At 51.5% G+C, this 56,785-nt stretch carries 58 protein-coding genes, 1 tRNA gene, 1 pseudogene and 1 riboswitch (2 of these 61 only partly in view); of the genes and pseudogenes, 35 read left to right on the top strand and 25 right to left on the bottom strand.

Features of this window, described 5'->3' with window-relative positions; translation table 11 throughout:
• From N0B36_RS04005 to N0B36_RS03995, 3 genes are all read right to left on the bottom strand, one after another.
• Positions 1–680, bottom strand: partial view of a protein-disulfide reductase DsbD gene (locus tag N0B36_RS04005; RefSeq protein ID WP_259686099.1) — the 5' end (the start) only. The gene continues 1,201 nt to the left of window position 1, outside the view; the window shows 680 of its 1,881 coding nt (coding positions 1–680); it begins with the start codon at positions 678–680; its stop codon lies off the left edge, out of view.
• 48 nt (positions 681–728) lie between these two features.
• Positions 729–1,091: a hypothetical protein gene (locus tag N0B36_RS04000; RefSeq protein WP_016152574.1), complete on the bottom strand. Its 363-nt coding sequence runs from the start codon at positions 1,089–1,091 to the stop codon at positions 729–731.
• A 70-nt stretch (positions 1,092–1,161) separates the two neighbouring features.
• Entirely contained in the window at positions 1,162–1,566 is a 405-nt protein-coding gene (locus N0B36_RS03995; protein WP_080981783.1) for a VOC family protein, read from the bottom strand.
• A 397-nt stretch (positions 1,567–1,963) separates the two neighbouring features.
• Here N0B36_RS03995 and dsbA point away from each other — a divergent pair, with 397 nt between their 5' ends.
• The 4 genes from dsbA to N0B36_RS03975 all read left to right on the top strand — a co-directional run bounded on the left by dsbA (position 1,964) and on the right by N0B36_RS03975 (position 4,815).
• The gene (gene dsbA / locus N0B36_RS03990) at positions 1,964–2,587 is read left to right on the top strand and encodes a thiol:disulfide interchange protein DsbA (RefSeq protein WP_047359508.1); all 624 of its coding nucleotides are present in this window, start codon (positions 1,964–1,966) and stop codon (positions 2,585–2,587) included.
• Positions 2,588–2,793: 206 nt separating this feature from the next.
• The gene (gene cbpA / locus N0B36_RS03985) at positions 2,794–3,714 is read left to right on the top strand and encodes a curved DNA-binding protein (RefSeq protein ID WP_016152571.1); all 921 of its coding nucleotides are present in this window, start codon (positions 2,794–2,796) and stop codon (positions 3,712–3,714) included.
• The gene (cbpM, locus tag N0B36_RS03980; protein WP_200048886.1) at positions 3,714–4,007 is read left to right on the top strand and encodes a chaperone modulator CbpM; all 294 of its coding nucleotides are present in this window, start codon (positions 3,714–3,716) and stop codon (positions 4,005–4,007) included. The genes cbpA and cbpM overlap by 1 nt, the downstream gene beginning before the upstream one ends.
• A 121-nt stretch (positions 4,008–4,128) precedes the next feature.
• A complete protein-coding gene (locus tag N0B36_RS03975) occupies positions 4,129–4,815 on the top strand; it encodes a Crp/Fnr family transcriptional regulator (protein ID WP_016152569.1) in 687 nt (228 codons plus the stop codon).
• A gap of 47 nt (positions 4,816–4,862) precedes the next feature.
• On the opposite strand, the gene N0B36_RS03970 is transcribed toward N0B36_RS03975, so the two are convergent.
• The 3 genes from N0B36_RS03970 to deoD all read right to left on the bottom strand — a co-directional run bounded on the left by N0B36_RS03970 (position 4,863) and on the right by deoD (position 7,695).
• Positions 4,863–5,699 carry an outer membrane protein OmpK gene (locus N0B36_RS03970; protein WP_016152568.1) on the bottom strand — a complete coding sequence of 279 codons (837 nt, stop codon included), beginning with the start codon at positions 5,697–5,699 and terminating at the stop codon, positions 4,863–4,865.
• Between the two features lie 95 nt (positions 5,700–5,794).
• On the bottom strand, positions 5,795–6,949 hold the full coding sequence (gene tsgA / locus N0B36_RS03965; RefSeq protein ID WP_016156155.1) for an MFS transporter TsgA: 1,155 nt from the start codon (positions 6,947–6,949) through the stop codon (positions 5,795–5,797).
• Positions 6,950–6,987: 38 nt separating this feature from the next.
• The gene (gene deoD / locus N0B36_RS03960; protein ID WP_016156154.1) at positions 6,988–7,695 is read right to left on the bottom strand and encodes a purine-nucleoside phosphorylase; all 708 of its coding nucleotides are present in this window, start codon (positions 7,693–7,695) and stop codon (positions 6,988–6,990) included.
• A 343-nt stretch (positions 7,696–8,038) separates the two neighbouring features.
• Between deoD and N0B36_RS03955 the strand changes: the two genes are divergently transcribed.
• The 8 genes from N0B36_RS03955 to N0B36_RS03920 all read left to right on the top strand — a co-directional run bounded on the left by N0B36_RS03955 (position 8,039) and on the right by N0B36_RS03920 (position 15,207).
• Positions 8,039–8,536 carry a GNAT family N-acetyltransferase gene (locus tag N0B36_RS03955; RefSeq protein ID WP_259686097.1) on the top strand — a complete coding sequence of 166 codons (498 nt, stop codon included), beginning with the start codon at positions 8,039–8,041 and terminating at the stop codon, positions 8,534–8,536.
• A gap of 226 nt (positions 8,537–8,762) precedes the next feature.
• Positions 8,763–8,987: riboswitch (cobalamin riboswitch) on the top strand.
• A gap of 220 nt (positions 8,988–9,207) precedes the next feature.
• A complete protein-coding gene (locus tag N0B36_RS03950; RefSeq protein ID WP_259686096.1) occupies positions 9,208–10,263 on the top strand; it encodes an ABC transporter substrate-binding protein in 1,056 nt (351 codons plus the stop codon).
• 66 nt (positions 10,264–10,329) lie between these two features.
• Positions 10,330–11,397 carry an iron ABC transporter permease gene (locus N0B36_RS03945; RefSeq protein WP_016156150.1) on the top strand — a complete coding sequence of 356 codons (1,068 nt, stop codon included), beginning with the start codon at positions 10,330–10,332 and terminating at the stop codon, positions 11,395–11,397.
• Entirely contained in the window at positions 11,394–12,209 is an 816-nt protein-coding gene (locus N0B36_RS03940) for an ABC transporter ATP-binding protein (protein ID WP_153690541.1), read from the top strand. Before N0B36_RS03945 ends, N0B36_RS03940 begins: the two co-directional genes overlap by 4 nt.
• A 10-nt stretch (positions 12,210–12,219) precedes the next feature.
• Complete coding sequence (locus N0B36_RS03935; protein WP_047501117.1) at positions 12,220–12,660, top strand: pseudoazurin; 441 nt, start codon at positions 12,220–12,222, stop codon at positions 12,658–12,660.
• A 27-nt stretch (positions 12,661–12,687) separates the two neighbouring features.
• Entirely contained in the window at positions 12,688–13,239 is a 552-nt protein-coding gene (gene petA, locus N0B36_RS03930; protein WP_049042414.1) for a ubiquinol-cytochrome c reductase iron-sulfur subunit, read from the top strand.
• Position 13,240: 1 nt separating this feature from the next.
• Complete coding sequence (locus N0B36_RS03925; protein WP_103766114.1) at positions 13,241–14,401, top strand: cytochrome b N-terminal domain-containing protein; 1,161 nt, start codon at positions 13,241–13,243, stop codon at positions 14,399–14,401.
• 2 nt (positions 14,402–14,403) lie between these two features.
• A complete protein-coding gene (locus N0B36_RS03920) occupies positions 14,404–15,207 on the top strand; it encodes a cytochrome c1 (RefSeq protein ID WP_311044822.1) in 804 nt (267 codons plus the stop codon).
• 156 nt (positions 15,208–15,363) lie between these two features.
• Here the strand turns inward: N0B36_RS03920 and N0B36_RS03915 are convergent.
• Positions 15,364–15,451: transfer RNA gene (locus tag N0B36_RS03915), tRNA-Ser, on the bottom strand.
• A gap of 142 nt (positions 15,452–15,593) precedes the next feature.
• On the bottom strand, positions 15,594–17,222 hold the full coding sequence (locus N0B36_RS03910) for an ABC transporter substrate-binding protein (protein WP_259686094.1): 1,629 nt from the start codon (positions 17,220–17,222) through the stop codon (positions 15,594–15,596).
• Between the two features lie 270 nt (positions 17,223–17,492).
• Here N0B36_RS03910 and yccA point away from each other — a divergent pair, with 270 nt between their 5' ends.
• Positions 17,493–18,152: an FtsH protease modulator YccA gene (yccA, locus tag N0B36_RS03905; RefSeq protein WP_016152501.1), complete on the top strand. Its 660-nt coding sequence runs from the start codon at positions 17,493–17,495 to the stop codon at positions 18,150–18,152.
• Positions 18,153–18,208: 56 nt separating this feature from the next.
• Here yccA and N0B36_RS03900 read toward each other — a convergent pair whose 3' ends face one another.
• Positions 18,209–18,685, bottom strand: a complete 477-nt coding sequence (locus N0B36_RS03900; RefSeq protein WP_259686093.1) for a hypothetical protein — start codon at positions 18,683–18,685, stop codon at positions 18,209–18,211.
• Positions 18,682–19,437, bottom strand: a complete 756-nt coding sequence (locus N0B36_RS03895; protein WP_016152499.1) for a winged helix-turn-helix domain-containing protein — start codon at positions 19,435–19,437, stop codon at positions 18,682–18,684. The genes N0B36_RS03900 and N0B36_RS03895 overlap by 4 nt, the downstream gene beginning before the upstream one ends.
• A gap of 308 nt (positions 19,438–19,745) precedes the next feature.
• On the opposite strand from N0B36_RS03895, the gene N0B36_RS03890 reads away from it, so the two are divergent.
• From N0B36_RS03890 to tusE, 6 genes are all read left to right on the top strand, one after another.
• Complete coding sequence (locus N0B36_RS03890; RefSeq protein ID WP_259686091.1) at positions 19,746–20,489, top strand: fimbrial protein; 744 nt, start codon at positions 19,746–19,748, stop codon at positions 20,487–20,489.
• A 74-nt stretch (positions 20,490–20,563) separates the two neighbouring features.
• Positions 20,564–21,070 carry a CS1 type fimbrial major subunit gene (locus N0B36_RS03885; RefSeq protein ID WP_016152497.1) on the top strand — a complete coding sequence of 169 codons (507 nt, stop codon included), beginning with the start codon at positions 20,564–20,566 and terminating at the stop codon, positions 21,068–21,070.
• A gap of 72 nt (positions 21,071–21,142) precedes the next feature.
• Positions 21,143–23,860, top strand: coding sequence for a TcfC E-set like domain-containing protein (locus N0B36_RS03880; protein WP_216403371.1), 2,718 nt, complete (start codon positions 21,143–21,145; stop codon positions 23,858–23,860).
• A 1-nt stretch (position 23,861) separates the two neighbouring features.
• Positions 23,862–25,019: a CfaE/CblD family pilus tip adhesin gene (locus N0B36_RS03875; protein ID WP_235116547.1), complete on the top strand. Its 1,158-nt coding sequence runs from the start codon at positions 23,862–23,864 to the stop codon at positions 25,017–25,019.
• Between the two features lie 10 nt (positions 25,020–25,029).
• Positions 25,030–25,581: a LuxR C-terminal-related transcriptional regulator gene (locus N0B36_RS03870; protein WP_259686090.1), complete on the top strand. Its 552-nt coding sequence runs from the start codon at positions 25,030–25,032 to the stop codon at positions 25,579–25,581.
• Between the two features lie 69 nt (positions 25,582–25,650).
• Positions 25,651–25,980: a sulfurtransferase TusE gene (tusE, locus tag N0B36_RS03865; RefSeq protein WP_016152493.1), complete on the top strand. Its 330-nt coding sequence runs from the start codon at positions 25,651–25,653 to the stop codon at positions 25,978–25,980.
• Here tusE and yccX read toward each other — a convergent pair.
• The gene (gene yccX / locus N0B36_RS03860) at positions 25,977–26,258 is read right to left on the bottom strand and encodes an acylphosphatase (RefSeq protein ID WP_016152492.1); all 282 of its coding nucleotides are present in this window, start codon (positions 26,256–26,258) and stop codon (positions 25,977–25,979) included. The genes tusE and yccX overlap by 4 nt on opposite strands.
• 34 nt (positions 26,259–26,292) lie before the next feature.
• Positions 26,293–26,439, bottom strand: a pseudogene (locus tag N0B36_RS03855) (AraC family transcriptional regulator); the annotation flags it as partial.
• Between the two features lie 113 nt (positions 26,440–26,552).
• On the opposite strand from N0B36_RS03855, the gene rlmI reads away from it, so the two are divergent.
• Positions 26,553–27,764: a 23S rRNA (cytosine(1962)-C(5))-methyltransferase RlmI gene (gene rlmI / locus N0B36_RS03850; protein WP_259686089.1), complete on the top strand. Its 1,212-nt coding sequence runs from the start codon at positions 26,553–26,555 to the stop codon at positions 27,762–27,764.
• 57 nt (positions 27,765–27,821) lie between these two features.
• Positions 27,822–28,139, top strand: coding sequence for a heat shock protein HspQ (gene hspQ / locus N0B36_RS03845; protein WP_016152490.1), 318 nt, complete (start codon positions 27,822–27,824; stop codon positions 28,137–28,139).
• Between the two features lie 67 nt (positions 28,140–28,206).
• On the opposite strand, the gene N0B36_RS03840 is transcribed toward hspQ, so the two are convergent.
• A complete protein-coding gene (locus N0B36_RS03840; RefSeq protein WP_016152489.1) occupies positions 28,207–28,620 on the bottom strand; it encodes a CoA-binding protein in 414 nt (137 codons plus the stop codon).
• A gap of 171 nt (positions 28,621–28,791) precedes the next feature.
• Here N0B36_RS03840 and csgI point away from each other — a divergent pair, with 171 nt between their 5' ends.
• Both csgI and mgsA read left to right on the top strand, forming a co-directional pair.
• Positions 28,792–29,454, top strand: a complete 663-nt coding sequence (csgI, locus tag N0B36_RS03835; RefSeq protein ID WP_016152488.1) for a curli synthesis inhibitor — start codon at positions 28,792–28,794, stop codon at positions 29,452–29,454.
• 93 nt (positions 29,455–29,547) lie between these two features.
• Positions 29,548–30,006: a methylglyoxal synthase gene (gene mgsA / locus N0B36_RS03830; protein ID WP_016152487.1), complete on the top strand. Its 459-nt coding sequence runs from the start codon at positions 29,548–29,550 to the stop codon at positions 30,004–30,006.
• Between the two features lie 32 nt (positions 30,007–30,038).
• Here the strand turns inward: mgsA and helD are convergent, their stop codons facing one another.
• Positions 30,039–32,093 carry a DNA helicase IV gene (gene helD, locus N0B36_RS03825; RefSeq protein ID WP_047359367.1) on the bottom strand — a complete coding sequence of 685 codons (2,055 nt, stop codon included), beginning with the start codon at positions 32,091–32,093 and terminating at the stop codon, positions 30,039–30,041.
• A gap of 125 nt (positions 32,094–32,218) precedes the next feature.
• On the opposite strand from helD, the gene N0B36_RS03820 reads away from it, so the two are divergent.
• Together N0B36_RS03820 and yccS are read left to right on the top strand one after the other, a co-directional pair.
• A complete protein-coding gene (locus N0B36_RS03820) occupies positions 32,219–32,665 on the top strand; it encodes a YccF domain-containing protein (RefSeq protein ID WP_016152485.1) in 447 nt (148 codons plus the stop codon).
• 18 nt (positions 32,666–32,683) lie between these two features.
• Positions 32,684–34,837 carry a YccS family putative transporter gene (gene yccS, locus N0B36_RS03815; RefSeq protein WP_016152484.1) on the top strand — a complete coding sequence of 718 codons (2,154 nt, stop codon included), beginning with the start codon at positions 32,684–32,686 and terminating at the stop codon, positions 34,835–34,837.
• Here yccS and N0B36_RS03810 read toward each other — a convergent pair.
• Positions 34,815–35,429, bottom strand: coding sequence for a TfoX/Sxy family DNA transformation protein (locus tag N0B36_RS03810; protein WP_047501141.1), 615 nt, complete (start codon positions 35,427–35,429; stop codon positions 34,815–34,817). The genes yccS and N0B36_RS03810 overlap by 23 nt on opposite strands.
• Before the next feature lie 216 nt (positions 35,430–35,645).
• Here N0B36_RS03810 and sulA point away from each other — a divergent pair, with 216 nt between their 5' ends.
• Both sulA and ompA read left to right on the top strand, forming a co-directional pair.
• A complete protein-coding gene (sulA, locus tag N0B36_RS03805; RefSeq protein ID WP_032931135.1) occupies positions 35,646–36,155 on the top strand; it encodes an SOS-induced cell division inhibitor SulA in 510 nt (169 codons plus the stop codon).
• Positions 36,156–36,512: 357 nt separating this feature from the next.
• Positions 36,513–37,571: a porin OmpA gene (ompA, locus tag N0B36_RS03800; RefSeq protein ID WP_153690549.1), complete on the top strand. Its 1,059-nt coding sequence runs from the start codon at positions 36,513–36,515 to the stop codon at positions 37,569–37,571.
• A 97-nt stretch (positions 37,572–37,668) separates the two neighbouring features.
• Here the strand turns inward: ompA and matP are convergent, their stop codons facing one another.
• Positions 37,669–38,121, bottom strand: a complete 453-nt coding sequence (gene matP / locus N0B36_RS03795; RefSeq protein ID WP_016152480.1) for a macrodomain Ter protein MatP — start codon at positions 38,119–38,121, stop codon at positions 37,669–37,671.
• Positions 38,122–38,306: 185 nt separating this feature from the next.
• Here matP and N0B36_RS03790 point away from each other — a divergent pair, with 185 nt between their 5' ends.
• Both N0B36_RS03790 and fabA read left to right on the top strand, forming a co-directional pair.
• Positions 38,307–40,067, top strand: a complete 1,761-nt coding sequence (locus N0B36_RS03790) for a Lon protease family protein (RefSeq protein ID WP_259686088.1) — start codon at positions 38,307–38,309, stop codon at positions 40,065–40,067.
• A gap of 68 nt (positions 40,068–40,135) precedes the next feature.
• The gene (gene fabA / locus N0B36_RS03785; RefSeq protein ID WP_003035875.1) at positions 40,136–40,654 is read left to right on the top strand and encodes a bifunctional 3-hydroxydecanoyl-ACP dehydratase/trans-2-decenoyl-ACP isomerase; all 519 of its coding nucleotides are present in this window, start codon (positions 40,136–40,138) and stop codon (positions 40,652–40,654) included.
• Between the two features lie 107 nt (positions 40,655–40,761).
• Here fabA and rmf read toward each other — a convergent pair whose 3' ends face one another.
• From rmf to rlmKL, 6 genes are all read right to left on the bottom strand, one after another.
• A complete protein-coding gene (gene rmf / locus N0B36_RS03780; protein WP_003035871.1) occupies positions 40,762–40,929 on the bottom strand; it encodes a ribosome modulation factor in 168 nt (55 codons plus the stop codon).
• 257 nt (positions 40,930–41,186) lie between these two features.
• Positions 41,187–41,750: a membrane integrity-associated transporter subunit PqiC gene (gene pqiC / locus N0B36_RS03775; RefSeq protein ID WP_200052294.1), complete on the bottom strand. Its 564-nt coding sequence runs from the start codon at positions 41,748–41,750 to the stop codon at positions 41,187–41,189.
• Positions 41,747–43,387, bottom strand: a complete 1,641-nt coding sequence (gene pqiB, locus N0B36_RS03770) for an intermembrane transport protein PqiB (protein ID WP_003836843.1) — start codon at positions 43,385–43,387, stop codon at positions 41,747–41,749. Before pqiB ends, pqiC begins: the two co-directional genes overlap by 4 nt.
• A gap of 4 nt (positions 43,388–43,391) precedes the next feature.
• Positions 43,392–44,639, bottom strand: a complete 1,248-nt coding sequence (pqiA, locus tag N0B36_RS03765; RefSeq protein WP_047501146.1) for a membrane integrity-associated transporter subunit PqiA — start codon at positions 44,637–44,639, stop codon at positions 43,392–43,394.
• 15 nt (positions 44,640–44,654) lie between these two features.
• Entirely contained in the window at positions 44,655–46,562 is a 1,908-nt protein-coding gene (locus tag N0B36_RS03760; protein ID WP_259686087.1) for an ABC transporter ATP-binding protein, read from the bottom strand.
• 12 nt (positions 46,563–46,574) lie between these two features.
• Entirely contained in the window at positions 46,575–48,683 is a 2,109-nt protein-coding gene (gene rlmKL / locus N0B36_RS03755) for a bifunctional 23S rRNA (guanine(2069)-N(7))-methyltransferase RlmK/23S rRNA (guanine(2445)-N(2))-methyltransferase RlmL (RefSeq protein ID WP_016152475.1), read from the bottom strand.
• 98 nt (positions 48,684–48,781) lie between these two features.
• Between rlmKL and N0B36_RS03750 the strand changes: the two genes are divergently transcribed.
• On the top strand, positions 48,782–49,888 hold the full coding sequence (locus N0B36_RS03750) for a YcbX family protein (RefSeq protein WP_049042107.1): 1,107 nt from the start codon (positions 48,782–48,784) through the stop codon (positions 49,886–49,888).
• On the opposite strand, the gene zapC is transcribed toward N0B36_RS03750, so the two are convergent.
• Positions 49,885–50,427 carry a cell division protein ZapC gene (gene zapC / locus N0B36_RS03745; protein WP_259686086.1) on the bottom strand — a complete coding sequence of 181 codons (543 nt, stop codon included), beginning with the start codon at positions 50,425–50,427 and terminating at the stop codon, positions 49,885–49,887. The genes N0B36_RS03750 and zapC overlap by 4 nt on opposite strands.
• Before the next feature lie 165 nt (positions 50,428–50,592).
• A complete protein-coding gene (pyrD, locus tag N0B36_RS03740; protein ID WP_047501150.1) occupies positions 50,593–51,603 on the bottom strand; it encodes a quinone-dependent dihydroorotate dehydrogenase in 1,011 nt (336 codons plus the stop codon).
• Positions 51,604–51,845: 242 nt separating this feature from the next.
• Between pyrD and ssuE the strand changes: the two genes are divergently transcribed.
• From ssuE to ssuB, 5 genes are read left to right on the top strand one after another with little or no spacing between them, the layout of a single operon-like run.
• Entirely contained in the window at positions 51,846–52,421 is a 576-nt protein-coding gene (gene ssuE / locus N0B36_RS03735) for an NADPH-dependent FMN reductase (protein WP_200046464.1), read from the top strand.
• Positions 52,414–53,388, top strand: coding sequence for a sulfonate ABC transporter substrate-binding protein (locus N0B36_RS03730; protein WP_080858510.1), 975 nt, complete (start codon positions 52,414–52,416; stop codon positions 53,386–53,388). Before ssuE ends, N0B36_RS03730 begins: the two co-directional genes overlap by 8 nt.
• Complete coding sequence (gene ssuD, locus N0B36_RS03725; RefSeq protein WP_259686085.1) at positions 53,385–54,530, top strand: FMNH2-dependent alkanesulfonate monooxygenase; 1,146 nt, start codon at positions 53,385–53,387, stop codon at positions 54,528–54,530. Before N0B36_RS03730 ends, ssuD begins: the two co-directional genes overlap by 4 nt.
• A gap of 11 nt (positions 54,531–54,541) precedes the next feature.
• Positions 54,542–55,333 carry an aliphatic sulfonate ABC transporter permease SsuC gene (gene ssuC / locus N0B36_RS03720; protein ID WP_016156130.1) on the top strand — a complete coding sequence of 264 codons (792 nt, stop codon included), beginning with the start codon at positions 54,542–54,544 and terminating at the stop codon, positions 55,331–55,333.
• Positions 55,330–56,097, top strand: a complete 768-nt coding sequence (gene ssuB, locus N0B36_RS03715; protein WP_259686084.1) for an aliphatic sulfonates ABC transporter ATP-binding protein — start codon at positions 55,330–55,332, stop codon at positions 56,095–56,097. Before ssuC ends, ssuB begins: the two co-directional genes overlap by 4 nt.
• Before the next feature lie 103 nt (positions 56,098–56,200).
• Here ssuB and pepN read toward each other — a convergent pair whose 3' ends face one another.
• A protein-coding gene (gene pepN, locus N0B36_RS03710) for an aminopeptidase N (protein ID WP_204551613.1) crosses the window boundary here: on the bottom strand, positions 56,201–56,785 show its 3' portion. 2,028 nt of this gene lie beyond the right edge of the window; only the last 585 of its 2,613 coding nucleotides appear in the window; its start codon lies beyond the right edge, outside the window; it ends in the stop codon at positions 56,201–56,203.

Raw genomic sequence — 56,785 nt, 5'->3', positions numbered from 1 at the left:
ACCGTGGCGCGTAACGTCTCACCTGCGACGTGAATTTGCGGCATGCCAAAATCAGCATCATCAACGGCGTCCAGATACAGCCCAGGCGCAGTCCAGCCTCCCGCGCGGTGAGCCTCGACGACCAGCTCGCCGGCCCGTGCGCCAGCGCGCAAAGTATCGGTCAGGCCGCTGGCAAGCGGGATCTGCCCCATTGCCTGCGCATAGTCATGCGCAAAAGTCGGGTCCTGGGTCGTGGAGGTCACGGAAAAAGGAAAATCCGTCAACAGGCAAACGTTGCTACAGGTGGATAGCGTCAAAACACCGCTAAGCGTGGCGGGCGATCTGCCACGCACAACCATCGGGAATGTCACATTATCGTGATAGCCCTGGGTCGTGATATTAGCGACCTCAAAGCGTGCAGGGGTTGGCCAGAACCAGTCGACCGCAGGCATTTCCCCTTGCCAGGCGATAGATGGCGCGACGCCTCCCTCGCCCGGCGAACGCCAGTAGGTTTTCCAGCCGTCCTCCAGTTTAACATCCAGCAACAGACGAGTTTCGCCGCCTGAGGACGTATCAGCGCGTAACCGCACGCTGGCGTGATCGTTATCGGGTGAACGCAGCCAGCCGGGTTCAGCCGCCCAGGATACGGGCAGCCATAGCAATAACAGACAGAGCAGCGCCTGCCTGAAAACAGTCATCATATATTTTCTCCGTGAATAATTATCTAACAGTCAGCAACGGCTGTTCTGTCATTCACGGAAGACGCAAAATCGCAGATGTACCCTTAGCGTGGGCGGCGAGATGGCTCGCGGTGGGAAAAAAGGCAGACGAAACGCCCGCACTGGCGCCAGCAGCGACAGCAGCAGACACAGCACCAGAATAGCGCCTTCGAACAGTACCGGGGGCGCCGCCAGTAATGACTTCGCGCTCAGTTCACAAGGGGTAACGGACGAGGCCTCATCGGTCTGCGCTTGTGCGCTTACGACAACGCTTGTGGCAACGGTGTCCATCTGCAACGCGTGCAGGCCCGCCATGCGTTGTGCGGTACAAACCATCACCACAACACATGCCAGACAGAGGAACCACCATCCCATCCGTTGACGTTTCGCCATTATACCCTCACTGATTGATGCGAGTTATCTTAACCACTCACCAGGTTTTGGCAACCTTTGCGCTGTAAAGTTATGTCCTGTCATCAGCAGGATATACCGCGATTTCAATCAGATTGAGATCGGGATCTCTGACATAAACCGAGCGAATCGGTCCCATCGCACCGGTTCGTGCAACCGGTCCCTCAACAATATCGACCCCGTGCGTTTGAAACGTGGTTATCACCTCTTCCAGCGCACGTGTGGTGATAAAACACAAATCCAGCGCCCCCGGCGTTGGCGCGTAAGCTTTGGGTTCAAACTCTTTTCCCCGAATGTGGAGGTTAATTTTCTGATTGCCAAAGACGAAGGCTTTCCGCCCTTGCGCGAAGGTTTCCAGCCTCATCCCTAAAAGTTCGACATAAAAATGAACGCATGCCTCTTCATTATTGGAGGTCAATACCAGATGATCCAGGTGGTCAATCATAGCGATATCCATTTTGGTTGCTCATCACTGACACTTACCCTATTCATTCAAACGCTACAAGAAAAAGAAAATCTTACGGCTGCGTTGACAGAACATAGCGCAACGCGTTGCTGCTCACGTTTTATAAATTAAATGATAATTAATCATATTTTCGTTTTTATTTATTACAATATAACATTGCCAAAATAATTACGAAAATATCACGGAAGTGATCATTCACTATTTACGAAGAGTACCAAAGGATATTCGCAGAACAGTACATAAATACTGTCCCGCTACGTATTGATGCGTAAATGAAAGTAAGGGTCAGCGCATTTTTAGGTCATTATCGTATTATAGCCCGACGCAATGAAGAGCGTATTCATTCGCAGAAAATTTGTTTATTGAATGTTATTTAGAGTATATGGAAATGAAAAAATATTTATTACCCCTGATTGGGTTACTTTTTACCGTTAGCGCTCAGGCAGCACCATTTACCGACGGCAAAGAGTTTATCTCACTGGAAAAACCCGTCGCTTCAGCCCCGGCAGCGCTGAAGTTTTTCTCATTCTATTGTCCTTCCTGCTATCAGTACGATGAAGTTTTTGAAATCACTGATAACGTGAAAAAAGTTTTGCCTGCTGACGTCAAACTCACCGAATACCACGTCGACTTTTTAGGCCCTCTGGGGCAAGACATGACGCACGCCTGGTCCGTCGCCATGCTGTTGAACGTGCAAGATAAAGTTAAACCGCTGCTTTTTGATGCCGTGCAGAAAAAACAAACCATTAAATCGGCGGACGATATTCGTAACGTATTTATCAGCGCGGGCGTCAGTGCCAGTGATTATGATGCTGCATGGAATAGTTTTGCCGTGAAATCACTAACCGCCAAACAGCAAGAAATGGCTAAAGCTGTAGATTTAACCGGTGTGCCCGCCTTTTTTATCAACGGTAAATATATGATCAATCCGAAAGGACTGAAATCTGATGACCTTAACGCGTTCGTACAAAACTATGCTGATACGGTCCGCTTCCTGATCACTAAATCCTGATGTTTAGCTAATCTCACTATTCGCACCACACAACAGACGCCATAACGTTAAAAAGCGCTGTTGGTGGTGCAATGCCCGCATCGTTTATAGCAATATCCTCCCTTCCCGGTTGGCATTCTCCGTTATCAGGATTACCCTAAACTTAGCGGTGATACCTGTTGTCAGGGTTCACCTTCTGCAAGTGTTGATTTACACGAGAGAACGCTATGGAATTAAAGGATTATTACGCCATTATGGGCGTGAAACCGACAGACGATCTCAAGACAATCAAGACCGCCTATCGTCGCCTCGCCCGTAAATATCATCCTGATGTCAGCAAAGAGACTGACGCGGAGGCCCGGTTTAAAGAGGTTGCTGAAGCCTGGGAAGTCCTGAGTGATGAACAGCGACGCGCCGAGTACGACCAGTTGTGGCAGCACCGCAACGACCCACAGTTCAACCGTCAATTCCAACAAGGAGAGAATCAACGCTATAACGCCGAAGATTTCGACGATATCTTCTCCTCCATTTTTGGTCAGCATGCGCAACAGTCTCGCCAGCGTCATGCCAGCCGCGGGCACGATATTGAAATTGAAGTCGCCGTATTCCTCGAAGAAACGCTTACTGAGCATAGCCGCACGATCAGTTACACCCTGCCGGTTTACAATGCGTTCGGCATGGTCGAACGTGAAATTCCTAAAACGTTGAATGTGAAAATTCCGGCTGGCGTCGGTAACGGTCAGCGTATTCGTCTGAAAGGCCAGGGCACCCCCGGTGAAAACGGCGGGCCAAACGGTGATTTGTGGCTGGTGATTCATATCGCGCCACATCCGCTGTTCGATATCGTTAATCAGGATCTGGAAGTGGTCGTTCCCCTGGCGCCGTGGGAAGCCGCGCTGGGCGCGAAAGTAACCGTTCCGACGTTAAAAGAGAGCATCCTGCTGACCATTCCTGCGGGCAGCCAGGCCGGGCAGCGGTTACGCATTAAGGGCAAAGGTCTGGTAAGTAAAAAACATACCGGCGATTTGTATGCGGTGATCAAAATCGTCATGCCGCCGAAACCTGACGACGCCAGCGCCGCCCTGTGGCAGCAGTTGGCGGATGCACAAAAGACCTTTGATCCGCGCAAAGAGTGGGGGAAAGCATAATGGCTAACGTCACCGTCACCTTTACCATTACCGAGTTTTGTCTGTACACCGGTGTGTCAGAAGAAGAGCTACAGGAGATTGTCGGCTTAGGGGTGATAGAACCTCATGAAGACGAAACATTTGACGATCATGCGCTGACTGTCATGCGTCGCGCGATACGCCTGCGTCAGGAGCTGGAACTTGACTGGCCGGGAATTGCCGTTGCGCTGACATTGCTGGAAGAGAACGCTCAACTGCGGCAGGAAAACCGCCTGCTGCGCCAGCGATTGTCTCGTTTTATCAGCCATCCTTAATGTGTCAAGGCCAGCATGATGCTGGCCCTTTTATTATCCGCAACCCGCTCTTAATGACATTGCGCAGCAGATGGCATACAGTCAGCGATAAGAATTATCTCAAACAATAAGACGTTGAGCCATGCAGCTTAAGCCCCTCACAAAAGGTCGTTTTCACAATATCTGGCAGCAAGATGATGCCTTAATTGAGAAGATATTCCAGGAGTTGCTCTCTGAAACACAGATTATCCAGGAAGATGACTATCTTTACCGCCAGGGACAGGTAGTCGATCGACTAATCATGGTGCAGTCAGGGAGAATTTCTCTGCGTTATAGCGCGGAGAATGGTCGCCGTTTCCAACTGGGTGCAATGGAATGTGATGAGCAACTGTTTGGCGAAATGGAGTTTTTTACCGGGTATCGTTGCCAGCTTGATATCGTAGCCGAAGAACCGCTGACCGTGGCGGTATGCAACTGTGACCGTCTGGAGGAAGCGCTGAACCAGCACCCCAGACTGGCGATATTTTTCGCCAGCGCAATGGCCGTTGATTATCAGGATATGCTGGAAATCTTCCTGCACCGGATGCTCTACCCTATCGTACATAACGTAGCGTATGACCTGTATCGCCAGCATCAGGACAAGCAGCCAATGGATGGTTTTCATAAAAAATACCAGGAAGCTGAGCGATTCGGCACCACCGACCGGGTCTATCGGCGGGCGGTGAAAGCGCTGACGGATGCCGGGCTGGTAACGCGCACGAAGCAAGGACTGGAGATTAAGGATCTGGATGGGCTGCGTAAATTTCTCGGCAATGACATCATTGACTGACACACCAACCCTGGCAAACGGAGCATTGGTGTGTCATTTCAGCGCAATCAGAACTTATAGGTGAGGTTGAAATAGTGACCCAGCCCGGTGGTACGCCCTGCTCCACCGTGGTTTTCCATTAATGCCATGTTGCGGAAATATTTTAAGCCATAACCTACTGCATAATGCTCTGAATGCCAGTAGATGCCGTTATACCATTCAATCGCGTTATTGCTATATAACGGCTGGTTAGCAATCTTGTTCGCGGCGAACTGGTAGTCAAAGTAACCCTGATAGTTCAAATAACTGCCGTTGGCGAACGTATAGAACGGCGTCGACCAGTTGGTCGAGAACATGTAACCATCCCACTTGCCTTCGTTATCTGCACCGTAATTTTCACGTACATAGTGCGCATAAATGTTCATTCCCACCAGACCAAACCACGGCACTTTAACATCCGTGCCGAGACCAACGTAATGCTCAAATAATTCCCGGTCACCAATGTTATTTACCGTTGCGATATAGAATTCGTTAAATGGCCCAACGGATAAATCTTTATTAAAAATGGCGTCGAGGGAAAAACGTGGAGATATCTTGGCAAAGAAGTTATCCCCCCCGTGACGATCGTCCTGCTCGCGATCCAAAATATCAAAGAAATCCACATAACCATACAGATCGATAATCCCGGATCGTGCGCCAAACTCCAGCTCAAGATAGGTGTCATTACGAATACCATAAGGCACTTTCGCATCCACACTTTGCATTAAGTTCATCTGCATCCAGTTAAAATCATTTTTGCGGATGTTGCCATCGGCATAATCAGCCGCAAGCGCTTGCGTACAGCACATCGCAATTACCGCACCCAGAACTGTTTTTTTCATCATTGATTTATTTTTCTTCAGCATTTTCAATTCCTTTGAGCAAGGTTGAGTGTCGCCCCACCAGATAAATGGCGTGACGGCGGGCTATCTAATTAAAGAGGTAAGCGTTATTACTGTGTTTAATTACGTTTGAGTTTTAATGTACCCATCAACATAATAAAGATAATTAAATACAACACCGGTATTGCGTACATAATTTTCTGCAATCCCATAGTTTTTTCCATTAGCGCACTGATCGCCGGACTAAACATGGCGCCAGCACTACCGCTAATTAAAATATAAGAAACGTTCTGGCTACTCGCGCGCTTCACGAAAGAAACCCCGTAGGCAATAAAGGAGTTATACAGCGCTGCGCAGACAAACCCGTAACTATAGGCCAGATAATCAAGCCCGGAGATATTTTCCTTCGTGACAATGATGGTGGTAATAACGCAAGCTAACAAAATAATGCTAAGCAAGAAATAATGTATCTTTACGCGGGAAACAATAACGGTTGAGACTAACGCGCCGACCAGCGCAGCACCCCAGTATTGCGTAATAATATTACCTGCTTCTTCGAAGGGAATACCAAATTTGTTCTTCACAAATAATGGTGCCCAGGTCAGGAAGGTATACAGCGCCAACATACCTAAGAACAGGCCAATGCCTCCGCTGATAATCCCTGGATTCCACTCGGATTTCACCGGGTCTGCGCTATCCGCTGCAGGAGCCGTTTCACAGGCGGTAAAGCGGGTGAGAGCCACAACGCCCAGCGTGAGTAAGGCCACTATGCCTACGCTCAGATAGCTGTAACTCCACGACATATTGTGCGTCAGGGCGAAGGTGGTAATCAGCGGGAAAACTACGCCCGCGACGTTAAAGGTGGCGTCCTGCACCACCAGCATCGTACTTTGAATGCGATCCTGCCAAACCGAAACCACGATCGTTCCGGCCACGCACAGACCAATCCCGCCGCAGAAACCCACCAGGGTCATGGCGACCATCACCGGCCATAAGCCAGGGCTTAAGTGCATTGCCAGAGCGCAGAGGAACACTATCGAATAGATAATGAGCGTCATACGCTTAACGCCGATTTTCTCAATCAGGAAAAAGGCGGCAATGGTCCCGGCTAACGCCCCACCGTTAAGCAACGAAAATATCGAGGCGACGGTATTCACATCGGCACTGTAGCGTACTGCAATCGGTTCAATCAGCATGCCAAACTGACTGGCAAATCCTGCCATAATAAAATTTGCCAGAAAACTAATCAGCGTAAGTGCTATTTTATTCTTCATATAATGCCATCTCTGATTGGTTCATTTAAATGCTGATGCTAAGCCGTAACAGCTGTATTTAGCGCCAGCTCTATCATATTTTTAAAGGTTAACTGCCGTTCTTCCGCCGTTGTTTCTTCTCCTGTCAGGCAATGATCGGATACGGTTAATATAGCCAACGCTTCAATATTAAACTGATGCGCTAAAGCGTATAACCCTGCCACTTCCATATCCACACCCAGCACACCAAACTTTTCCAGTGCAGGTATTAAATTTTCGTCAGGATCGTAATAAAGATCGCCACTGAAGACATTGCCGACTTTAACGTCAATACCGGCCTTCTGCGCCAATGCCCACGCCTGCTGCAATAATGGGAAATGGGCAGATGTCGCCATCGTGTAGCCCGCGCTACGTTTTAAATTTGTGACGGAATCCGTTCCGGCGGCGATGGCAAGAATAATATCTCGCATTTTGACATGATGTTGTGTTGCCCCCAGACTGCCGACACGAATAATTCTCTGTACACCGAAATCATGTACCAGTTCATGAGCATAAAGCGTCATTGACGGTATACCCATGCCATGTCCCATCACCGAAACAGGTTGCCCAAAATAAAGACCGGTATAGCCCAGCATATTGCGTACATTGGTGACTTCGCGGTAATCCATTAGATAATTTTCGGCAATAAACTTAGCGCGAAGCGGATCGCCCGGCATAATAACGGTTGGCGCAAAATCACCCGCTTTAGCATTAATATGTGCAGTCATAACAATTCCTGAATTATGGGTATTGAAGATATGCAGGGATTGTAACCAGCGGTTTGCAGAGGATTGAGGACAAAAGTCCTGCTCAGAGGATCGGCCTCTCATTTCTGAGAGTTAGTGTTGCGGGCAGAGGGTACAGAAGAAAAATGAGCCTCCTCCACAGCAAAGAAAAGCGAGGGCCAGCGCAATAAAGGAACAGATTTGCACCCAAATCGTTGGTTACCACCGCGTTGACACGAGTATCCATTGCAGCGTCAATATTGTTTTTAAAGTGGTCTTATTGTTATTATCATTTTCCGTTCTAAATTTGAGTTATGCTGCCATGATCCCATTTAGGTTTAGTGAGATGACTCCCGCCGATATTCCTGCTGTTCAGTCGTTTCTTGTTGAGCATCTTAATTTATTCTTCAATGCCGGTAGAGCCATGCCTTCTGCCGAAGAAGATCTCTTTGCTCTCGAACAACAGTATATCTTGCAGGAAAGGAATTCATTACTTTGCGCGTGGAGTGAAAACCAGGAATTAATCGCTACACTGGCGGTATGTCAATATGATGATCGTATTACTGAACTACGTGGTCGCTATAACTTGGCTGAAACGGCGGAAATTTGTCGTTGCTACGTGGATGAGCGCTACCGCAGACAGGGGATCGGAAGTCAGTTGTTTGCTTTAGCTGAGGTATTCTGTCAGCAACATCAATATAAGACTTTGTATCTTCACACACATCATTTTTTACCCGGAGGGTATTATTTCTGGTTGCGTAACAATTTTAACGTGATTATGGATATGGAGGATGAATGGCAATTGGTACATATGGAGAGTACACAAAAAAGTGTCAAGCGCTGATATGCGGAACTTTTGATGGTGATCAATATGTTTCATACACAGAAATTTCAGTATGCGTGTAATTTGATCAATATCAACCAATTCTCATTTAGCTTCCTGTTGTTATTTTCATTCACAACATCGCAGTAACCAACAAAATCATAACTCACTGTATTAAATGAGTATTTTTTCTACACCACTACCTTTTATCTCTTGCCCTCGATGGTTGACCTTGTTAACAATTGCCGCTAGAGTCGCTTTCGACAGCATTTCATTACATTTTTGTATATGAATAGGAATATGGTGAGAATTATTCAATTCAATTCCATAACTGCCCCCGCAACTGTAGGCGGATGCAGAATATCCCTGTGTGGCTCATAAACCACAGGTCACTGTAAAGTTCATCTTTATGGGAAGGCCGATATTCTGATTACCGTGAGTCAGGAGACCTGCTGTCAAAGGTATATGCCATTGAGTGGACGGGATGGTCCATGGGATGAATTATTTGACGCAAGCGGTAGTGTATTTATGAATAAGATTTTGGCTGAGTAAAGCTTATTTGCATTTTTTGCATATCTTCATTCTTAAATTTCACGATTGAATGTCATCTATCTTCATGTCTCCTCCCGATATATGGAATGAAATAAGCCATGACCAGACCTTAAGATTCTGGCATCAACGGGACGATGATAATGCACGCTAATTCTACCTTTTACTTCTCTAAAAAAACGCTTTTGGCTATTTTTGGCACGACTGCTCTCCTGCTTACTTCCGGTTTTTCCGAGGCAGCAAAAACCGAATATCCTCTGACGATTAAAAGCTGTGGCCGCGATATTACCTTCAATCAGGCACCAACGCGCGTGGCGACGGTGGGTCAGAACAGTACCGAGATTCTCTATTCACTGGGGCTGGCCGATCGCGTCGTGGGTACTTCGCTGTGGTTTGGCCCGGTACTGGAGGCTTATAAAACAGCAAACGAAAAAGTCGCCGTTATCGCGCAAAATATTCCAAGCTTTGAAGGGATCGTGGCGAAAAAACCGGATCTGATCGCCAGTCAGTTTGAGTGGCAAATCGGCCCTGCTGGCACGGTTGCCTCTTACGAACAGTTTAGTGAACTGAAAATTCCCGTTTACACCGCGCCAGCTGACTGTGCGAAAGATAACGAAGATGGTGGTGATGGTGTCCGTAAGGGCATGTTTGATATTGCCATGGTGTATCAGGAAGTCGCCGATCTGGCGAAAATCTTCGATGTTCAGGATAAAGGCGAGGCGCTGATTGCCAGCCTTAAAGCACGTGAAGCCGCAGCGAAAAACAAAATTACCGGAATGGATGAGAATGTTTCCGCCGTGTTCTGGTTCTCAAGCGCCGATCTCCAGCTTGACCCTTACGTTGCCGGGAAGTTTGGTCCGGCGGCATGGATCGCCCAAACGCTGGGAGTGAAGAATGTGATTGATTCTGCTGAAGAGTGGCCAACGGTGGGTTGGGAAACCATCGCAAAAGCGAATCCTTCACTCATTGTGCTCGGTGAGATGAGCCGTCGCCGCTTCCCGGCGGATGACTGGAAGGTCAAGATGGAATACCTCAAGTCCGATCCTGTCGCCAAACTGGTTCCTGCCGTCAAGGAAAACCATCTACCGGTCATTGACGTACAGACCATGAATGCCGGGATCAGAACTATTGATGGTGTGGAAAAACTGGCTGATGCCCTTGTTGAATATGGCTTAGCACATCCGCAGGCTGCTCATTAATCTACGTTTTGCGCTATATCCTCGCACGGTATAGCGCATCTCCGTTACTCAGGAACGCAGATAATCATGAGTGATTCACGCAGGATGCGTCGCGCTGTTGGTCAGCTTGCGGTGAGAGTCAGTGGGCATGCCGTTTGGGTCAGTGCGCTAATGTGTGGCGTGCTGCTGGCGGGGATTTCCATCGGCGAAACGCTTATCCCCTGGCAGCATGTTCTCAGCACGCTGGCAAATCATCTTTTTGATACACACTATCCTGTCGATGCGCTGGATGCAGGGATCGTCTGGAACTACCGCCTGACCCGAGCGCTGGTCTCGGCCAGTTGCGGCGCGTGCCTGGCTGTTTCCGGCGTAGTGTTACAGTCGCTGCTACGCAATGCGCTCGCCGAACCCTATCTACTGGGGATTTCTGCCGGAGCGTCCACCGGAGCGGTGCTGATTGCTCTCACTGGACTTGGCGCAGGCATCATCAGTATGTCATTGGGCGCTTTCATTGGTGCGCTGACGGCATTTCTGTTCGTTGCGCTATTGGCGATGGCCGCTGGCGGTAGACAAGGTGGGGGGGTGACAACCCAAATCATCCTTGCCGGGATCGCCAGCTCCCAGCTTTTCAATGCGATTACATCGCTTATCATCACCCGCTCAGCAAACGCCGAGCAAGCACGCGGTATTATGTTCTGGCTGTTGGGCAATTTGAGCGGTGTACGCTGGCCCGATGTAGTCTTAGCCATTCCTACCGCTCTGGTCGGTATCGCGCTGTGCTTCTGTTATGCCCGCCATCTTGATGCTTTCTCCTTTGGTGCGGAGTCTGCGGCATCGCTGGGCATTCCGGTAAAACGTACCCGTGCAGTACTGATTGCCGCCGTCACCGGCATGACGGCGATTATGGTCTCCATTGTGGGTGCGATCGGCTTTGTCGGTCTGGTGATCCCTCATGCTGCTCGTCTGCTGGTCGGCAACCAGCATCATCGACTGCTGCCGGTTAGTGCGCTTACCGGAGCTATTTTCCTCATTATCGCTGATGTTATTTCCCGCACGTTACTACCCGGTCAGGTACTACCAATAGGCGTGATCACGGCTCTGGTCGGCGCTCCTGCGTTTTCAATCATTCTGATTAGAGGAAACCAGAACAAATGACGGTGAACCTCGTACAGCCACTCGTTACCTCTGCGCAAGTCGTTATTGAAGCCTGTAATTTGTACTGGAAGGTAAAAGGTAAGACGATTGTTGAAGATATTTCACTCAGCGTAACGCCCGGCGAGTTTGTCGGCATCATCGGTCCCAACGGCTCGGGCAAAACGTCACTGATTTCACTGCTGGCCGGTTTGCTGAAGCCAACTTCCGGGCGTATCACCCTGCAGCAAAAGGCGCTCCAGCATTATTCGCGGCGTCACCTTGCGCAGCGGGTGGCGCTGGTCGAACAACAGGCAGAAACCAGCGAGCGTCTTACCGCTTTACAAGCCGTTTCTCTGGGGCGCACGCCCTGGCTTAGCCTGCTCTCGCCCTGGTCCGCCAAAGATGACGATATCGTGCAAACTATGCTGGAGAAGGTCGATCTCCGTGAATTACAGCACCGATGCTGGCATACCTTTTCCGGGGGAGAAAAACAGCGCCTGCATATCGCCCGGGCGCTGGCGCAGCAGCCGCAGTTGTTACTGATGGATGAACCCACCAACCATCTCGACATTCAACATCAGATTGGCCTGCTTAGTCTGGTTAAACGTGAAAAGCTCACGGTCATTGCCGCTCTGCACGACCTCAATCATGCCGCGATGTTCTGCGATCGCATCATCGTCATGACATCCGGGCATATGGCTATGCAGGGGACTCCTTGCGCCGTGTTTACCCGTGAAAACCTCCATGCCTGGTTTGGTATCGACGCCATTGTTGAACATGAAACTGGCGCTGAAAACTGTTTTATCCGTTATCAAAGACCTGATGAATTTTAAGGAAGAATCGATGAAATATCTCAAACAGAGTCTGAAAGTTTTATGTTTACTCGCCCTCGCCTCTTCAACCTTCGCACAAACTCACGACGTTTTGATGAAAAATCGTGGGTCTGCGGGACCAATGGTCTATGAGCCGGATTATCTGGAGATCCAGCCCGGGGATACGGTGAAGTTTATCCGTAAACATAAGAGCCACAACGCGGCTTCAATCGCTGAATTGTCTCCGGCTAACTATCCCGGTTTTTTGGGAAAAATAGATGAAGAGATCGAAGTAACTTATGACAATGCCGGATTTTACGGCATCAAATGTACACCGCATTACGCTCAGGGCATGGTGATGCTGATTAAGGTAGGAGATGCCACGTTACCAGCAAGCTATCGGGCATTCAAAGCACCGGGTATTGCTGATAAGCGCTTTCAGGAAATTTACGCGCGTATCGACAAACGTTAATCCGCGATACTCAGGGAGAAATTCGAGGTGACAGAGAACAAACTTGCAGATGGCGAAATCCAGGAACAGCGCCGGGAATGTCTGTGTAAACTGACAAAATTCGTCGGTGCGGCAGGCGTCGCTGCTGCCGTCTGGCCGCTGGTTTCGGCCCTGGGCCCGGATGAGAAGACTCTTGCGGAAAATGAACCGATTGATGTCTCTCTTGCGGGGGTTGCTGCTGGACAAACCGTCAGACGCGTATGGCAGGGAAAGCTGATTCTTATTCACCATCGCACCCAGGATGAGATTATTACTGCCAGAAGTGCCGACTGGCATACGCTTATCGACCCACAACCGGACAGCGAGAGGGTCTCTGCTACTCATCCTCAATGGCTGGTGGTTCAAGGGTATTGTCCACATGCCGGGTGCGTACCCAACGCCCGACCAGGAGGGGTGGGTTGGATCTGTCCGTGCCACGGTTCAGAGTTTGATACGTCCGGGCGCGTGACGCGCGGCCCCGCGACGACCAACCTGGCAATCCCGGACTACGTTATTCATTCGGATGGTCAGGCCGTGCGTATCGGCACGAAGGAAGCCTGAAATGAGGAGTGAGCGCGTCTATTCGCTTCGCTGGCGTATCCCGTTTCCTCGCTCGATTGCCGGACTCTGGGTATTCGCAATCGGCGCCATCCTGCTGGTTATACTCGCCGTGCAGATCCTTACGGGTATCGTGCTGGCGATGTTTTACGTGCCGACGGCCGAGCTGGCATTTGACTCCATTATTCATATTATGCGTGCGGTTCGCCATGGAGAACTGTTACGCAACATGCATGCTATTGGCGCGTCGCTCTTTTTCTTTGCCTGTTATCTGCATATTTTTCGTGGCATGTACTACAGCGTTTACCGCAAGCCCTGGACGACAATGTGGATGATTAGCGTGACGCTGTATATCCTGCTGATGATGACCGCATTTCTTGGTTATAGCCTTATCTGGGGGCAAAAAAGCTACTGGGCGGCTACGGTAATTACCCGCTTTGCCCAGGCCATTCCGCTGGTGGGCGATACCCTTTACGCATATTTAGTCGGCAGCCATACTCCGGGAACGCCGATGCTTGGCCGCTTTTTTGTTCTCCACTTTATTCTTCCCTTTGTGATTGTCGGCGCAACGGTTTTTCATATTCGCACCGTACAGTCGGCGTTTGCGCAGGCGATGAAAAAGAGGTTTAGCGAGAAAGAGTCCAGGAGCCTGCTGTTCGATTACAAAATTACCGATCTTGATGCCATCAAAATCATCCTTTTTTTGATGATTTTCGCCTGGTTTTTATTCTTCGCGCCGCATTATCTGAGCAGCGCCGATAACTTTATTCCTGCGGATCCAACAGTTACACCCGCGATTGTTGCGCCGGAATGGTATTTTCTCCCCTTCTTCTCCATCTTGCGTTGCTTCCCAAATGAATTCGTTGGCTTAGCCGCAATGTGCAGCTCGGTACTGATTTTCTATTTCCTTCCCTGGCTTGATACTTCCCGGGCTCGTTTTCGCCATTACAGCAAACTGGTTAAATGCGGATTCTGGCTGTGGGTCATTAATGCCTGCTTTTTAGGCTGGTTAGGGTCGAAAGCGCTGGTTGGCCCCGATCTTATTGACGGTTTCCGTAACGAAGAGGGCTGGATCCGTGCCGCATCGCAGCTTTCGACTCTGATTTGGTTTGCCTGGTTTTTAATCGTATTACCTTGCCGTCGTTTTCTGGAAAAGCAGGATTGATGATGAAACAACTATTGAAATTCAGCATTCTGTCCTTTTCTCTGTTGGGACTGGGTTCCTCCTATGCGCAGGAAGCCACGCCTGAACGGCAGGAATGGAGCTTCAGCGGCATCAATGGCCAGTATGATAAAGCGCAGCTTCGACGTGGCCTGCAGGTTTATGAAGAGAAGTGTCGCGCTTGTCACGGCATAAAGCACCTTAGCTTTCGGTCGTTGACCAGGCCCGGCGGTCCGGAACTCACGGCTGAAGAAGCAAGAAGTATCGCCAGCGGCTATCAGTTTCCTGAGCTTCAGGATGACGGCCAGATTGGCGAGCGAGACGGGACGCTAAATGACAGCTTCATCTCGCCGTATCTAAACGAGCAGGAAGCACGATACCTTAACAATGGTGCTTCCCCCGTTGACCTGAGCTATATCGTGCGTGCCCGCTCATACGATCGCGGATTCCCGCAATTTCTGTTGGATGCTTTTCTGCCCTACACGGACCAGGGAGCAGATTACGTCTACGCGCTGCTAACCGGTTATCAACCTGCCGATCCCGAACTGAAGGCTAATCGCTATTTTCCCGGTGGCGTGATTAACATGCCGAAACCGCTGACCAGCGGAGAGATTCAATGGCGCCCGGCGTCGCTACAAGCTGAAACGGAGGAGCAATATGCCAGGGATGTCACCGCCTTTCTGGCATGGGCAGCCGACCCAACGCTTGCAGAACGAAGGCAGCAGGGATATTACGTTATGGGCTACCTGGCCTTTATGCTGGGGCTGCTATGGATATTACGACGAATGAAAAGGCGTTCGCTCATGTAGGCCTTGCCAGATATGAAGATGATTCAGTTCGTCAGCTTTCCGCCGGGCAGCAGCGCTGAGTTGCCCTTGCGCGACTAAGGCTGGTGAAAGATGGCATGACATAAACTGCACAAAACGAAAAAACCCCGAGCTATTAAATAGCTCGGGGTTTATGTTTGGCGGAAGCGTAGAGATTCGAACTCTAGAACCCTTTCGGGTCGCCGGTTTTCAAGACCGGTGCCTTCAACCGCTCGGCCACGCTTCCAATGAGGCGCACTATAAACATCCCGAACGGACCTGTAAAGCACCAATGCGTTCGTTTGCCTGAAAAACAGCCAAAATATTGTTAATCGACTGAAATAACAACAGATTGACCGTTTATTCAGCACAAATACTGGCTACAGCGCTTAATGTTTTTTGATGAACATATCTTTGGTGTAGTAATTTCCCCGGTTATCTGGCGCAAATCCTCCCACCCACGGCTTCACAAGATGCGTGCGGACATAGTGGTAAACCGGAATCGCTGGTACATCCTCTCCTAAAAGGTCTTCAGCCTGCTGGTAGTATTTGCCTCGCTCCTCCAGCGAAGTTGCTTTCGCCGCCTTGCGCATCGCGTCATCAAAAGCGGGATTGCTGTACCTGGTGGTATTCTCGCTATCGCCGGTACGGAAAATATTGAGGAAACTTGAGGCATCATCATAATCGGCGATCCATGCGTAGCGCACGACGTCAAAATTACCGGTGTGCATGGTATCCAGCATGGTTTTCCATTCCTGATTTTGCAGCTTCGCCTCTACGCCGAGGTTTTTCTTCCACATTGACGATGCGGCAATGGCAATACGCTGGTGCGTTTCGAAAGTGTTATAGAGCAGATTTAGGCTAAGCGGATGCTCAGGTCCAAAACCGGCTTCAGCCAGCAGTTTCTTAGCTTCGGCAATGCGTTTTTCGAACGGCCACGCCGCATATTCCGGCGCATGCAGTTGCACTCCCCCTATTTCCGGCTGGCTGATAACCCACGCCGCGCGTTGTCCCTGCCCCATCACCTTTTGTGCGATGATGTCTTTATCTAACGCCATATTCAGCGCCCGGCGCACGCGCGGGTCATTAAACGGTGCTCGCGTCGTATTGAACTGATAGTAATAGGTTGAAAGCTGAGGTGAGACATAGAGTTCATCGCCCATCGTCTTTTTCAACTGCGCAAACTGATTGACCGGGACGCTATACACAATGTCGATTTCGCCGGCCTTATAGCGGTTAACGTCTGCGGACTCTGAACTGATGGGCAAATAAGTGACCTTATCAATGACGGTGTGCCGATCGTCCCAATAATGCGGGTTACGCACGGCAACGATGCGCTCATTGACTACCCACTGCGATAACTTGTACGCCCCGCTGCAGACAAAATGTTCTGGCCGGGTCCACTTATCACCAAAGCGGCCGATCAGCACTTTATCCAGCGGAACCAGTGACGGGTGCGCCAGCATCGCCAGAAACGCCGCCGTTGGCTGCGTCAGGGTAATTTCCAGCGTGCTATCATCCAGGGCTTTGACCCCGATATCGGCAGGATCTTTTTTCCCTTGGGCAATATCGAGGGCGTTTGCTACGTGCATATTGCCCAGATACGAGGAATAAGGTGAAGCTGTTTGCGGTGAGACCAGACGCTGCCAGCTCCAGACGACATCCTGTGCGGTAATGGCAGACCCATCTGACCAGGTTATGCCCGGACGTAAATAAAAGGTCCAGACGGTGTTGTCTTTGTTCTCCCAGGACGCGGCCAGCCGGGGTTCGATAGACCCATCCGACTTAACCGCCACCAGTCCGTCGAACATATCGCTGATTAAATTAAACTCAACGTTGCTTTCGACTTTATGCGGATCCAGCGACGCTGGCTCACTGCCATTGTTTCTGACCAGTTCCTGTTTTTCTGCAAGAATTGTTCCTGCGGGAACATTTGCCGCCATCGCCGCGCCGTTGATAGACATCAAACAGACAGTCAACAGCGTAAACGTCAATATCTTCGATTTATGTTGAATCATTCCCTTTACCTTATTGCTCTGTTTTATGTAGACACCGCTGTCACTGTCAGAGAGAAACAGGAATAACGCAATATTTTTCAGTTACCTGGCAGATATCTAACAGGCATTTTTACACATATAGTGCTAACATCTGATTCGGGAGCTTTTGTTGAAATAATATGCTTAAGCCTGGCGGGTTAAAATGCGTAAAGATGGGTAAAACCGCTGTGTCATTCCCCTTGATTTCATTATCCTCCATCATTAATTACATCTGTCATAAGAGAGTGACTCATGGATCGTATTATTAGTTCTTCACGCGATCGTACATCGCTACTCAGCACGCATAAGGTGCTGCGCAATACCTATTTCCTGCTCAGCCTGACGCTGGCGTTTTCGGCGCTCACTGCGACTGCCAGTACCGTACTGATGTTGCCCTCTCCGGGGCTTATCCTGACGCTGGTGGGTATGTATGGTCTGATGTTCCTGACCTATAAAACGGCGGATAAACCGGTTGGTATTCTGTCAGCTTTCGCTTTCACCGGCTTCCTGGGCTACATTCTGGGACCGATCCTGAACACATACCTGTCTGCGGGCATGGGTGATGTTATCGCCATGGCTTTGGGCGGTACGGCGCTGGTCTTCTTCAGTTGCTCAGCCTATGTGCTGACCACGCGGAAAGACATGTCCTTCCTCGGCGGTATGCTGATGGCAGGGATCGTGGTGGTGCTGATTGGTATGGTTGCGAATATTTTCCTGCAGTTGCCGGCTTTACATCTGGCGATCAGCGCGGTGTTTATTCTGATTTCTTCAGGCGCAATCCTGTTTGAAACCAGTAATATCATCCGTGGCGGTGAAACCAACTACATCCGTGCCACCGTCAGCCTGTACGTTTCGCTGTACAACATCTTCGTCAGCCTGCTGAGCATTTTGGGCTTCGCCAGCCGCGATTAATCAGCATCACTGATACGAAAAAAGAGAATGCCAATGGCATTCTCTTTTTTTATACCTTATTGACCCCGGCAGATATAGGTAGGATAGCGCCGGTCCTGAATAAGCCACACAGCAGGTGAAAGTTCAGAGATCGTCAGGTAGTAGCGTGAGGTCGGATAGGCGAAGCTCCCCCATTGGGCATTCGGCGTATTGTCACTGTGGCGAAGCCAGGTTTTGGTGTAGGTCAATACAATGACGTTGTCATCGTCCCGCTGCTCCCACGTAAAGTCTACATCCCTGTCAACGATAAAATTTTGCCCGCCAGCTCTTGCCGCACCTTTATAGGTGGTCAACCCTGTACCGTCCCGATGAAAATAGAACTGAGCAAGGGCATTTACCTTCACTTCACTTGTTTTCCCCTCATTGCGCGTAAAGTTAAATTCAGTGCTGCAGGCCAGCACATCACTTTTTCCCGTCGCGCCGCAATAGTAAAACAGCGCCACCGCGCCGCCGACCAGGGCTCCGCCCAGTCCAAAAAGAAGCCTTATTTTCATTTTCCAGCCCCGTTTTTATAGCGAATGGTCTTGCACAGACGTGTTTTATTGACCGGGCAGGCCCCGATAAACAGTTCATCAGCAGTTGCAAGCGAAAAACGGGCGCTGAAAAAATAAATAGCATACTCCTCGCGCTCGCAAGCCACGTCATTGGCCTCCAGTCGCTCAGCTAATTTTGATAGCACTAACGGCCGTCCATGATCTTCGATGACCCAGATACTACAACGCGCGATTTTTTCCTGGACCGGCTTTAATTTCGCCGGAACAGTTATCTCCTGCGGGCGGCTAACGTAAAAGATCGCTCCCAACGGCACGGCAATCAATGCCCCTATTCTGAACCACTTTTTCAGGGATACTCGCCGGGGCAGAACGTCTTGTTGCGCTGAGGGGGGTTGCGGATCAACGGCTTGAATTTTCTCTCCAGGCTGAAAAATCACATCAGCATCAAAACGGAAACCATAGCGCGGGACAGTGACGATCAATTCGTGCCCCTCTCCCAGAGACTGGAAGCTTTTACGCAGTTCGCTTACCGCTTTATTGAGATTATTTCCTGATGGCGTAAAGCCAAATTCTTCCCACACGCGAGCGATCAATTCCTCCCGGCTTAAGTCGCGTCCTCGGTGTTTAATGAATTCCTGTAAAAGACGAACGGCTGGCGCCGAAAGTGTTAATACAGACTCGGGTTGTCCAACAAGACTTATTGCATGTGCTTCAGGATCAAATAACAACGAATTATTGCATATAAAAAACATCTTTTATTCTCGGCTGTTACCGCATGCTTTTTATTCCCTGGTACGTCGATATGAAAACCGCCCCCTGACCTGCTTATTTTTTCATCAGAAGGAATTTTCCTCCCATCCTTGGCCGCGGTATTTTCGCTTAACTATACAACCTTAAAGCCAGAAAAGCAGGATAAAAAACTGTATATAACGAGTTAACTAATACAAATTTTCACAAACCGCTGTTCTGGTTAAAGTTTCCCTGCCCTGAAGCGATACGAAAGCAGACGGTGTCCTGGTGTTAACGCGCCGCCTTTAAACTCAGAGCAGGCAGACTGATTGTGAAACAGAAAAAAAGAGTGAGCATGACAACCGCCTTTTATGTCGCCGCGCTGTCATTGCCATTTTTCTCAGAAATGACAATGGCCAATATGAGCGTGTATCCCATGGAGCTGAATGTAGACAGATCCGGTGCGGCGCAAATTAAGGTGGCTTCAAAAACGGATGATATTCAGTTCATTCGGGTGAGGCAAAAGAAAATTCTTAATCCCGGAACAGCCCAGGAAAAAGAAATTGACGTCGCTTCGTGGAAAGAAGGTGGCGTGGTGGTTACGCCCGAGAAATTTGCTCTGGCTGCAGGCGCGATGCGCGTTGTTCGTCTGGTATCGCTTATACCGCCGAAAAAAGAGACCACCTGGCGTGTCTATTTTGAAGGAGTAAAACAACCTGACAGCATTATTCCGGGCAAGGCAGAAACCCCTGCAGCAATGGCGACATTAGGTGTCAATGTGATCTGGGGCGCACTGGTCCACATTGCTCCAGAAGAAAACGTAATTTCACTGTCGATTGACCCTCTCCGGGGAACGTTAAAAAACAACGGCACATTGCGTGTGCCGCTCAGAGAGATTGGTATTTGTGATGCTGTTTCATCGTGTAAATGGATAAAAGAAGACGCGACGATTTATCCGGACACTGAACGGAAATTAAAAACGCTCACTATGAAACAGGGTCAGAAATATAAGTTCCGCTACTTCAACTGGGTGAATAAAACCGCTGAAGAAGCTGATTTACCCGTCGTGCAATAACACGACGGCACAGTAAAAACCCACGTAGTTTGTTTAAAGAGCCAAGGTGCTCATTTGTAAATATGGAGATATCAATGCGTAACTATATTAAACCTCTGATGATTGTTGCCGCGATGGCCTCGTCCTTTAGCGCGCTGGCGATTCAAAAAGATATTACCGTCAACGCCAGCGTTGACTCACAGTTGGATATGACTCAGGCCGATAACACGCCACTGCCGGCCAGCATCGACATGCAGTACCTGCCAGGTCGTGGGCTGGAAAGCTACCGCCTGAACACCAAGGTGTGGTCTAACTCCGCCACCAGCAATGTCAAAGTGCGCCTCGTTAGCGCAGCTAAGCTCACCAATATGGATGGCGACGAGACTGTACCGATGACGGTGATTCTGGGTGATAAAACACTGTCTACCACCGATGCCGAATTTACCGGAACTGAACTGTTCCCAGGCAGCATTGAAAACGGTTCAGCGGTACTGCCACTGACCATTTCTCAGACCACCAAAGGCATTCTGAAAACCGGTCAGTACAGCGGCGTTGTCAGCCTGATGCTGACGCAGGCGACGACCACGGAAGGCGGTGCGTAACACCACAGTACATAAGGGATAACGTCAGAGGGTGCCCACCCTCTGACGTCAGGATGATGTCGAGGCTTGGTCATGGCGTTTCACAGAAATACTCTCCTCTTAGTTGCTTTATTACCCGCATCCATCCAACTCGCCTGCGCCGAGATGGCCGTCCCGGCAGGTTTCGAAGATCTGGCGAAAACGCAGCGCCTGTGGATAGAGGTTAACCTCTATGGCGAATCGCTTGGCCTTTTTGAAACGGATATCACACTTGAATCGGTCAGTTTTGTCGCACCCGAAACCGTGGTCGCGGCTATCAAACGTCAGTTTAATGACGCTCCTGCCCTCGTTGCCACCGTGTCTGCAGCTCTCGCCGTTCCACTTGCCCGTAACGGCAACCTGGCGTGCAGCAGCAATGGCTCCGCAACGGGATGTGATTACATTGATACCCATCGCGCGGCCATTATCTATGATGAGAATAACGCGCGCATTAGTCTGTTTTTGGACAAGAAATTTCTGCCTAAACAGACCACAGAAAACCAGTGGTATCAGCCTACGCAGGGCACTGAGAATGCGTTGATCCATCAACAGAATATCAATTTTGTTGCCGACAGGGATTACCAGTCAGCCACCGTTCAGGGCAATGGCGCGCTGGCCATGACACAGGACGGCTACTTTAATCTCGACTGGACCTGGCTGGGGCAGCGTTCAAGGCACCAGCAGCAACAAGAAATAACCGTCAACAATGCCTGGTTTCGCCAGGATATCTGGCGTCAGTACTATATTCAGTTAGGCGAGATGGATACCCGCGATCTGTTCAGTAATGCTGGTGGGAATATCAACCTCAGCCAACTGCCGCTGGGCAAAATTCGCGGCCTGCGCGCAGGCTCGACAAGGGCATGGATCAATCCGGTTCAGCAGTCAAAGGGTACCCCCATCACCGTGCTGCTTTCCCATGATGCGCGTATTGACGCCCGCCGGGGCAATCAGCTGCTGGCCAGTTTTTATCTCAATGCTGGGGCCCAGACTCTGGACACGCGATCGTTCCCCGACGGGAGCTATACCGTGACGCTGTCCGTCTATGAAAATAACCGGCTGACACGTACCGAGCAGATACCGTTTACCCGCACCGGTATTACGCCGTTTGACCGCGTCGAGTGGTTCCTGCAGGCAGGCGAAACCGACAATAACAATCAAAACGATGAACGTAGCGCGGTCGCTCAGGCGGGTGTCCGCCTGCCAGTCACTCCAACGCTGGCACTCACCAGTGGCGCAGCGATAAAGAAAAACCAACGTTTTCTGGAAAATGCACTCGACTGGAGTCGTGGTTTCAATGCGGGTCCGATCGATGGCGTACTCTCGACCCGGTTTAGCTACCTTTACGGCAGCGAAGGACAACGCGGCAATATTCAGCAAATCAGCTATAACGACGGCTTTTCACTGAGCTTCTATCGCAACGCGTTATCAGCGGAAAACTGCAATACCCGAAGCGCGGGATATGACGCCGTAAATGGCTGTTACCGAAGCCTGTCGGTGATGTTCTCCGTCCCTGTCGGCACCTGGTACGCCAGCCTGGGATATTCGGATAACCGCAACGAAGGACGGTACGTTTCTCGTCGGGAACTCCCGGACAGTGACGATCGCCACGATGCAGGCTTGCCCTGGGAGTCGGTTTATATGACCCGCTCACGCACGCGGGCCTGGCAGGGTGGCTTGAGTACGGCTTTCAGCACGCGTGGTCTGAACATCAACAGCAGCATTAACCTTTTCATGCGTAACGATGACTCACGCGAAGGCAGGGATAAAGGCGGCTACCTGAGCGTGAGCCTGTCAATGGCGCATAACCATCAGGGCAATGCGACAAGCTATACCTCTCTGGGCGCGACATGGCAGCACCAGCAGCATGAAAAAAACCAGTTGAGCTATAACGTGGCGCACAACTGGTATGCCGACGCACGTGGTGAAAATGAGTATGGACTGAGCGCATCAGGTATTAACAGCGATTCACTCAATACCTCTGCCTACACGCGCCAGGGCGGACGATATGGCAACGGGAGCCTGACAGTCAGCGATGCCTGGGATCGTCAGGATCGGCGCCATACCCTGAGCAGCAGCGGCAATTACAACTCCACGCTTGCGCTGTCGCGCTCTGGTCTGTGGCTGGGCCGCTGGAGCGACGGACGTCCTGCTTCAGCCATCGCGGTTAACGTTGCCACACCGGAAGATTCCCAGGATCCGAGTATTGCCGTGTCGCTGGATAACGGCGGCAGTGCAGACATTCCAGGCAATAGCCGCGCCCTCTTCGCCGTGCCGGGCTATCAGCAGACTACGTTGACGATTAACGAATCGCTGGATGTCTCGCGGGGTGCCAGCAGTGAAATCACACAAGGTTCAGGCAGCAGAACGTTGTTTATGGTGCCAGGCAAACTGCTCCGCCGGGACGTGCAAACCACGGCAAGCTACACCTGGCTCGGCCAGTTAACTGACGAGCGACATTCGCCGTTTATCGGCGGCGTGCCACTGAACGTTAACGGCTGGAGCGACCTTGGCAACGGCGGGTTTAGCGCTCAAAGCGACGCTCTGCTGCATAACCTCTACCTGGTGCGTCAGCAGCAGTTTTATCAGTGCGAGCTGAACGTAAAGAGTATGCGCGACGTCGTGCGTTACGTCGGGTCGATCCCTTGCCGGGAATTAACCTTCTCTGCCCTGCCGGATACTGTCCAGCAACAGGCACAGCTGATGCTCGCCGGACGATCGGTACCAACGGGTCCAACTGCCATGAATGCAGACAACATCACAAAAGGGAAATGATGTGAACAAGCACTTAATTATTTTACTTTTTTTAAGCCTGTGGGCGGGCCAGACCCAGGCAGCGGCCCCTGCCGGAAGAAACACCAGCGTCGATATCAGCTTCGATCGCATGGCCGCCCCCGCGCGCTTTGATATCTGGGTTCATGAACCGAGCGGCTATGATGTCGCCGATCCGCAAAAGTGGGGACGTAATACTCTGACGTGTCTGTCCCGTACCGACTCCGCAGTTGGCGCCTGCATGACCGCCCCGGCCTGGTTCACGGCGAACCCGGGGACACCTTATGCCATCAATTTACGTTTTACGCATGCCCTTACCAGCAAAACGGTGGATCTTAAGGTCTATGGCGACCACTACATGTTTTTCAATAATAAAGTCTTTACCTATCCCAGTTTTATCACGGGAGGGACAGAGATTGTTGCAAACTGGACCAGAGAACCCTACTTCGATTTCTATATCGTGAAAAGCGAACTGGAAAAGCTCGCTCTGCCGGGTATCTGGACCGCAACGCTGAGGCAGAACCTGCGTCAATGGGATAGTGGCAACTGCGGCGGGAACTTCGCTGACCCCAATACCGGATGTCCAGGCTATCGCGCCATTGCTAGCTGGCAGGCCACGATGCGCATTGAGGTTGTCGATCCGGGTAATCAGCAGATTTATCTGCCGGCATTTCCGCACTCAACGCCTATCGTTAACCTCAACCTGACCAACTTCCCGGGGCGGCCGGGTGGCAGTGAAATTCAGGGTGAAAACACGCTGGATATGTGCCTGTACGACGGCAAAAACAGTACCAGCACCCGCACTTATCTTCGGTTTGAAGACGACGGACTCCCCTCAACGGACCGTGCTGAAGAGGCATTTTCAATCCGGCGACGCGGCGGAAGTCAGACCGATGCGCGGGATCGTCTCGACTATCAGGTCTTCGTCACTAATCCCGTCACGGGCGCAACTGAAACCGTCGCCAACGGTAAAACCCTAGTCTGGCAAGGCACCAACGATCCGCAGCATCTGCGTCAGGTCGTCCTGCCCGGCGGACGTGAGAGCGTACTGTGCGTACCTGCCCCTATTGTTCTGAAAACCCCAGCGTTTGCAGCCAGCAGTAAAAACGCCGGGGATTACACCGGCACGCTACGCATCATCTACACACCCAGTACGTTATAAAGAGGCCGCCGTGAATTACGTCATTCTTGATAATAATCGTTTTTATGCCGAAGGGTTGCGCTACGCCCTTCTGCGCCGTAACGCTCACACTCAAGTTGAGAGTGGCGCGTTACAGTGGCGCCGTTCGCTGTTGGCCTGCGACACCCTCGTTGTGCGTTGCCGCTTTTCCGTCGCGAGGACGCATCTGGCGCTGGTCGACATTCTGCTTCAACTGGAGGCCAGGCGCTGGGCGGGAACGGTTTATCTGGTGTGCAATGAAAAAGGTTGGGCACTGGCCACGCATTTACGAAAGCGTTTTGCCACGCTGACCTTACATATCATTGATGACAGAATTGCCGTCGTGGATGCGGCGTATCTGCTTGCTAAAGAGCCCCGTCGGGTACGCAGTCTGAGTTGCTGCCTGACTGGCATGGAGTTCAATGTTCTCGACAGGCTGGTTAACGGTCAATCGGTAAAACATGTTGCGCATATGACGCAGATTAGCGAAAAACAGGTTTCGACGTATAAATGCAACGCGCTGAAGAAGCTTAATGCCAACAATCTGCTACAGCTTCTTCTGTAGGTCGAGGTTTCTCACGCCGCCCCTTATTTGCTAAACTAAGGGCGGTTTTTACTTTATCGACAGAGCACTATGTTCATTTTTGCAGGCCATGAAATTGAGACCGATAGCGAAGGCTATCTGAAAGACACCACGCAATGGAGCGAGCCGCTGGCGGAGAAAATCGCCGAAAACGAAGGTATCGTTCTCTCCCCCGAACACTGGGAAGTGGTGCGTTTCGTTCGCGAGTTTTATCTGGAGTTTAATACCTCCCCCGCAATCCGCATGCTGGTAAAAGCGATGGCCAACAAGTTTGGCGAAGAAAAAGGCAACAGCCGTTATCTCTATCGCCTGTTTCCGAAAGGCCCAGCTAAGCAGGCAACTAAAATTGCCGGCCTGCCGAAACCGGTGAAATGTATTTAATAGCGGATACTAAATCCCTTTAGCTCGTCGCCAGGGCGGTGCGGTTCGCTGAGAACCCGATCAACCCTGGCGCTGCGCGGTCCCCCGGCTTTCAACCACTTCATCAGTTGTTCCACCCGCTCGCTTTCACCACAGGCGACAACTTCTACGCTGCCGTCATCCATATTCTTAGCATAGCCGGTCAACCCCAGCCGTTGCGCTTCATGCTGGGTGGTGTAGCGAAATCCTACCCCCTGAACCCGGCCATAGACCCAGGCGATGATGCAGACTTTCGACATTGCGGTTCTCCTTATCAACATAAATGAAAGAACAGGTACCGATGGACAGATGACCGGCAATCTCCTGAGCTGTCCATAGATTAGCAGGGGATAACTGAATAAGTTGTCGCACCTGTTCAGTGAGATTAAACCGTCGCTCGATAAGCAGAGGCCCCGCCATACCATCATGCAGTAGCGCCAGACGCTGATGATTGACCTCATCATCTGTGCTACTCTACGCGCCATTTTATTTTAATGGTTTCAGGTTGGTACTTTCATCCAACCCGCGTCACTGTTTGTGAGAGGTTGCTCCGCATGACTGAATCTACAATTCCACATTATCCTCGTTTAGTGTTAGCCAAGGGGCGCGAAAAATCATTACTTCGCCGCCATCCATGGGTATTTTCCGGTGCTGTCGCACGTATGGAAGGTAAAGCCAACCTCGGTGAAACCGTTGATATTGTTGACCACCAGGGGAAATGGATAGCGCGCGGTGCGTTCTCTCCGGCGTCGCAGATCCGTGCGCGCGTCTGGACCTTCGATAAGTCTGAATCCATCGACATTGATTTCTTTACCCGTCGTCTGCAGAAGGCGCTGACATGGCGTGACTGGCTGGCGAAAAAGGACGGTCTGGACAGCTACCGTCTGATCGCCGGAGAATCCGACGGCCTGCCGGGTGTCACTATTGACCGCTTCGGCAACTTCCTGGTATTGCAGTTGCTCAGCGCGGGGGCTGAATACCAACGCGCCGCGCTGATTAGTGCTCTGCAAATTGTTTTCCCGGACTGCGCTATTTATGACCGTAGCGATGTGGCCGTGCGTAAAAAAGAAGGTATGGCGCTGACCCAAGGGCCCGTCACGGGCGACCTGCCGCCTGCTCTGCTGCCTATCGAAGAACACGGGATGAAGCTGCTGGTTGATATTCAGCACGGTCACAAAACCGGCTATTACCTCGATCAACGCGATAGCCGCCTGGCGACGCGTCGTTATGTGGAAAACCAGCGTGTCCTGAACTGTTTCTCCTATACCGGCGGCTTTGCGGTCTCAGCATTAATGGGCGGATGCCGTCAGGTGGTCAGCGTCGACACCTCTCAGGAAGCACTCGATATTGCCCGCCAGAACGTGGAACTGAACAAGCTGGATCTGAGTAAAGCCGAGTTCGTGCGAGATGATGTGTTCAAACTGCTGCGCGCCTATCGCGATCGCGGTGAGAAATTTGATGTCATCGTGATGGATCCGCCGAAATTTGTCGAAAACAAAAGCCAGTTGATGGGCGCCTGCCGCGGTTATAAGGACATCAATATGCTGGCTATTCAGTTGCTGAACCCAGGCGGCGTACTGCTGACATTTTCCTGCTCCGGGCTGATGACGACCGATTTATTTCAGAAAATCATCGCTGATGCCGCAATAGATGCTGGTCGTGATGTACAATTTATAGAGCAGTTCCGTCAGGCCGCCGATCATCCGGTGATCGCTACCTACCCGGAAGGGCTGTATCTGAAAGGGTTTGCCTGTCGCATCATGTAACTTGAAAAGTGGAATATTACCCTTACATAGAGGGTATCTATTTCCCGGGAGGTGACTATGATTGCCAGCAAATTCGGTATCGGCCAGCAGGTCCGCCATTCCCTGTTAGGTTACCTCGGAGTGGTCGTGGATATCGACCCGGAATATTCGCTTGATGAGCCGTCAGCCGATGAGTTGGCGGTTAACAGCGAACTTCGCGCCGCTCCCTGGTATCACGTGGTGATGGAAGACGATAATGGTCTGCCAGTGCATACGTATCTGGCCGAAGCGCAACTGAGTAGCGAGCTACAGGAAGAACATCCGGAGCAACCGTCAATGGATGAACTGGCGCGCACAATCCGTAAACAGCTTCAGGCTCCACGCCTGCGTAATTGATAATAACACAGGCCCGATGGCGCTTCGCTTATCGGGCCTGTACGTTTCATCCGGCGACAGTCAAACTTTACTTCGCCAGTCCCAGTCGCGGGATCTCAATCGCCGGGCAACGATCCATCACCACCGTCAGCCCCGCATCACGCGCCAGCACGGCCGCCTGCTCGTTAATTACGCCAAGCTGCATCCATAGCGTCTTCGCGCCAATGGCGATAGCCTCCTGAGCGACGCCCCACGCCGCTTCAGAATTACGGAAGACATCGACCATATCCACTTTCTCTGGCACATCCGCCAGCGTTGCATAGCCCTGCTGCCCCAGTAGCATTTTTCCGGCAACCTTCGGTGAAACGGGAATAACGTGATAGCCCTGATCGAGTAAATACTTCATCACGCGATAGCTTGGGCGATCGGGTTTATCGCTTGCGCCAACCAGTGCAATCGTACGGGTAGATGTCAAAATGCCAGCAATATCGGTCTCTTTCATCGTGTTCCTCCAGGCTGTTTAACAAAGTGTACGACAAACCTGCCCCCGCAACCATTCATCCCATACTGGCGTATGAGAGCTAAACTCAAAAATATGTCTATATGTTAGTAAACGTGATTATCGAAAAATTTAGATACATGTTTGCAGCTATTTTCTGGACAGGAGAAACCTATGAAAGCCGGCATTGTGACAGCCTTAATTGCCCTGTGTTTGCCGGTAACCGTTTTTGCTACCTCATTACGCCTGTCTAATGATATTGACCTTTTGGTGCTGGACGGAAAAAAAGTCTCCAGCTCATTACTGCGTGGCGCCGACAGTATCGAGCTGGAAAATGGTCGGCACCAGCTCGTATTTCGCGTAGAAAAAACCATTCGCTTGTCCAGCCACGAAGAACGTCTGTATATTTCGCCTCCGCTGGTCATCAGCTTTGATACCCAACTCGTCAGCCAGGTTAATTTTCACCTCCCGCGTCTGAACAATGAGCGGGACACAGCGCATTTTGATGACGCTCCACGCGTGGAATTGCTGGATGGGGACTCCATGCCTATCCCCGTCAAGCTGGATATTTTGTCAATCACATCCACAGCGAAAATCGTGAATTATGAAATGGAAACTGAACGCTATAACAAAGCGGCTAAACATGCGTCATTACCGCAGTTTGCTACGATGATGGCCGATGACAGCTCGCTGCTTTCCGGGGTATCTGAACTGGATCGCGTGCCGCCTCAGTCGCAAACGCTGACCGAACAGCGCTTAAAATATTGGTACCAGCAGGCCGACGCACAAACGCGAAGTAACTTTTTGCAATGGGCTCAGAAACAGCCTCCTTCATGACATTTATGTTCGCATACGCATTTTTTTTGTCTTTCTCTTGCAGCGTCAAGAGCTTCCAGTACTCTGTAACCAGGTTAACTTGGGAGCTGTACTATGGAATTAACAACTCGCACATTGCCAGCGCGTAAACATATTGCGCTGGTTGCACACGATCACTGTAAAAAGATGTTGATGAGCTGGGTGGAACGCCACCAGCCGTTGCTGGAAAAGCACGTTCTGTACGCCACAGGAACAACGGGAAACTTAATCCAACGCGCAACGGGAATGGACGTCAACGCCATGCTGAGCGGTCCGATGGGGGGTGACCAGCAGGTGGGCGCGCTGATTTCAGAAGGGAAAATTGATGTGCTGATTTTCTTCTGGGATCCGCTGAACGCCGTACCTCACGATCCTGATGTCAAAGCCCTGCTGCGTCTGGCGACGGTATGGAACATTCCGGTTGCCACCAACGTGTCGACCGCCGATTTTATTATCCAGTCGCCAAACTTCAACGATGCAACGGACATCTTGATCCCAGATTACGCCCGCTATCTGGCAGAGCGCCTCAAATAAACACCGGGCAGGCGGCAATTGCCGCCTGCTATTCAGGGTTTTCTTGCTACCGGAACATCCAGTTGTTTAAGCTCATCCACAAAGCACGACGGTGTTTCTTTATTAAACAGCAGCCATACCCGATGCCGTGCACGCGTTAGAGCCACATACAGCAAGCGTCTCTCTTCAGCATCCGGGAAATCCTCCACCGCCGGAAGCAACGCCTCTTCCATAATCGACTCGCGGGCCGGGGCGGGAAAACCGTCATTCCCATCATGAAGCCCCACAACAATAACGTAATCTGCCTGCTGTCCCTTACTGGCATGGATAGTCATGAAATCCAGCTGTAGCTTAGGCCAACGGGTGGCTGCTTTCTCCAGACTGGCAGGTTTCAGATGATGGTATCGCGCCAGCACCAGAATTCTCTCTTCTGCCTTCACAAATCCCGACAGCTTATCCAGTAGCAGATCCAGCTGGCTTTCATCGAGCAACGTGACGGCTTTTTTATCGCCTGCCATCAGACTGTTGAGCGGTTTCGTAAGCTGATGAGGGTTTTGCTGGATAAACTGGTTTGCGACTTCACCAATGCGGCTATTAAAACGGTAAGTCGTATCCAGATTACAACGGTCGCCCTCGCCGAAGTTTTGCTGGAATGCGGTGGTCAACGAAAGCTGTGCTCCGCTGAACCGGTAAATTGCCTGCCAGTCATCCCCTACGGCGAACAGCGTAGTCTGTGAGTTTTGCTTGCGCAGTGCGGCTAACAGGGCGGCACGCTGAGGAGAAATGTCCTGAAATTCGTCGACCAGAATGTGTTTCCACGGACTGATAAACCGACCTTTTTCCAGAATGACAATAGCCTGATGAATCAACCCGGAAAAATCGACGGCATTCTCATCCTTCAGGGCGCCCTTCCAGGCCTTGAGCAGGGGAGACATCAGCTTAATGCGTTTACTGAACAGATCGCGAATCTCCTCCGGAGCATTGGCGATCATCTCCGCCTGCGCTCCGCCATGCATACGCATCAGGCTAACCCAACGATCCAGCCGGGAAGCCAGCCGGCGCTGTAATTTTTCGTCATCCCAGAAGTTACCTTCGGGTACAGACCACTGCATCTCTTCTTCTAACCATTGCCGCCAGCCTTTGGCCTGTGCCTTTTTCTCACTGCACTGCTGACGCCAGGTCGTGATAAAAAGTTTGCTGCGCGCGGCAACATCATTTTCCAGCTTGCTAACCGTCGGGACTTTTTTGCTCCCCTGCGAAATAATGTGCAACGCCAGTGAATGAAACGTCCTCGCGGTGATCTCTTCCGTATGCAGACGTTCACGGATGCGATCGTCCATCTCCTGGGCCGCTTTGCGTCCAAACGCCAGCAGCAGGATTTGTTCGGCCGCCGCTTCCCCTCGCGCAAGTAGCCAGCCCGCACGGGCGACCAATACGGATGTTTTGCCGCTTCCGGCCCCCGCAAGAACCAGTAATGATTGTTCGCCGTTCACCACCGCCCGCGCCTGGGCCGGATTCAGCGGCGAGGACTCAATTTGCTGGAAAAAATCGGCATGTTCTTCCAGCATGGCATCGGTATACGCCTGGTTGTGCTGTAAGCGACAAGCTTCAATGTCCTTCAACCATGCCTGACATTGACGTAACGCCTCACGGCAATTTTCAAATTCTTCCAGCCGGTTGATCGGGAGCGGCAATGCGGCAAAGGCGCGGCGGATCTGCTGCTGTAGTCCTGACGTCTGTTCGCGCGTCAGCCATTTATTCTCACTGGTGCGGGTGGCGATCGCCTCCAACTGCTGCTGTAAAACTCCCGCAGCGACGTCGCTCATTTCCTGACTCCACTGCTGCCAGAGCGAATTCAAATGGTGATGGAAGCGCTGGGTTTCTGCCCATTCAGTACCGTGAAGACGTACTACCTTATCATCCGGGAGCACAAACTCCAGCTCACCCCATACCAGGCCGCGTTTACAATGAATAGCCAGTAACTGATTGAAGGGAATAAGATACTCGTGACGATCGCCGGAAACCTTAATCCCGGCATTGAGAATAACGGCCCGATCGTAAGGGTGTTGTGCCAGACGTTTTCCAAGAGAAGTTGCTTTCAGTTCCATAAGACTCAAGCGGATCCACACGAAGAGGTTTGCTTATCAGTGTAACCGCCAGAGAAAACGTGCTCCAGCCCAAAAAAACGTTACAATTGCCGAATTCACAGAAAACCAGAGTTAACCGAGGGTTTATGCGTACTGTTCTGAATATTTTAAATTTTGTGCTCGGGGGATTCGCCACCACCTTAGCCTGGTTACTGGCTACGCTGGTCAGTATTGTGCTGATTTTTACTCTCCCCCTGACCCGCTCATGCTGGGAAATTACCCGACTCTCGCTGTTTCCCTACGGTAACGAAGCGATTCATGTCGATGAGCTTAATCCAGCGGGCAAAAACGTCCTGTTGAATACCGGAGGCACCGTGCTCAATATTTTCTGGCTGATTTTCTTCGGCTGGTGGTTGTGCCTGATGCACATTGTCTCCGGTATTGCCCAGTGCATTACGATTATTGGTATCCCGGTTGGCATTGCGAATTTCAAAATCGCGGCGATTGCACTGTGGCCGGTGGGTCGCCGGGTAGTGTCAGTTGAAGTTGCTCGCGCAGCGCGTGAAGCCAACGCGCGTCGTCGCTTCGAATAATCAGGACCGATGGCCTTTATGTTAAGTCCTCTGCTCAAACGCTATACCTGGAACAGCACCTGGCTGTACTACGTGCGGATTTTTATCGCGCTTTGCGGCACAACAGCGCTGCCCTGGTGGCTGGGTGACGTTAAGCTGACCATCCCGCTCACGCTGGGTATGGTCGCAGCCGCGCTTACTGACCTGGACGATCGTCTTGCAGGTCGCCTGCGCAATTTGATCATCACGCTGGTGTGCTTTTTCATTGCCTCGGCCTCGGTCGAACTGCTCTTCCCATGGCCATGGCTGTTTGCCCTTGGGTTAACGCTTTCCACCAGCGGCTTTATACTGCTGGGGGGATTAGGGCAGCGCTATGCAACCATCGCCTTTGGCGCGTTGCTGATCGCCATTTACACGATGCTCGGCACCTCGCTTTACGATCAGTGGTATCAGCAGCCAATCCTGCTGCTCGCGGGCGCCATTTGGTACAACCTGTTAACCCTGACCGGACATCTTCTGTTCCCTATTCGCCCGTTGCAGGACAATCTGGCGCGTAGCTATGAACAGTTAGCGCACTATCTGGAACTGAAATCGCGTCTTTTTGATCCCGACATAGAAGATGAAAGCCAGGCGCCGTTGTATGATCTAGCTCTTGCGAATGGGCAACTGATGGCGACTCTAAACCAGACAAAGGTGTCACTGCTGACCCGCCTGCGCGGCGACCGCGGACAGCGAGGAACACGTCGCACGCTACATTACTATTTTGTGGCGCAGGATATTCACGAACGCGCAAGCTCCTCGCATATTCAATATCAAACGCTGCGCGACCATTTCCGCCACAGCGACGTGATGTTCCGCTTCCAGCGCCTGATGTCGATGCAGGGGCAAGCGTGTTCGCAACTGTCTCGCTGTATTTTATTACGCACGCCTTATCAGCACGATCCGCACTTTGAGCGCGTCTTCACCCATATTGATGCTGCACTTGAGCGCATGCGCGCGAGTGGTGAGCCTGCCGATCTGCTCAACACGTTAGGATTTTTGCTGTCAAACCTGCGGGCCATTGATGCCCAGTTGGCTACCATTGAGTCCGAACAGGCTCAGGTACTTTCGCGCAATGAGTCTGAAAATCAGCTTGCCGATGACAGCCCGCATGGGTTCAGTGATATCTGGTTGCGTCTGAGCCGTAATTTCACGCCTGAATCCGCCCTGTTTCGTCATGCTGTTCGCATGTCGCTGGTGCTCTGCGTCGGCTATGCCATTATCCAGATAACCGGAATGAACCACGGGTACTGGATCCTGTTGACCAGTCTGTTTGTCTGCCAGCCAAACTACAACGCCACCCGACATCGTCTGGCACTAAGGATTATCGGCACATTAGTCGGGATCGCCATTGGGTTACCGATCCTGTGGTTTGTACCTTCTCTCGAAGGGCAATTGATACTTCTGGTGATTACCGGCGTGTTGTTTTTTGCCTTTCGTAACGTCCAGTACGCGCATGCCACCATGTTTATCACGCTGCTGGTGCTACTGTGCTTTAACCTGCTCGGTGAAGGTTTTGAAGTTGCACTTCCGCGCGTCATCGATACGTTGATCGGCTGTGCCATCGCCTGGGCTGCTGTCAGCTTTATCTGGCCAGACTGGCGTTTTCGGAATCTGCCGCGAGTGATTGAACGGGCCACTGACGCTAACTGTCGTTATCTTGATGCTATTCTCGAACAATATCATCAGGGGCGTGATAATCGTCTGGCATACCGTATCGCCCGCCGTGACGCGCACAATCGTGATGCGGAACTTGCTTCGGTGGTGTCGAACATGTCGAGTGAACCGGATGTCACGGCCCAAACACGCGAAACGGCGTTCCGCTTGCTGTGTCTTAACCATACGTTTACCAGCTATATTTCCGCCCTCGGCGCACATCGCGAGCAGTTAACCAATCCTGACGTCCTGGCATTGCTGGATGATGCCGTCTGCTATGTAGATGATGCGCTTCACCATCAACCTGCTGATGAGCAGCGCGTATACCAGGCACTGGAAGATCTGAAGCAGCGAATTCAGCATCTCGAGCCACGTCCGGACAGTAAAGAGCCGCTGGTCGTACAGCAAGTTGGGTTACTGATTGCCCTGCTCCCAGAGATTCGGCGATTACAGCAACAAATTGCTGTGCTGCCATCTAATACCCCGGTTCCGGCGTAAGAGAACTCACCCACTCCACCAGCTCCTGGCGACGCGTCGCCGGGAGCGCTGCTTCATGCACCCCGTCAACCGCTCCTTCAAGGGCATAGAGTATTTTTACCGTTAAGGCAGGGTTATTTTGCCGAAGTTTCAACCAGCACATCTGAGCTCCCAGCGATCGCAATGTCCCCTCATCCTTAATTCCTGCTTCATTTAGCAAGGTCTCGAGATGAAACGTCATATTCGGTAATTCCCGCAGGCGATGTTGTGCAAAGCGACTCTGTTTTTCCTTAACGGCTGCATCGAGTGAAAATTGTGATAGCGACACTAACTGCTGCTGGTTCTGCCACAGGGTATCGTTCACCTGGTAATAATTGAGTACAACCGGACGCCCGCGCTTGATAAATGTTAGCCAGACAGGAGAATTTTTTACACAGTACTGGGCGCTCTGCTCACAGGCGCGAAGATATAACTCACCGCTGGCAACCATGGCAAAGACCGTATCACCAACCGTCAGACTATAGCTGCCAAACAGTGAGCGGTAGTGAATTGTTCCCAGAGAAGCCAGATATTCTTGTGATTTATAGATTCTTGCATAAGACTTTTCTTTCATAAAAATCCTTTTAAATCATAACGTAAGCAAATAATTTGCAGTAGCAGATCCGTTAATGACGAAAATAGGCAACTTATGCGTATGGGGCAAGATGAATTTTATTTTTCCCGTGATGATGACTAAAAATTGCGAACCTGTTTCCGAAAATAAGGTTGATCTTTATTGATGGCGGGGTTACTGTATATCCATACAGTAACTCACAGGGCTGGATTGATTATGTACACTTCAGGTTATGCAAATCGTTCTTCGTCGTTCTCTTCCGCATCGAGCAGCATTGCGCGCGTTTCAGCAGAGAACGCTACCGCTGGGCTTATCAGTGAAGTGGTCTATCGCGAGGACCAGCCCATGATGACGCAGCTCCTGCTGCTTCCCCTGCTGCAACAGTTAGGGCAACAATCACGCTGGCAGCTGTGGCTGACGCCTCAGCAAAAATTAAGCCGTGAGTGGGTGCAGTCGGCCGGGCTTCCATTGACCAAAGTCATGCAAATCAGCCAGCTCTCCCCCTGCAATACGCTGGAATCGATGGTTCGTGCGCTGCGCACGGGTAACTACAGCGTCGTCATCGGCTGGTTGACGGAAGAATTAACCGAAGATGAACATGCCGAGCTGGTAAAAGCGGCAGATGAAGGTAATGCGATGGGATTTATCATGCGTCCTGTTCGCGCTCAGACACTTGCGGGGAGACAGCATTCCGGGCTAAAAATTCACTCGAATTTGTATCATTGAGTAAAATTAGGAATTATCCTGGAATTTTTTTTCATGTTTTAATTTGCCATTGAGCTGTAACGCGTTTTCCGGCTGAAGGCCTGTCTGAAGCGGTTTTCAGGAAATCCTCAGTACATTTATTCATCTATAAATGTTAAATAATGTGTACACAAGCCTTTTTTTTTCATATGCCTGACGGACTTCACACTTGTAAGTTTTCAACTACGTTGTAGACTTTACATCGCCAGGGGTGCTCGGCATAAGCCGCAGATATCGGTAGAGTAACTATTGAACTGGTCCCCGGGTGAAGGATTTAACCGTGTTATCTCTCTTCGGAGATATTCATGGCGAATTTTGGATGATAACGAGGCGCAAAAAATGAAAAAGACAGCTATCGCAATTGCAGTGGCACTGGCTGGTTTCGCTACCGTGGCGCAGGCCGCTCCGAAAGATAACACCTGGTACACTGGTGCTAAACTGGGCTGGTCTCAGTACCATGATATTGGTAACAACCAGATCAACAACGCTGGTCCTACCCACGAAAGCCAACTGGGTGCTGGTGCGTTCGGTGGTTATCAGGTTAACCCGTACGTTGGTTTCGAAATGGGTTACGACTGGTTAGGTCGTATGCCGTACAAAGGCGCCACCGATGCTACCCACAATAATGGCGCTTTCAAAGCTCAGGGCGTTCAGCTGACCGCTAAACTGGGTTACCCAATCACTGACGATCTGGACGTTTATACCCGTCTGGGTGGTATGGTTTGGCGTGCAGACGCTAAAAACAACCAAGGCTTCAAAGACCACGACACTGGTGTTTCCCCAGTATTCGCAGGTGGCGTAGAGTATGCAATTACTCCTGAAATCGCTACCCGTCTGGAATACCAGTGGACCAACAACATCGGTGACGCGAACACCGTTGGCGGTCGTCCGGATAACGGTCTGTTGAGCGTTGGTGTTTCCTACCGTTTCGGTCAGCAGGAAGAAGCAGCTCCAGTAGTTGTTGCTCCGGCTCCGGCTCCAGAAGTACAGACCAAACACTTCACTCTGAAGTCTGACGTTCTGTTCAACTTCAACAAAGCAACTCTGAAACCAGAAGGCCAGCAGGCTCTGGATCAGATGTACAGCCAGCTGAGCAACCTGGATCCGAAAGACGGTTCCGTAGTGGTTCTGGGCTTCACTGACCGCATCGGTTCTGACGCTTACAACCAGGGTCTGTCCGAGAAACGTGCTCAGTCCGTTGTTGATTACCTGATCTCTAAAGGTATTCCTTCTGACAAAATCTCTGCACGTGGCATGGGCGAATCCAACCCGGTTACTGGCAACACCTGTGACAACGTGAAAGCTCGCGCTGCACTGATCGACTGCCTGGCTCCGGATCGTCGTGTTGAGATCGAAGTTAAAGGTATCAAAGACGTTGTAACTCAGCCTCAGGCTTAAGTTATCGTCTTATAAAAAAACCCCGCTTTGCGGGGTTTTTTTTCACTTTTTATCAATCAAAGCACGCCTGTACACAACACATTTAGCCATTCTGTGGTTATTCTTTTCCCAGCAGCGCCTGTAAATCCTGCTTCAATGTCGACATTTTATTCGCGTACTTCTCTTTATGCTCTGCGTCTTCAATCAGTTGTACAATAGTTTCAGAAAGCGTTTTGCCGCGCCGCTGCGCAAGCCCCGCTAAGCGCTGCCAGACCATAAATTCCAGATCGATAGATTTCTTTCGCGTATGCTGATGCTCCGCGTTAAAGTGCCGCTTACGCCTCGCCCGTATGGTTTGTTTCATACGATTTAGCAGCGCAGAGTTCATGTGTTCTTCAATCCAGGTATTGACCCGAACCGGTTCATTTTCGAGGGTTAGCAACAAATCAACGGCTTCTTCGGCAGCGCTGGCCTCTACGTAACGGGTGATTAATTCCCCCTCACGATGCTTCTTCACCAGATACTTCCATTTCCAGCCGCTTTCAAGGTTTTCAAGTTGTTGATATTTCATTGCGATCTCAATGTTACCGTGTAACTCTTATCAGAATATCAGCTTTTTCGGCATCTGAAGAAAAGAATATCCAGCCTGTGAACTGTCGCGCGTCATCGCATTCGTTTCACAGCGCTTTCCACGTGTGCAGTGATGATGGTTACGGTATAATCTCGTTTTTTACAACAGACTAAAAAACATCAACTTTGACCATTACGAAACTTGCATGGCGTGATCTGGTTCCTGACACCGATAGTTATCAGGAAGTATTTGCACAGCCGCACGTCACTGACGACACCGATACCTTACTTAGTGATACTCAGCCACGTTTACAATTTGCGCTGGAGCAGCTTCTTCAGCACTGGACGACGTCTTCGTTCATGCTGGTAAAAGCGCCGGAAGAGCTTGAGTACATCAACCTTATTGCAGAGGCCGCGCGGCCTCTGCACTCTGATGCCGGAAGTCTCACCGGAGGTCATTATGATATCTCCGGTCACACTATCCGCTATCGTACAGCTGAGAGAGCAGAAGACAATTTTGCGACATTAACCCAGGTAGTCTGCGCTGACTGGGTTGAAGCCGAACAACTGTTTGGCTGTCTGCGTCAGTTCAATGGCGAAATTACCCTACAACCAGGCCTTGTGCATCAGGCCAACGGTGGTGTGCTGGTTATTTCGTTGCGCACGCTACTGGCCCAACCGCTGCTGTGGATGCGCCTGAAAGCCATTGTCAGCCACGAGCGTTTTGACTGGGTAGCTTTTGATGAGTCTCGCCCGCTGCCCGTCTCCGTTCCACCTATGCCGCTTAAACTCAAAGTGGTATTAGTCGGTGAACGTGAATCACTGGCAGACTTCCAGGACATGGAGCCGGAGCTGGCTGAGCAGGCTATTTATAGCGAGTTTGAAGATAATCTGCAGATAGTGGATGCCGAAACCATGACGCAGTGGTGTCAGTGGGTAACACATACCGCTACGCGCAACAATTTGCCCTACCCGGCCCCTGATGCATGGCAAGTGCTGATCCGTGAAGCCGTTCGTTATACCGGCGAACAGGATACATTGCCGCTTAACCCGCTGTGGATCACCCGGCAGTTCAAAGAAGTGGCCCCGTTATGCGAGGGCGAAACCTGCAACGCTGAGCAGTTCAGTCTGATGCTGACCCAGCGTGAATGGCGGGAAGGTTTCCTCGCCGAACGAATGCAGGATGAGATCCTGCAGGAACAGATCCTGATCGAGACGGAAGGCGAGCGTATTGGCCAAATCAACGCCCTGTCGGTGATTGAATTTCCTGGCCACCCCCGCGCGTTTGGTGAGCCTTCTCGTATCAGCTGTGTGGTTCATATTGGCGACGGCGAATTTACGGATATTGAGCGCAAAGCCGAGCTTGGCGGAAATATTCATGCGAAGGGTATGATGATTATGCAGGCGTTCCTGATGTCGGAACTCCAGCTTGAACAGCAAATCCCCTTCTCTGCCTCGCTGACCTTTGAGCAATCCTATAGCGAAGTGGACGGCGACAGCGCGTCCATGGCAGAACTTTGCGCATTGATTAGCGCCCTCGCCGACGTTCCTGTTAATCAAAGCATCGCCATTACCGGTTCTGTCGATCAGTTTGGTCGGGCACAACCTGTTGGTGGTCTGAACGAGAAAATTGAAGGCTTCTTCGCCATCTGTCAGCAGCGTGAGCTGACAGGCACACAGGGCGTTATCATTCCTTCAGCGAATGTCAGACACCTGAGCCTGCAGCCTGCTCTGCTACAAGCCGTAGAAGAAGAAAAATTCACTATCTGGGCGGTGGACGACGTGATCGATGCGCTGCCACTGTTATTAAATCTGGTGTGGGATGGTGAAGGCCAGACAACGCTGATGCAAACTATCCAGGAGCGTATTGCTACGGCAACGCAGCAGGAAGGTCGTCACCGTTTTCCCTGGCCGCTACGTTGGCTGAACTGGATTATTCCGAACTGATCGGACTTGTTCAGCGTACACGTGTTAGCTATCCTGCGTGCTTCAATAAAATAAGGCTTACAGAGAACATGGTAGATAAACGCGAATCCTATACAAAAGAAGACCTTCTTGCCTCTGGTCGCGGTGAGCTGTTTGGCGCAAAAGGGCCACAACTGCCTGCACCAAGCATGCTGATGATGGACCGTGTCATCAAGATGACCGAAACCGGCGGCAACTTTGACAAAGGTTATGTTGAAGCTGAACTGGATATCAACCCGGACCTGTGGTTCTTCGGATGCCACTTTATCGGCGATCCGGTGATGCCGGGCTGCCTGGGTCTGGATGCCATGTGGCAGCTGGTTGGATTCTATCTCGGCTGGCTGGGCGGCGAAGGTAAAGGCCGCGCGCTGGGCGTAGGCGAAGTTAAATTCACCGGCCAGGTTCTGCCGACTGCGAAGAAAGTGACTTACCGCATTCACTTCAAACGCATCGTTAATCGTCGCCTGATCATGGGCCTGGCTGATGGTGAAGTGCTGGTTGATGGTCGTCTGATCTATACCGCAAACGATCTGAAAGTGGGTCTGTTCCAGGACACTTCCGCGTTCTAATCCAGGTCAGCGTAGCCGCCAGACATTAACGTTTATTCGTCTTGTCTGGTGGGCAAAAAGGCGAAACCTCCGCTCTGCGGAGGTTTCTTTTATCTAAAGAGACAGAATCAGGCCATTAAAACCCTATCCCCCATGGCTTCTCGCCAGCCTCCCAGCCAGTATGACCTCTGATTCAGCGTCTGATAGGGACACATTTCTTTTGATCGTCCGGCAATGCCGGCCTGATATCCACGTTGATGTGCCCGTTCCAGGCGATCTCGTTTTTGTCTCTTCATGCCTCGTTTCCCTCATCTTTTGGGTCTGGTGGAAAAGAAAACAGTGATTACTAAGTGTGCAATCACACTAAAACGAATACCCCTAAACATCAGGCTCGTCAATGCGCAAAATTCACGCCAGTGTCATATTTGTGAGCTACCCGCAAAATCATTTGTACAAAAATAGTCTGTCAGAACAGCTATCTCCACGGCTAAAAAATAAAAAAAACCGCCCCGGGCAATGAACCAGGGGCGGCATAATTTACAATTATTTAAGCTTAAGGGATGCGTTTCAGCTCTTGAGCCATTGCCGTCGCTTCCTGGCTCCAGGCGTTGGCCAGAACCTTCACCATCTCATCGTAGCCGTCTTTAGTCTGTACAGCTTCGATGTGGAATGGACGCTTGATCAACTGCCCCTGGTGATTCAGCAGCCATTCACCGCTCACGATGACCTTACCATCGTACCGACCGTGGAAGCCGGTCACGGTGACGTTCAACGTGTCCTGAGTGCTTCCCAGCGGCTGCGAAGCGACAACCCAGCCAGGCAACTGCATACTGAGGTTCGTAACCAGGGTATTGCGCAATTGCTGATCTAATGGGCTGGCCCAGAGATTATTATTCGCTATCACATATTGCACATCGCTGGTCTGGTAAACCACCCCATTACCCGCCAGATAGTCCGGGACCGCAATCTGTTCAACCCACAGCAGACGGTTACCCTGGTTAGCTGAGCTCTGTACGCCCCCTTGCGCGATAGGGAGCTGGTAATAGCTTTTATTTTCTCCGCTGGAGCTGCATGACGTCAGCCAGACCACCATCATCGCCACTAGCCACTTTTTCATTGTTTCGCCCTCTTCGGCTCTGGATCTTTTTTGTCCTTCGCTTCAAATACCAGCGCATTGCTCTTATCGTTCAACGTTTTCAGTACCGGTTGCAGTTCTCGCAGTACCTGATCAAGACGCTGCATATCCGCCACCATCTTGTTGTAGGCGGCGGACCCCGGCTGGAAGCCCTGCATACTACGGTTCAGTTCGCGCAGCGTGTTCTGCATATCCGCCGGAAGATCCTGCATCGACTGACTGGACGTGATCTTATTCATGTTGTCCAGCGTGGTTTGCAGATGCTTCATCGTACGCTGGCTTTCCGACAACGTATTGGTCGCCTGCTCAATCATCGGGTTCAACGGCAGATTGTTAATCTTATCCAGCGCTTCCATCAGTCGCTGCTGGATCTGCGCCAGACCACCGCTCACGGTCGGAATAATTTGATAACCGTTAAATTCGCGCACACCGGTAATCGGCGGTTCTTTCGGGTAGAAGTCGAGATCGACATACAGAGCGCCAGTCACCAGGTTCCCGGTTTTCAGCGATGCCCGTAAGCCGCGTTTAAGCAATTCTGCCAGATGAGCGCCAACATCAGTATCTTCTCCCAGCTGTGCCTTCAGACGTTCTGGCTCGATACGTACCAGCACCGGAATGCGATAATCATTGTTAAAGACCTGACGCATATTCGGTGAGAAGAAAGGTACTTTGCTTACCGTACCCAAACGGATGCCACGGAATTCCAGTGGCGCGCCAGGCTGCAGGCCACGAATTGAATCTTTAAAGAACATCAGGTAATCAATATGATCGGTATACAGTGAATCCTGAATACTTTTTTGGTCGTCATAAAGATTAAACGCAGACTGTTGTGCGACCGGTTCGCCTTGTTCCAGCCCTTCTGGCACATCAAAACTTACGCCACCGCCAAACAGCGTGGAGAGAGATCCCATTTCCACGCGCATACCTGCCGAAGTAAGATCCACGGCGATCCCACTGTCCTTCCAGAAACGCACATTGCTGGTCACCAGACGATCGTTAGGCGCATTGATAAATAGCTGATAGCTAATCGTACGCTTTTGCGCATCAAATGTGCTGGTTTCAACCGAACCTACACGATAACCACGGAACAGTACCGGGTCGCCCGGGCTCAACTGACCGGCTTTTTTGCTGTCCAGAATCACACGGATCCCTTTCGCATCTGGCGGTGCCAGCGGCGGTGAATCCAGCAGTTGGTAATTTTCCAGCTTGCTGCCTTTATTGCCTGGCTGCAGTTCAATATAAGCCCCGGACAATAGCGTGCCGAGCCCACTGATACCTTCACGTCCAACCTGCGGCTTCACCACCCAAAAGACAGAATCTTTATGCAGCAGCTTTTCCATTCCGGAGTTAAGACGAGCTTTAATTTCCACATGGGTCAAATCATCAGTCAGGGTTGCGCTCTCGACGATGCCGACATCCACGCTGCGGCTCTTAATCGTCGTTTTGCCCCCTTCAATACCTTCAGCATTGGTGGTAATCAGCGTGACTTGTGGCCCCTGATGACTGTAATGATAAAACAGGACCCATGCGCCAATGAGGGCAGTGACTATAGGGAATATCCACACGGGCGACCAGTTTTTTACCTTTTGCACTTTGGCTTCCCCACTTTTAGATTCCATGCTGTCAGGACTCCTCATGATCTGGTTCACGGTCCCACGACAGACGGGGATCAAATGTCATCGCAGAAAACATTGTCATAATGACGACTAAAGCAAACATCAAAGCACCCATTGCAGGATAAATGTTCATTAACCCTCCCATGCGCACCAGCGCAGAGAGTACGGCAATTACAAAAACGTCGATCATTGACCAGCGACCGACAAATTCTACAACCTCGTAAATTAAATGCATTCGTTCACTGTCGCGTTTGCCGTGCCCTTTGGCATCCCAACACAGCCAGGCAATGGCGATCATTTTCAACGTCGGCACCATAATACTGGCGATAAAGATAATCGCAGCCACCGGGTAAGAGCCTTCGCTCCAGATTAAAACCACGCCCTCGAGTATCGTTGAAGGCAGCTTTGACCCGAGCAGATCGGTGATCATGATCGGCAGAATATTGGCAGGAAGATAAAGCATGATCGACGTAAACAGTAATGCCAATGTCCATTGCAGACTGTTTTTACGCCGCACATAACCTTTCGTCTGACAGCGTGGGCATACCAGCTCGTCTGCCGGAAGAATAGCGGTGCAGCAGGAACAGGAACGCAATCCTTGTCGGATGCCGGGCACACCAGGCTTTAATTCCTGCTTAATGGCTGGCATAGGGGCAATATCATCCCACAGCCAACGGCGATCCACACACTGGAAAGCCCGCAACTGGAGCATACAAAACATGCACCACGGGATGAAGCTGCTGCCCACGCCGATATCGCCGTAGGCCATCAGCTTAACAAAGCTCACCAGCACGCCCGCGAGGAAAATTTCTGCCATTCCCCAGCTTTTTAACTGAAACAAAATACGCGCCAGCCATGTTTTAAGCCGCTCAGGCATATGAACCCGATTCACCAACAGCAAAATGGTCAACAAGCAAAAAGCGGGAACCAACTGAACGAATAAGATAAAGAAGGTACCGAGGCTGGCGTAATCTTCCGAAAAGAGAACGCTGGGGATTTGCAGCAGCGTCACTTCGCTGCTCACCCCCGCAACATTCATATTCACAAAGGGAAAGAGGTTTGACAAAAGCAGCATAAATAATGCTGCTAACACATAGGCGGTAGGACGCTGCCGTGGCGCGTCCCACTCAACCGTTAACGTAGTGCCACATCGTGGACATGCCGCTTTCTGACCATGCTCAAGGCGAGGTAACGCCACCAGCATGTCACACTGCGAGCACAGAATATGCTTCGCGGCATGGTGATGTTCGCACATATGTGCTCCTTTAAATTATGCGCCGTTCTTCAAAGACTCAAGATACTCCCAGCGCTCAAAGGCTTGCTCAAGTTCTTGTTCAGCTTCGTTCAGATTAGCTAATACCTGTTGCGTTTGCTCATGCGGCTGACTGAAAAAAGCGGCGTCAGCTACCTGAGCTTGTAATGCTTCCAGTTTAGCTTCCAGTTCTTCAAGCAGCGCGGGGAGCAGCTCCAGTTCGCGCTGCAGTTTATAGCTTAGTTTGCTCGTGCTGCGTTTGACAATTTCTGCTTTAGGAGCAACGGTTTCCTCTGTTTTTTTCGCAACTGGCTGTTTAAACGCCACATACTGCGATTGCTGGCTGCGGGCATCATGATAACCGCCGACATAACGACCAATTTTACCGCCGCCTTCGAAGATCCAGCATTCGGTTACGGTATTATCCACAAACTGACGGTCGTGGCTCACCAGCAGCACGGTGCCCTGGTAGCTATCAATCAGCTCTTCAAGCAGTTCCAGCGTTTCGACGTCCAGATCGTTCGTTGGTTCATCGAGAATCAAAAGATTACTGGGTTTGAGAAAAAGACGCGCCAGCAGTAGGCGATTGCGTTCCCCACCAGAGAGCGCACGTACTGGCGTCATCGCCCGTTTCGGATGGAACAGGAAATCCTGGAGGTAGCCCAGCACATGGCGAGGTTTACCGTTAACCAGCACCTCTTGCTTACCCTCAGCAAGGTTGTCCATCACGGTTTTATCCGGATCCAGTTCGGCGCGGTGCTGATCGAAATACGCCACTTCCAGCTTCGTGCCGACGTGAATGCGTCCGCTGTCAGCCTGAAGCTGACCTAACATCAGCTTCAGCAGCGTTGTTTTACCGCAGCCGTTAGGTCCAATTAGCGCAATCTTGTCGCTACGTTGCACCTGCGCGGAGAAATCTTTTACCAGTTGCTTTCCATCAACCTGGTAATCAACATTCTCCATTTCGAAGACAATCTTGCCAGAGCGGCTCGCCTCTTCGACCTGCATCTTCGCCGTGCCCATCACTTCGCGACGTTCGCCACGCTCGCGACGCATGGCTTTCAGCGCCCGCACGCGGCCTTCATTACGGGTACGACGCGCTTTGATGCCCTGACGGATCCACACTTCTTCCTGCGCCAGCTTGCGATCAAATTCCGCGTTTTGGAGATCTTCCACCCGCAGCGCTTCTTCTTTATCCAGCAGATACTGATCGTAGTTCCCCGGATAGGTCACCAGCTTGCCGCGGTCGAGATCGACAATACGCGTCGCCATATTGCGAATAAATGAACGGTCGTGGGAAATGAAAATAATTGTCCCATTGAAGGATTTCAGGAACCCTTCCAGCCAGTCGATAGTTTCAATATCCAGGTGGTTAGTTGGTTCATCCAGCAGCAGTACGCGCGGGTTGCTCACTAACGCGCGGCCCAGCGCCGCCTTACGCAGCCAGCCGCCCGAAAGCGAAGAAAGCGCGGCGTTAGGATCCAGTCCCAGTTGTGCCAGCACTTCATTAATGCGGCTTTCGAGCTGCCACAGATTATGGTGATCGAGCATTTCCTGAACCCGCGCCATTTCATTCAGGTTTCTGTCGCTGGGATTGGTCATCACCAGGCGCGAAATATCGTGATAACGCTTCAGATATTCAGCCTGTTCCTCAATACCTTCGGCAACGAAGTCATAGACGCTGCCCTCAACATTACGCGGCGGATCCTGCTGCAGACGCGCCACAACCAGGTCCTGCTCATAAATAATACGCCCGTCGTCAAGACCCTGTTCACGGTTGAGGATCTTCATCAGCGTCGACTTACCTGCGCCATTACGGCCAACCAGACAGACGCGTTCGTTATCTTCGATATGCAGTTCTGCATTATCAAGAAGCGGCGCATCGCTGAACGACAGCCATGCACCATGCATACTGATCAATGACATTTATTTATCCTTTCAGGCTGCGGTAATCAGCCAGCAATTGTGGATCTGGCGGTTACGGGCAAAATCCTGGGAAAGCGTTTTTTGGGTGATTTCTTGTGCTTTTAATCCCAGTTCAGCCAGACCGTCGAGATCCATACGGAACCCACGCTTGTTGTTGGAGAACATGATCGTGCCGTCTTTACGCAGCAGACGTTTCAGATCTTTCATCAGCGCCAGATGATCGCGCTGTACATCAAACGAGTCTTCCATACGTTTTGAGTTAGAGAACGTCGGCGGATCGATGAAAATCAGATCAAACTGTTCATTGGCATCGCGCAGCCAGCCCAGGCAATCGGCCTGAATTAAACGGTGAGCGCGACCACTCAGGCCGTTCAGGCGCAGGTTACGCTCAGCCCACTCCAGGTAGGTACGCGACATATCAACCGTCGTGGTGCTACGTGCACCGCCCAGCCCGGCATGAACGCTGGCACTGCCGGTGTAGGAAAACAGGTTAAGGAAATCCTTACCTTTACTCATCTGGCCCAGCATGCGGCGCGCAATACGGTGATCGAGGAACAAACCGGTATCAAGATAGTCTGTCAGGTTGACCCACAGGCGGGCGTTGTACTCACTTACCTCAATGAATTCACCCTTCTCATTCATCTTCTGATACTGGTTCTTCCCTTTCTGCCGCTCACGGGTTTTCAGCACCAGTTTATTTGGCGCGATTTCCAGGACCGACAACGTTGCGGCAATGATATCGAACAGGCGTTGACGTGCTTTTTGCGCATCGACCGTCTTCGGCGGAGCGTATTCCTGAACCACGACCCACTCACCGTAACGGTCCACTGCAACGTTGTATTCCGGCAGGTCAGCATCATACAGGCGATAGCATTCAATTCCTTCCTGACGCGCCCATTTTTCCAGCTTCTTGATATTCTTGCGCAGGCGGTTGGCATAATCTTCCGCGACCGTGGCTGGCTTGCTGTCCGCAGTGGTCTCTGCAACGTGATAGTTTTTCTGTACGCAATCCAGCGGACCGTTTTTCGCTTTGAACTGCTTGTCAGCACGTAATTGCAGGCTGCTGAGCAAATCCGGAGAGGCGCTGAACAGCGACAAGTTCCAGCCGCCAAACTGGTTTTTCATCGTACGGCCCAGCAAGCTATGCAGGGCAATCAGCGCCGGTTCGCTATCCAGACGTTCGCCGTAGGGTGGGTTACTGATCACCGTACCATACGGTCCCTTCGGCAGTGGATTGCTCAGTTTGGCGACATCTTTAACGTCAAATGTCATCAGATCGGCAATACCTGCGCGGCGGGCGTTACTACGCGCTTTTTCAATCACGCGCGCATCGCTGTCGGAGCCATAGAAGTGCGAAGTATAGTCAGCTAGTCCCTTACGCGCACGCACCTGAGCTTCGGCTTTAACCTCTTGCCAGACGGCTTCATCGTGCTGTGCCCAACCGCTAAAGCCCCAGTACCCGCGGTGCAGGCCCGGCGCGCGATCGGTTGCCCACATCGCCGCTTCAATCAGCAGCGTGCCGGAGCCGCACATCGGATCGAGTAACGGTGTGCCCGGCTGCCAGCCAGAACGCATAACAATAGCGGCGGCCAGCGTCTCTTTAATCGGCGCCTGACCCGCGCGATCGCGATAACCGCGCTGATGCAAACCGTCACCGCTCAGATCGAGTGCAATGCTGGCGGTATCTTTGTTCAACCAGACGTTGATTCGCAGATCCGGAGATTCACGATCCACATTTGGACGCGGCAGATTTTTGCGGGTAAAAGCATCGACAATCGCATCCTTGACCTTCAACGCACCGTACTGGCTGTTACGAATGGTCTCGTTCAGGCCGCTAAAATGGACGGCAAACGTAGCACCAGGATTAAATATCTCTGTCCAGTCGATTGCCTGAACGCCGAGGTACAGATCAAGATCGCTGTAGACCTTGCACTCTCCCATCGGCAGGATAATGCGCGAGGCCAGGCGGCTCCACATCAGGCTCTGGTAAACAAGCCGCGTGTCGCCCTTAAAATGGACCCCACCCTGAACGACCTGACACTCCAGCGCGCCGAGGTTTTCCAGTTCAGTTTTTAACAGCTCTTCCAGCCCGCGGGCCGTACTGGCAAACAGAGAATTCATAATGTCACTTTTACTCCTAGAAAATTGCTGCGCATTATAGCTAATATGGGCTGTATGTCATAAAGTTGAAGGCTTATTTTCGTTCAAGGGGCTGTGCAGTGGTAACGTTGACCCGACTTTTTATTCATCCGGTTAAATCAATGCGTGGAATTGGACTCACGCACGCCCTGGCAGACGTGAGCGGTCTCGCCCTGGATCGTATATTTATGATTACCGAACCCGACGGGACGTTCATTACCGCCCGACAGTTCCCGCAAATGGTCCGCTTTACCCCTTCCCCTTTCCACGATGGACTTCATCTCACGGCTCCAGACGGCAGCAGTGCGCTCGTGCGATTCGCAGACTTCGCCACCCAGGATGCGCCGACTGAAGTGTGGGGAAACCATTTTACCGCGCGTATTGCGCCAGCGGCTATCAACCTGTGGCTGAGCGGCTTTTTCTCCCGTGACGTGCAGTTGCGCTGGGTGGGTCCGCAACTGACACGCCGGGTGAAGCGCCACGCTGATGTTCCTTTGTCCTTCGCCGATGGTTATCCCTACCTGCTGGCCAACGAAGCATCTCTGCGCGATGTGCAACAGCGCTGTCCGGCAAGCGTCAAAATGGAACAGTTTCGCCCCAATCTGGTGGTTTCGGGGGCTGACGCATGGGCAGAAGACACGTGGAAAGTGATTCGCATTGGCGACGTCATTTTTGATGTGGCAAAACCCTGTAGCCGCTGCATTTTCACTACCGTTAGCCCAGAAAAAGGCCAGAAACATCCGTCTGGCGAGCCGCTCGCCACGCTGCAAACCTTCCGGACAGCGGTGGATAACGGCGACGTCGATTTCGGCCAGAATCTTATCGCACGCAACAGCGGCGTTATTCGCGTCGGCGATGAGGTAGAGATTTTGGCAACCGGTCCCGCCAGAGCTTACGGTGCGGCGGAGCCAGACGATACCGCACTGGAACAACAGCCCGATGCCACGGTACTTATTGACTGGCAGGGCCAGACCTTTCGCGGAAATAATCAGCAGGTATTGCTTGAACAGCTGGAAAACCAGGGTATCCGGGTGCCCTATTCATGCCGGGCAGGAATTTGCGGATGCTGTCGAATTCGACTGTTGGAAGGCGAAGTTAGTCCGCTGAAAAAATCAGCGATTGGGGATGACGGGACGATTCTGTGCTGCAGTTGCGTTCCCAAAACGACAATCAGGCTGGAGAGTTAAACCGCCTGTTCAAGGCTGAAACTGTCGGCAATAACCTGCGGTTTCAGTCTGTCATTCATTATTTTAATCGCGTCGCCAAGCTGCATTGTGCGCCCGGCAATAACCACACCAGGTTGTGCAAGCAGACAAAGCGCGGCATTTTCACCCGGTTCAACCACTAACAGGTTTACCTGTTCATCCGTATCGCTTAAATCCACACAAGCAGCATCCCCCACGACTGGCGACCAGTTAATACCGTGTGCGACAAAGTGCCAGCTTTTTGGCATTTGCGGTTTAAGGTAACGAATCGCCACCAGCGCATTAAGCACCAGTTCCGCCTTTTGCTCTTTGGCTAAATCCAGGTAGCGACATTTTTCTTTAAAGGAAAAATAAAGCGCGGCGTCATCAACACAAAAACCCGACGGAGAAAATGCATCCGGAGTGAGCATTTTACGAGCAAAACGCGAACGGAATAACATGCCATTGGCTAAATCGAGCATCATACGATCGTGCTCTTCATCATAATACCAGCGCCAGTTATCGTCGGGTTTAATTCGCATCAGTTTCTCTCCTTTCCTTAATCATCACCATTACGACAGTATCCTTTTGCCGCTTCGTTTATTGCCTTAATAATAAAAGCTCAGAATGTTTAAATAAGCAACAGTAAAGGAATATAAAACAACCAGGGCCAGAAATAAAGCCCTGGATTGTGATTAAGGTAGCATTCAGATATTGGTGACGATTTCTTTAATCAACGGTGGGCCTTTAAAAATAAAGCCCGAATAAATCTGTACCAAAGAAGCACCGGCAGCTATTTTCTCACGCGCGGCGATTACTGAGTCGATACCACCAACCCCAATAATCGGCAGCTGACCTTTTAATTCCTGAGACAACTGGCGAATAATTTCTGTACTTTTTAATTGTAACGGTCGACCGCTCAGGCCACCCATTTGATCGCAATTTTTCATTCCCTGAACGAGAGAACGATCGAGAGTGGTGTTAGTCGCAATTACGCCATCAATATTATGACGAACTAAACTGTCAGCAACCTGGATCAGTTCTTCCACAGAAAGATCCGGTGCGATCTTAACCGCCACTGGAACATATTTATGGTGGATCTCTTGCAGATCATTTTGCTTATTTTTAATTGCCGTCAGAAGATCATCCAGCGCCTCACCATATTGCAGCGTACGTAATCCCGGCGTATTCGGTGAAGAGATATTAATCGCGATATAACCAGCATAAGCATAGACTTTTTCCATACAAATCAGATAGTCATCTTTGCCGTTCTCTACCGGAGTATCTTTATTCTTACCAATATTAATCCCCAGAATACCGTCAAAATGCGATTTTTTGACGTTCTCAACCAGGTTATCAACCCCCAGGTTATTAAACCCCATGCGGTTGATCAAACCTTCTGCATCGACCAGACGAAACAGACGTGGTTTATCATTACCCGGCTGAGGACGCGGCGTCACGGTACCAATCTCAATGGAACCAAATCCCATCGCGCCGAGCGCATCAATGCACTCCCCGTCTTTATCCAGTCCGGCAGCAAGCCCGAGTGGATTTTTAAACGTCAGCCCCATACAGGTAACCGGTTTTGCGGGTACTTTCTGGCGGACAAGCGCTTCGAGCGGCGTGCCGGTAATGCGACGTAATTGCTGGAATGTCAATTCATGAGCGCGCTCTGGATCGAGCTGGAAAAGGGCTTTACGAACGAAGGGGTAGTACATGAACTCTCCTGGATTCCCGGTGTGCAAACCGGGGGCGTATTATGTGCGATCGCGAGCAAAAAGGGAATTGACCTGCGGCAATAAATAGCAATCGTTTTCCTGCTTCCTCCTTTTTATTCATTTTTCAACTTTTCTATCCCGTATAAATCATTTCGATAAACAAAGTCTCTCTGCCAGACTGCACAAATTGTTATCAATGTTAATAAAAAGCAAACAATTGGTTATAAGGGGAGAATAACATTATGCGCGTCATTACTCTGGCGGGAAGCCCACGCTTTCCCTCTCGCTCCAGCGCGTTGCTGGAATATGCCCGAGAAAAATTGAACGGCCAGGATGTCGAAGTCTTTCACTGGAACCTGCACAACTTTGCCCCGGAAGACCTGATCTATGCCCGTTTTGACAGTCCGGCGCTGAAGACATTTATCGAACAACTACAGGATGCAGACGGGCTGATTGTCGCAACGCCGGTCTACAAAGCCGCTTACTCTGGCGCACTGAAAACGCTGCTCGATCTACTCCCCGAGCGGGCGCTGGAAGGAAAAGTGGTTTTGCCGCTGGCGACCGGCGGCAGCGTGGCGCATTTACTGGCCGTCGATTACGCGCTGAAACCGGTGCTGAGCGCGTTAAAGGCTCAGGAGATCCTGCACGGCGTGTTTGCCGATGATTCGCAGGTCATCGATTATCAGCATAAACCGCAGTTTACGCCCAACTTGCAGCTGCGCCTGGACAGTGCGCTCGACACTTTCTGGCTGGCGTTGCATCGTCGCGATGTCCAGCTCCCGCAACTGAACGCCCTGCGAGGTGCCGCCCATGCTTAATCTGCTCAAGCGTCACACCTCATGGCTGGCATTTACCGGGCTGCTGTCACTGTCATCCTTGGTGCATGCCGCAGAATCGGCTCCGGATGCCCTGCGCATTGGCTACCAGAAAGGAAGCGTCAGCATGGTGCTGGCAAAAAGTCATCAGCTACTGGAGAAACGTTACCCACAGACCAAAATCTCGTGGATTGAGTTCCCGGCTGGACCGCAAATGCTGGAAGCACTCAATATCGGCAGTATCGATCTCGGCAGTACCGGTGACATTCCGCCAATTTTCGCCCAGGCCGCCGGAGCCGATCTGGTTTATGTGGGCGTCGAACCCCCCAAACCGAAAGCCGAAGTGATTCTGGTGCCGAAAAATAGCCCGATCCAGAGCGTTGCGCAGCTCAAAGGGCATAAAGTCGCCTTCCAGAAAGGTTCCAGCGCCCACAATTTACTGCTCCGGGCGCTGCAACAGGCAGGGTTGAAATTTACCGATATTCAACCGACTTATCTGACCCCCGCCGATGCGCGAGCGGCCTTCCAGCAAGGAAACGTCGATGCGTGGGCTATCTGGGATCCCTACTATTCGGCCGCATTACTGCAAGGTGATGTGCGCGTGCTGAAAGACGGCTCAGACCTCAAGCAGACCGGTTCGTTTTATCTCGCTGCACGTCCTTATGCCGAAAAAAATAGCGCTTTTGTTCTTGGCGTACTGGATACCTTTAGCCAGGCGGATGCGTTAACTCTCAGCCAACGCCAGCAAAGTATTACTCTGCTGGCTAAAACCATGGGTCTGCCCGAGCCGGTAATTGCGTCTTATCTGGATCACCGTCCGCCAACCACCATTACGCCCGTCAGCGCCTCGGTTGCCGCCCTACAACAACAAACCGCGGATCTGTTTTATGACAACCGTCTGGTGCCGAAAAAAATCGATATTCGCCAGCGTATCTGGCAACCCACTCAGCAGGCAGGAGAAAAATTATGAGTCTGAACATGTTCTGGTTTTTACCCACCCACGGTGACGGTCATTATCTGGGGACGGAAGAAGGTTCGCGCCCGGTCGATCACGGTTATTTGCAACAAATTGCGCAAACAGCCGATCGTCTGGGATTTACTGGCGTTCTGATCCCAACCGGTCGCTCCTGTGAAGATGCCTGGCTGGTCGCCGCGTCGATGATCCCGGTCACCCAGCGATTAAAGTTTCTGGTCGCGCTACGTCCAAGCGTAACCTCGCCGACGGTCGCTGCCCGCCAGGCTGCGACGCTCGACAGACTCTCTAACGGCCGGGCGTTATTCAACCTGGTAACCGGCAGCGATCCACAAGAGCTGGCGGGTGACGGTGTGTTCCTTGATCACACCGAGCGCTATGAAGCCTCTGCTGAATTCACTCAGGTCTGGCGGCGTTTGCTGCAAGGTGAAACCGTGGATTTCAACGGCAAACACATTCATGTCCGCGGCGCGAAACTGTTTTTCCCTCCTGTACAACAACCCCGGCCACCGCTTTATTTCGGCGGTTCGTCTGATGTCGCACAAGATCTTGCTGCCGAGCAGGTTGATCTCTATCTGACCTGGGGCGAGCCGCCTGAACAGGTGAAAGAGAAGATTGAACAGGTGCGGGCCAAAGCGGCGGCGCTCGGGCGCAAGATCCGCTTTGGTATTCGTCTGCATGTGATCGTCCGGGAGACAACGCAAGAGGCGTGGCAGGCAGCGGATCGTCTGATAGCCCATCTGGATGACGACACCATTGCCAAAGCCCAGGCCGCCTTCTCAAGAACGGATTCGGTTGGTCAGCAGCGAATGGCTGCACTGCACAACGGTAAACGCGACAAACTGGAAATCAGCCCAAACCTGTGGGCAGGAGTAGGACTGGTGCGCGGTGGCGCGGGTACCGCGCTGGTCGGAGATGGTCCGACGGTCGCGGCGCGTATCAACGAGTATGCCGCACTGGGAATCGACAGTTTTGTGTTGTCCGGGTATCCACATCTGGAAGAGGCATACAAGGTTGGCGAGCTGCTGTTCACACATCTGGATGTCGCTATACCAGAAATTCCGCAGCCGCAGCGCCAGCATCAACAAGGCGAAGCGGTGGCAAACGAATTTATCCCACGCAAAATCGCGCAAAGCTAAGGAGCCTGCTGATGGCAACGCCGAAAAACAGGTGGTTACTGCGCCTCGCGCCCTGGTTTTTACCGGTTGGGTTGGTCGCGCTCTGGCAGCTCGCATCATCAATGGGCTGGTTGTCCACCCGCATCCTGCCCTCTCCGGAGGGCGTTGTCGAAGCCTTCTGGACGCTTTCCGCCAGCGGCGAGCTTTGGCAGCATCTGGCGATCAGCTCCTGGCGTGCGCTGGTAGGCTTCTCCATCGGCGGATCGATTGGCCTGACGCTGGGACTGATTAGCGGTCTTTCGCGGTGGGGAGAACGCCTGCTGGATACTTCGGTGCAGATGCTGCGTAACGTGCCGCATCTGGCGCTGATCCCACTGGTGATTTTGTGGTTCGGCATTGATGAATCCGCCAAGATCTTTCTCGTCGCGCTGGGCACGCTTTTTCCGATTTACATCAACACCTGGCATGGGATCCGCAATATCGATCGCGGTCTGGTAGAGATGGCTCGCAGCTATGGGTTGTCTGGTTTTTCACTATTTATTCATGTGATCCTCCCCGGTGCCCTGCCCTCGATTATGGTTGGCGTGCGTTTTGCTCTCGGGCTGATGTGGTTGACGCTTATTGTCGCGGAAACCATTTCAGCCAATGCCGGCATTGGTTACCTGGCAATGAACGCCCGCGAATTTCTGCAAACCGATGTGGTCGTGGTGGCCATTATTCTCTACGCCCTGCTCGGCAAACTTGCCGACGTCAGCGCCCAATGGCTGGAGCGAATCTGGCTGCGCTGGAACCCGGCTTACCATGTGAAGGAGGCTACCGTATGAATACCGCTCGTTTGAACCAAGGCACGCCGCTTTTACTGAGTGCCGTGACGAAACAATACGCCGCCAATACGGTGCTCAATCAGTTAGATTTGCACATTCAGGCCGGACAGTTTGTTGCCGTGGTTGGCCGCAGCGGAGGAGGAAAAAGCACGTTGCTGCGTCTGCTGGCTGGGCTGGAGTCTCCCACCTCAGGTGCATTACTTGCCGGAACCACCCCGCTGGCAGAAATTCAGGAGGATACGCGAATGATGTTTCAGGATGCGCGTCTGCTGCCCTGGAAGACGGTTATCGATAATGTGGGTCTGGGTCTGAAAGGTCACTGGCGCGATGCGGCCCGGGACGCGCTGGCCGCAGTTGGGCTGGAGAATCGTGCTCAGGAATGGCCTGCCGCCCTGTCCGGTGGACAAAAACAGCGCGTGGCCCTGGCGCGGGCATTAATTCATCGTCCCGGTCTGCTGCTGCTGGATGAACCTCTCGGTGCGCTGGATGCCTTAACCCGCCTTGAAATGCAGGAGCTGATTGTCTCTTTATGGCAAGAGCACGGCTTTACCGTACTGCTGGTCACCCATGACGTCAGTGAAGCGGTGGCAATGGCCGATCGCGTGTTGCTTATTGAAGATGGAAAAATCGGACTGGATTTAACGGTGGATATTGCGCGACCACGCCGGATTGGTTCGGTGCGTCTGGCAGAGCTGGAAGCAGAAGTGTTAAACCGGGTAATGCAGCGTAGCGAAACGGAACAGCCGATCCGCCGGCATGAATAAGCATTTAGAAAAATCAGGCCCAGTAAGCGCAAGCGCCACCGGGCCTTTTGCCGGATAGCGGCGTTACCGCCTAATCCGGCTTACAAAACGACAGGTCAACGATTCAGGCTAACGCTTTGGTTACCTTCTCGAACAGATCGCCGGAGAGATTCTCCAGACCTTTCAGCTGTTCCAGCGCCGCGCGCATCTGCGTCTGACGTTTTGCATCATACCGTTTTAAGCGAATCAGCGGCTCAATCAGACGTGACGCCACCTGCGGGTTACGGCTATTGAGTTCAGTCAGCATGTCGACCAGGAACTGATAGCCGCTGCCATCTTCCGCATGGAATGCCGCCGGGTTGCTGCCCGCAAAGGCGCCAATCAGAGATCGGATTCGGTTCGGGTTACTCATACTGAAGGAACGGTGCTTCAGTAAGCCACGTACCGTTTCCAGCACGTTTCTCGCCGGGCTGGTGGATTGCAGGATAAACCATTTGTCCATCACCAGACCGTCATGATGCCACTTATCGTCATACTCCTGCATTAGCGTGTCGCGGCAAGGCAGTTGCGCCGCGACTGCCGCGGACAGCGCCGCCAGCGCATCGGTCATATTGTTTGCTTCACGGTACTGCTTGCTGACCAGCGTGTCGGCCAGATGGGTTTCGCCAAAGGCCAGGAAACGCAGGCAGGCATTACGTAGCGTACGCTT

It is taken from the genome of Citrobacter sp. XY323, assembly GCF_025106035.1.
Classification (GTDB): domain Bacteria; phylum Pseudomonadota; class Gammaproteobacteria; order Enterobacterales; family Enterobacteriaceae; genus Citrobacter; species Citrobacter braakii.
This window is presented reverse-complemented; position numbering and strand designations above follow the sequence as displayed.

Excerpts from the sequence above, each read along its gene's own strand:
- N0B36_RS04000 (WP_016152574.1), bottom strand. The coding sequence starts at position 1,091 with ATGGCGAAACGTCAACGGATGGGATGGTGGTTCCTCTGTCTGGCATGT.
- N0B36_RS03995 (WP_080981783.1), bottom strand. The coding sequence starts at position 1,566 with ATGGATATCGCTATGATTGACCACCTGGATCATCTGGTATTGACCTCC.
- dsbA (WP_047359508.1), top strand. The coding sequence starts at position 1,964 with ATGAAAAAATATTTATTACCCCTGATTGGGTTACTTTTTACCGTTAGC.
- cbpA (WP_016152571.1), top strand. The coding sequence starts at position 2,794 with ATGGAATTAAAGGATTATTACGCCATTATGGGCGTGAAACCGACAGAC.
- cbpM (WP_200048886.1), top strand. The coding sequence starts at position 3,714 with ATGGCTAACGTCACCGTCACCTTTACCATTACCGAGTTTTGTCTGTAC.
- N0B36_RS03975 (WP_016152569.1), top strand. The coding sequence starts at position 4,129 with ATGCAGCTTAAGCCCCTCACAAAAGGTCGTTTTCACAATATCTGGCAG.
- N0B36_RS03970 (WP_016152568.1), bottom strand. The coding sequence starts at position 5,699 with ATGCTGAAGAAAAATAAATCAATGATGAAAAAAACAGTTCTGGGTGCG.
- tsgA (WP_016156155.1), bottom strand. The coding sequence starts at position 6,949 with ATGAAGAATAAAATAGCACTTACGCTGATTAGTTTTCTGGCAAATTTT.
- deoD (WP_016156154.1), bottom strand. The coding sequence starts at position 7,695 with ATGACTGCACATATTAATGCTAAAGCGGGTGATTTTGCGCCAACCGTT.
- N0B36_RS03955 (WP_259686097.1), top strand. The coding sequence starts at position 8,039 with ATGACTCCCGCCGATATTCCTGCTGTTCAGTCGTTTCTTGTTGAGCAT.
- N0B36_RS03950 (WP_259686096.1), top strand. The coding sequence starts at position 9,208 with ATGCACGCTAATTCTACCTTTTACTTCTCTAAAAAAACGCTTTTGGCT.
- N0B36_RS03945 (WP_016156150.1), top strand. The coding sequence starts at position 10,330 with ATGAGTGATTCACGCAGGATGCGTCGCGCTGTTGGTCAGCTTGCGGTG.
- N0B36_RS03940 (WP_153690541.1), top strand. The coding sequence starts at position 11,394 with ATGACGGTGAACCTCGTACAGCCACTCGTTACCTCTGCGCAAGTCGTT.
- N0B36_RS03935 (WP_047501117.1), top strand. The coding sequence starts at position 12,220 with ATGAAATATCTCAAACAGAGTCTGAAAGTTTTATGTTTACTCGCCCTC.
- N0B36_RS03925 (WP_103766114.1), top strand. The coding sequence starts at position 13,241 with ATGAGGAGTGAGCGCGTCTATTCGCTTCGCTGGCGTATCCCGTTTCCT.
- N0B36_RS03920 (WP_311044822.1), top strand. The coding sequence starts at position 14,404 with ATGAAACAACTATTGAAATTCAGCATTCTGTCCTTTTCTCTGTTGGGA.
- N0B36_RS03910 (WP_259686094.1), bottom strand. The coding sequence starts at position 17,222 with ATGATTCAACATAAATCGAAGATATTGACGTTTACGCTGTTGACTGTC.
- yccA (WP_016152501.1), top strand. The coding sequence starts at position 17,493 with ATGGATCGTATTATTAGTTCTTCACGCGATCGTACATCGCTACTCAGC.
- N0B36_RS03900 (WP_259686093.1), bottom strand. The coding sequence starts at position 18,685 with ATGAAAATAAGGCTTCTTTTTGGACTGGGCGGAGCCCTGGTCGGCGGC.
- N0B36_RS03895 (WP_016152499.1), bottom strand. The coding sequence starts at position 19,437 with ATGTTTTTTATATGCAATAATTCGTTGTTATTTGATCCTGAAGCACAT.
- N0B36_RS03885 (WP_016152497.1), top strand. The coding sequence starts at position 20,564 with ATGCGTAACTATATTAAACCTCTGATGATTGTTGCCGCGATGGCCTCG.
- N0B36_RS03880 (WP_216403371.1), top strand. The coding sequence starts at position 21,143 with ATGGCGTTTCACAGAAATACTCTCCTCTTAGTTGCTTTATTACCCGCA.
- tusE (WP_016152493.1), top strand. The coding sequence starts at position 25,651 with ATGTTCATTTTTGCAGGCCATGAAATTGAGACCGATAGCGAAGGCTAT.
- yccX (WP_016152492.1), bottom strand. The coding sequence starts at position 26,258 with ATGTCGAAAGTCTGCATCATCGCCTGGGTCTATGGCCGGGTTCAGGGG.
- rlmI (WP_259686089.1), top strand. The coding sequence starts at position 26,553 with ATGACTGAATCTACAATTCCACATTATCCTCGTTTAGTGTTAGCCAAG.
- hspQ (WP_016152490.1), top strand. The coding sequence starts at position 27,822 with ATGATTGCCAGCAAATTCGGTATCGGCCAGCAGGTCCGCCATTCCCTG.
- N0B36_RS03840 (WP_016152489.1), bottom strand. The coding sequence starts at position 28,620 with ATGAAAGAGACCGATATTGCTGGCATTTTGACATCTACCCGTACGATT.
- csgI (WP_016152488.1), top strand. The coding sequence starts at position 28,792 with ATGAAAGCCGGCATTGTGACAGCCTTAATTGCCCTGTGTTTGCCGGTA.
- mgsA (WP_016152487.1), top strand. The coding sequence starts at position 29,548 with ATGGAATTAACAACTCGCACATTGCCAGCGCGTAAACATATTGCGCTG.
- helD (WP_047359367.1), bottom strand. The coding sequence starts at position 32,093 with ATGGAACTGAAAGCAACTTCTCTTGGAAAACGTCTGGCACAACACCCT.
- N0B36_RS03820 (WP_016152485.1), top strand. The coding sequence starts at position 32,219 with ATGCGTACTGTTCTGAATATTTTAAATTTTGTGCTCGGGGGATTCGCC.
- yccS (WP_016152484.1), top strand. The coding sequence starts at position 32,684 with ATGTTAAGTCCTCTGCTCAAACGCTATACCTGGAACAGCACCTGGCTG.
- N0B36_RS03810 (WP_047501141.1), bottom strand. The coding sequence starts at position 35,429 with ATGAAAGAAAAGTCTTATGCAAGAATCTATAAATCACAAGAATATCTG.
- sulA (WP_032931135.1), top strand. The coding sequence starts at position 35,646 with ATGTACACTTCAGGTTATGCAAATCGTTCTTCGTCGTTCTCTTCCGCA.
- ompA (WP_153690549.1), top strand. The coding sequence starts at position 36,513 with ATGAAAAAGACAGCTATCGCAATTGCAGTGGCACTGGCTGGTTTCGCT.
- matP (WP_016152480.1), bottom strand. The coding sequence starts at position 38,121 with ATGAAATATCAACAACTTGAAAACCTTGAAAGCGGCTGGAAATGGAAG.
- fabA (WP_003035875.1), top strand. The coding sequence starts at position 40,136 with ATGGTAGATAAACGCGAATCCTATACAAAAGAAGACCTTCTTGCCTCT.
- rmf (WP_003035871.1), bottom strand. The coding sequence starts at position 40,929 with ATGAAGAGACAAAAACGAGATCGCCTGGAACGGGCACATCAACGTGGA.
- pqiC (WP_200052294.1), bottom strand. The coding sequence starts at position 41,750 with ATGAAAAAGTGGCTAGTGGCGATGATGGTGGTCTGGCTGACGTCATGC.
- pqiB (WP_003836843.1), bottom strand. The coding sequence starts at position 43,387 with ATGGAATCTAAAAGTGGGGAAGCCAAAGTGCAAAAGGTAAAAAACTGG.
- pqiA (WP_047501146.1), bottom strand. The coding sequence starts at position 44,639 with ATGTGCGAACATCACCATGCCGCGAAGCATATTCTGTGCTCGCAGTGT.
- N0B36_RS03760 (WP_259686087.1), bottom strand. The coding sequence starts at position 46,562 with ATGTCATTGATCAGTATGCATGGTGCATGGCTGTCGTTCAGCGATGCG.
- rlmKL (WP_016152475.1), bottom strand. The coding sequence starts at position 48,683 with ATGAATTCTCTGTTTGCCAGTACGGCCCGCGGGCTGGAAGAGCTGTTA.
- zapC (WP_259686086.1), bottom strand. The coding sequence starts at position 50,427 with ATGCGAATTAAACCCGACGATAACTGGCGCTGGTATTATGATGAAGAG.
- pyrD (WP_047501150.1), bottom strand. The coding sequence starts at position 51,603 with ATGTACTACCCCTTCGTTCGTAAAGCCCTTTTCCAGCTCGATCCAGAG.
- ssuE (WP_200046464.1), top strand. The coding sequence starts at position 51,846 with ATGCGCGTCATTACTCTGGCGGGAAGCCCACGCTTTCCCTCTCGCTCC.
- N0B36_RS03730 (WP_080858510.1), top strand. The coding sequence starts at position 52,414 with ATGCTTAATCTGCTCAAGCGTCACACCTCATGGCTGGCATTTACCGGG.
- ssuD (WP_259686085.1), top strand. The coding sequence starts at position 53,385 with ATGAGTCTGAACATGTTCTGGTTTTTACCCACCCACGGTGACGGTCAT.
- ssuC (WP_016156130.1), top strand. The coding sequence starts at position 54,542 with ATGGCAACGCCGAAAAACAGGTGGTTACTGCGCCTCGCGCCCTGGTTT.
- ssuB (WP_259686084.1), top strand. The coding sequence starts at position 55,330 with ATGAATACCGCTCGTTTGAACCAAGGCACGCCGCTTTTACTGAGTGCC.